Genomic DNA, 57,671 nt, shown 5'->3' on the forward strand with positions numbered 1-57,671 from the left:
GCGGCACCGTCGCCGCCCGTTGCGGCCGGGGGCGCCGCCGGCGCGGGAGCGCCCCGGGGCACGGGAGCGGCGCCGGGTGCGGGCGCCGGGGTATCCGCCTCGGGCGCGGATGCGGAGGCCGCCGGGCGGCCCGCGACCTCGTCGTCCAGCCGGCCCAGGAACTCCCCCGCCATCCTCTTGGCCACGCCGGCGAGCATGCGCTGCCCGACACCGCCGACCATGCCGCCCACCACGGCGTCGGCGTCGTAGGAGAGCTCGGTGCGCCCGTCGCCCAGGTCCGCCAGGCGCACCCCGATCTCGGCGGTGACCGTTCCGGGTGCGCCCGAGCCCTGGGCGCGCATCGTCAGCGACTCCGCCGGCCGCAGGTCGCACAGCCGCACGCCGCCCTGGAAGGTCCCCTTGATCGAGCCGACTCCGGCGCTGACCGTGCCCCGGTACTCGTCGGGGCCGACGCGCTCCAGGCTCTCGCAGCCGGGGATCGCCCGGGCGAGCGCCTCGGGGTCGAGCATGCGGTCCCAGACCCGCTGCGCGGGTGCCTGCAGTGTGGCGCTGCCGGAGATCTTCAACGGGGCTCCCTCGCGGACGGGACGGACGGGTCGGGGTCGACGGATCCGGCGGACGGCGGGCGAGCGGGGACCGGGGGCACCCGCGGGTCTCCGGCGGCGTGGCGGCGGCGCAGCTCGAACAGATCCGGCGGGGAGATCGGCATGCGGTCGATGCGGAACCCCTCGGCGTCCTCCACGGCCGCGGCGAGCGCCGCCGAGGCGGGGATGACCCCGGCCTCGCCGGCCCCTTTGACGCCCAGCGGGTTGAGCGGGCTGGGTGTCTGCATGTGCGCGATCTCCACGGTCGGGACCTCGCTGGCGTAGGGCATCAGAAAGTCCATCAGCGAGGCGTTGAGCAGCTGGCCGTCGGAGTCGTAGGCCATGCGCTCGTACAGCGCGCCGGCGACGCCCTGGGCGACGCCGCCGTGGACCTGCCCCTCGACGATGCGCGGGTTGATCAGGTTGCCGCAGTCGTGGACGACGCAGTAGCGCAGGATGCGGATCTCGGCGGTGTCGGGGTCGGTCTCGACGACGGCCGCGTGCGCGCCGTTGGCGAAGGTGCAGCGCAGCGGCGAGTGGTAGTCGGTGCCCTCCAGGCCCGGCGCGTCGCCTTCGGCCACCGGCGGCCGGTCGGGGGCGCCGGCGCCGCTGAACTGGGTGGCCGCGGCGGAGGCGGCGTCGAAGGCGTAGCGCAGCGGGTTGGACAGCACCGCGACGGTGCCCAGCTCGACGCCGTGCGCGGGGCTGCCCTTGACCTGGATCCGCCCTTGGGAGAACTCCAGGTCGCCGGTGTCGGCCTCCAGCGCGTCGGCGGCGATGCGCAGCGCCTTCTCCTTGAGTCGGCGGGCCGCCAGCGCCACCGCGCTGCCGCTGGTCACGGCGCCGCGCGAAGCGAAGGTGCCGACCGAGTAGCCCATGCGCCGGGTGTCGCCGGTGGTGACCTCGACATCGGACAGGGGCACGTCCAGCTCGTCGGCGACGACCTGGGCGAGCATCGTTCCGTGGCCCTGGCCCTGACTGGTCAGGCCGGTGGCCACGCGCACCTTGCCGCTGGTCTCGACCTGGACGTGGCCGCCCTCGTAGGGGCCGGGACCGGTGCCCTCGACGTAGCAGGCCACGCCGATGCCCACACGCCGGCCCGCCTCGCGGGCCCGCTCGCGGTACTCGGCGAATCCGGGCCAGTCCACCAGCTCGCCGATCATCTCCAGCATCCGCGGGTAGTCGCCGGAGTCGTAGATCAGCGGGCGGCCGTCCTGGAACAGCAGGCCCTGGTCGTAGGGCATCTCGGCGGGTGTGATCACGTTGGCCGCGCGCACCGCCAGCCGGTCCAGGCCCAGGTGGTCGGCGATCGCGTCCATGGTGCGCTCCATCGCGAAGACCCCCTGGGGGCGGCCGGCGCCGCGGTAGGGGGTCACGATGGCGGTGCTGGTGTAGAGGCTGCGGAACTCCACGCGGTAGGCGCCGGGCTTGTAGGGGCCGAGCAGCTGGGTGGAGGTCACGATGGGCACGATGACGCCGTAGGGCAGATAGGCGCCGTTGTCGTGCTGGATGTCGACGTCCAGCCCGAGCAGCCGACCGCTGTCGTCGAATCCGACCCGCACCCGCTGGCGCTGGGCGCGCTCGTGCGCCGCCGCGACGAAGTGCTCCCGGCGGTCCTCGACCCACTTGACCTCGCGGCCCAGCCGGCGGGCGGCCCAGGGGACCATGACCTCCTCGGGCCAGGGGTGCACGATCTTGACGCCGAACCCGCCGCCGACGTCGGGCACCACCACCTCGACCTGGCCCAGCGCCAGCTCCAGTTTGGCGGCCACGGCGGCGCGCACGCCGGTGGCGGTCTGGGTGGAGCTGTAGACGCGCAGGCGGCCGTCGTCGCTGCCTGTGGAGCCGGTCGGGGGCTCCCAGCGGGCATAGACGCCGCGCCCCTCCAGGGGGGTGGCGGCGGAGCGCTCGATGTCCAGGTCCAGTTCCAGGGTGTTGGGCGCCCCGCTGACGGCGGCGCGGGCGTCGCCGACCTCCTGGACCAGGTGGGCGGCGACGTTGTCGGCCATGCCCTCGTGCACGGTGCGCTCGGCGGCCGCGGCGGCCTCGATGCCGACCACCGCACCGCCGACCTCGTAGTCGACGCGGATGCGGGCGGCGGCGTCCTCTGCGGCGTAGCGGTCGTCCGCTACGACCATGGCGACGGCTTCGCCGACGTGGTGGACGTACTCGCGGGCCAGCGGGTAGGGGGTGCGGCCGTCGACGATCGAGGGGTGCGGGATCAGCAGCGGCAGCGGTTCGGCCATCGGGCCGGTGAGGTCCTCGTAGGTGTAGACGGCGATGAGGCCGTCGACGTCGACCGCGTCGGCGGCGTCCACGTCGAGGATGCGGGCGTCGGCGTGCGGGCTGCGCACGAACGCGGCGGCGCACGCGCCCGCGCCCAGGTCGTCCAGGAACGCGCCGCGGCCGGCGACCAGGCGCTCATCCTCGCTGCGCTGGACGGGCGCGCCGAACATGCGGGTGCTCACGGGCGGCCTCCCTCCTTCGGGGATGCGGCGGAGTGCGGGCCGTCCGCCGCACCGGCCCGCCCGGCGGGGCGGCGCGCCTCGGGAGCGCCGGAGGCGCCGTGCTCGCGGGTGATCTCGGCGGTGCGCAGCACGGCGGCGACGATGTTCTGGTAACCGGTGCAGCGGCACAGGTTGCCGGTGACGGCCTCGCGGGCGTCGTCCTCGCCGGGGTCGGGGTTGTCCCGCACATACGCGGCGACCAGGGTGAGGAAGCCCGGGGTGCAGAACCCGCACTGCAGCGCGTGGCACTCGGAGAAGGCGCGCTGAACGGGGTGCGGGGTGCCGTCGGGCGCCGCCAGACCCTCGACGGTGGTGATGTCGTGCCGGGCGGCGCTGACGGCCAGCATCAGGCAGGAGCGCGCCGGCTGCCCGTCGACGAGGACGGTGCAGGCGCCGCAGACACCGTGCTCGCAGCCGACGTGGGTGCCGGTGAGCCCCAGGTCGTGGCGCAGGCAGTCCGACAGCAGGCGGCGGGCGGGTACGCGGGCGCTGTAGCGGACCCCGTTGACGTGCAGCCGGATGTCGTGCTGTTCCTCGGTCATCGGATCGCTCCGGTGTCGGCGGCGGGGGCGGCTGTGGTGTCGGCGGAAGCCGCGGCGGCCGCCCGGGCCAGGGCGCGCCCGGTGAGGATCCGCGCGAGGTGGCGGCGGTAGTCGGCGCTCGCGTGGATGTCGTCCTCGGGGTCGGAGCGCTCGGCGGCCGCGGCGGCGGCCTCGTCCAGCTCGCCGGGCAGCGCCCGGGTACCCGACAGCCGAGGCGTCAGGTCGACCAGGAGGGGCACGGGCGCCGCTGAGACCAGGCAGCATCGGGCGGCGGTGACGCGCCCGTCGGGGTCCAGGGTGAGCGCCGCGGCCGCACCGCAGAGGGCGTAGTCGCCGTGGCGCCGCGCGATCTCGACGAACGCGGTGCCGGTGCCGGGCGCGGGCCGGGGGAACCGGGCCGCAACGGCGATCTCGCCGGGCGCCAGGGCGGTCTCCATCGGGCCGGTCGTGAACTCGGCGGCGGGCACCGTGCGCGCTCCGGCGGGGCCGCGAAGCTCGACCGCGCCGTCCAGGAGGGCCAGCACGGCGGGCATCTCCCCGGCGGGGTCGGCGTGGACGATGCTGCCCACGGTGGTGCCCCGGTTGCGGATCACCGGGTGGGCGACCAGCCGCAGCCCCTGCCGGAGCAGCGGCACCGCCGCGGCCGCGGCGGTATCGGCCTCCAGTTGCGAATGGCGCACCAGCGCGCCGACCCGCACGCCGTCGGCGCCCGTGCCGATCCCGCCCAGCCCGGCGACGCCGTTGATGTCGACGACGACCCGCGGCTGGGCCAGGCGCATGTTCAGCAGCGGTATGAGGCTCTGCCCGCCGGCCAGGACCTTGCCCTGCTCGCCCGCCTCCGCCAGCAGGCCGACGGCCTCGTCCAGCTCGGTGGGCGCGTGGTAGGCGAACGGCGGTGGCTTCACGGCACTCCTTTCGCGGCGGGCCCGCGGCCTGCGGCGGGCTTCGGGCGGGCGGCGGCACGCGGGGTCAGGCGCCGGCGCCCGACCCGTCACGCCCTTCCTTCCCGGTCTCACCGCCTCCAGTGCTGCCGGACTCCGCGTCTTCCCCGGACACCGCGTCGACGCCGCTGCCCAGGACGACACCGGCACCGGAGTCGGGCCTGCGCACGCCGGCGTCGCCGTCGGGTGCGGGCCGCATGCTCTGCGGCGCCAGGCGGTGGAGCAGGTGGTAGCCGGCGAGGATGATGATCGTGCCCAGGGCGATGCCCTCCAGCGCGAAGCCCTCGGTGATGCGCAGGCTGACCCCGCCGATTCCGGCGATCAGCCCGGCCGCCAGGGGGACCAGCACGATCGGGTTGCCGAAGTCGACCCGGTTCTCCACCCAGATCTTCGCGCCGAGCAGGCCGATCATGCCGTAGAGGACCACGGTGATGCCGCCGAGCACACCGGCGGGGGTGGCGGCGACCAGTTCGCCGAACTTGGGGCAGAGCCCGAAGAGCACGGCCACGATCGCGGCCACGTAGTAGGCGGCCGTGGAGTAGACGCGGGTGGCGGCCATGACGCCGATGTTCTCGGCGTAGGTCGTCGTGGGCGAGCCGCCGACCGCGCTCGCCAGGCTGGTGGCCAGGCCGTCGGCGAAGATCGCACGGCCCATGTAGGGGTTGAGGTCGTCGCCGGTCATCTCCTGGACGGCCTTGACGTGGCCCGCGTTCTCGGCGATCAGCGCGATGACGGCGGGCAGCGCCACGAGCACGGCGGAGGCCTGGAAGGCGGGCGCGTGGAAGTCGGGCAGGCCGATCCAGGCGGCCTCGCCGACGGCTGAGAGGTCGACGCGCGGCGCGGCGCCCCCGCCCTGGCCCTCGGGCAGCGCTGCGGCGCCCAGCACCAGGTCGAACAGCCACGAGAGCACGAAGCCGAAGACCAGGCCGAGCAGAATGGTGATGCGGCCGAGGAAGCCGCGCAGCAGCACGGTCGCCAGGATGACGAACGCCATGGTGAGCAGCCCGACCCACTGGTCGAAGGGCCAGTAGTTCTCGGCCACCACCGGCGCGAGGTTGAAGCCGATCAGCATCACGACGGCGCCGGTGACCGCGGGCGGGAACGCGGCGAGCACGGCTCGGGGGCCGAGCAGGTGGATGGCGATGCCCGACAGGGCCAGTACCAGGCCGGCGACCATGATCGCGCCGGTGAGCAGGGCGGGGTTGGCGCCGCCGGGCGAGATCGCGGCCGCGGCGGCCACGAACGAGGCGCTGGTGCCCAGGTAGCTCGGTACCCGGCCCTGGACGATGAGCAGGAAGAGGATGGTGGCCAGACCCGACATCATGATGGCGAGGTTGGGGTCCAGGCCCATGATGACGGGGAAGACGAAGGTCGCGCCGAACATGGCGACGACGTGCTGGGCGCCCAGTCCCGTGGTGCGCCCCCACGACAGGCGCTCCTGGGGGCGGACCACCTCTCCGGGAGGCGGTGCGCTGCCGTCGCCGTAGAGCTTCCACCGCAAGCCGAGGTTCACTGGGGGGCCTCCAGGTGTGACGTGTCCGTTGCGGCCGGGGCGCGGGGCGCGCCTGTGCGGGGCACGCGCTCGGTTCGGCGGGTCACCGCTACGTGATCCAGTTCACTTCCGGGCAACCTTAGGTCCCGGCCGGGGCGGCGGCACTGGCGATTTCTGCCAAAGCACCGCCCGGTCGTTGGCGCGGCGGCACCCCGGATCCGACTCCGGCCGCATGTGCTCCCACAGTCCGGCACAGGAGTGTGACGGCGCCGTCGCCGCCCGGTTGCGCAGCGGTAACCGATACCGGCGCGGCGCAGGGGCCAAGCGCGCGGACCGCCGGGGCGCCGGCTTCCGCGGGCCGAGCGCGAACACCGTCCGCGCCCTCTTGATGGCCGAGCGTGCCGGGTTTACGATACGGGTCCGCGTGATACGGGCCCGACGGGTCGAGGCCGCATCCTCCGCCCTACTGTCGAACCGCTTCGAGGACTCATGTCTGCGCAATCCCCCTCGCCCGCGCGCCCGCCGCGCCCCTCGTCCCCGGTCCGCACCGCCCTGCGGCGGACCCTGGTCATCGGCGCCGTCGTCCCGCTCGCGCTGACCACCCTGTTCACCGGCAGCGCCTTCGCCCACGGCTCGACCGTCGATCCCGCCTCGCGCAACTACGGCTGCTGGGAGCGCTGGGGCGACGACTTCCAGAACCCCGACATGGCCACCGAGGACCCCATGTGCTGGCAGGCCTGGCAGGCCGACAGCACCGCGATGTGGAACTGGAACGGCCTCTACCGCGAGAACGTCGGCGGAGACCACCGGGGCGCCATCCCCGACGGCCAGCTCTGCAGCGCCGGGCGCACCGGCGGCGACCGCTACGCCGCGCTGGACGAGCCCGGCCCATGGCACACCACCCCGGTGCAGAACGACTTCACCGTCACGGTGCACGACCAGGCTCTGCACGGCGCCGACTACATCCGCGTCTTCGTCACCGAGCAGGGATTCGACCCCACCACCCAGCGGCCGGCCTGGGACGACCTCGAACTGCTCGCCGACACCGGAACCATTCCGCCGGGCGAGGGCTCGCCCTCCGACGGGGAGTCCCTCAACGGTGTCTCGATCGACATCGACGTCAGCGCACCCGGCCGCACCGGCCACCACATCGTGTACATGATCTGGCAGGCCAGCCACTACGACCAGGTGTTCTACGCCTGCAGCGACGTCTCCTTCCCCCAGGCCTGATCCGCGCCCCGGGCGCCCCGCCCGCCCGCCGGTGCGGCTCGGCGGGCGGGGCGCCCGGCCGCGTCAGCCGCGGAGGTCGCGCATCCGGACGGCGCGCAGCGCGACCATGAGGTTCAGGCGCAGGTGGGGGTCGGTGCTGAAGGGGCCGAGCATGCGTTCGAGCTTGCCGATGCGGTAGCGCAGGGTGTTGTAGTGAAAGTGCAGCAGCCGCGCGGTCTCGGCGACGTTGAGGTTGTTGTCCAGCAGGGTCTCCAGCGTGGTGCGCAGGTCGTCCTGCTCGGGCGATCCGGTTCGCGCCAGCTCCCCCAGGACCTCCTCGGTGAACGAGCGCAGCTCGGCCGTGTCGGTGATCTGGCTGAGCAGGCGGTAGACCCCCAGGTCGTCGAACTCGGCCACCGCACCCGGTCCGCTCAGCCGCCGTCCGACCCGCGCGGCCTGGCGGGCCTGGTCGTAGGCGTGGGGCAGGTCCGCGGGGCGCTCGGCCACCCGGCTGATCCCGGTGGCGAAGGGCCGCCGCCCCCCTCCCCCGTCGCCGGCGACCTGGGCGATCGCCTGGCGGACGTGGCGGCCCGGTCCGGCGCCCCCGCCGTCGGCGCCCATCAGCACCACGACCTCCTGGCTGTAGCCCACCACCGCCGCTCCGGGGTCGCGTTCGCGCACGACCATGCTCCAGGCCGCGGCGAACCGCTCGTGAGCCGGCCGCAGTTCGCCCGCCGCCGGCACCGGCGAGCCCGCCTCGCCGTCCAGCTCGGCCACCACGACGACCAGCGGCCGGTCGATGTCCCAGCCCAGGCTCGCGCAGTGGCTGCTCACGTGCTCGTCGCCGCCGGCGCGCCCGGCCAGCAGGTCACGCAGGAAGTCGCCCCGGTACTTGCCCTCGACCGCCGCCACCGCCAGGTCGCGGGTGATGACCAGAGCCGCGGTGGCCGCCGCGCGCTCCAGCAGGTGCACATCGGCGGGCTCGGCGCTGCGCCCGCGGGTGATAAGTACGACGCGGCCGTGGTCGAGGCTGCCCGCCAGCACCGGCACCTGCACCACGCGCGGTTCCTCGTCGTCGAGCGCGCGTGCGCCGTGCTTGAAGTCCTCCACCCGGAACCGGCCTCCGTGGGTGTCGAAGTACGCCGGGTCGGCGAGCAGTGCCTCGTCCATCCCCGACCGGGCCAGCACGCGGCCGTCGGGCGTGGTGACCATGACGCCGCCGTCGAGCAGATCCGGCAGCTTCCGCGTGATCGCCGCCAGCCCTCCCCCGGCGAGGATGACGTCGACCAGTACCCGGTGCACCTCCTCGGCGCGCGCCAGCGTGGCGGCCTGGCGGTTGAGGATGTCGGTGAGCAGTTGGTTGAGGACGTCGTCGAAGGCCACCGCACCGCTCAGCCGCAGCAGCGGCAGTCCCAGCGCGTCGGCGGTGCGAAGCACCTCGTCGGGCAGGGTGTCGACGTAGCGGCCGAGCTTGATGGCCACCGCGGCCAGCCCGCGCCCGTCCAGCTCGCGCACGAGCCCCGCCAGGTCGCCCGCGCTGCGCAGCGGGTAGCCGGTGGTCAGCAGCAGCTCGTTGGGCTTCACCCAGGGCAGGATGTCGGGGACCTCCATGACGTTGAGCCGCTGGATCACCCGGTCCAGACCGCTCGCGCCCGCCAGCACCTCGGTTCCGGCCAGGCTCGACAGGCTGAGCGCGTCGGCCACGGAGAGCCCCCGTGCCAACGTGCTCGCCGTGTGGACCGGGTCGGCGCTAGGCAGATCCTGTCCAGCTCGGGTCCCATCGTTGGCAACGTTTTCCATGGGTCGACGATAGCCCCCGCCCGTAGCGTCGGCTTGCGGGTCCGCTGGATACGGGCCGTGCGGCGGCGTGAAGGGAGGGGTGCCATGGCAGCCGGGCCGCCGTTCGCGGTGGCGGCGCCGGGCACCGGCCCGCCGGGCCCGGGCGAGGACGCGCGGGCGGACGGTGCGCGCGAGACGCCCGGGCCCGAACACGCCCGCTCCGCGGGGCGCGCGTGGCCCGCCGCGGCATCCTCCGCGCTTTATGACATTGTGAGCGGCCCATTTCGGCCGTCGCGAATACTGGGCGTGTCACGTCTGGCGGTCTACCTTGAAATCGAGGACCCGCACGAGGCGACGGTGATCGCTCTCCTGGCACGAGACGCCGTCCGGTTGCCCAACGGGCTGGTCCTCGTCGACACGCAGAGCGTGGGGCCGTTCGCCGACGTCGCCGAGGCGACGTCGGTCCGCATCGGTCGATGCTCCGCGGTGTTCGACGGCCCCACCGGCCCGCGTACCGTCCGCGCGGGCCGGTGGTGGCGTCCTCCCCTGCCGCGCACCGCACGCCCCGACCGCCTGGCCGCGGCCGCCGCGGAACTCGACCGTGCTCTGCGCGGCGCAGCAGGCGGCCTGCCCGCCGCGGCCGCCGACCCGCTCGACGCCGACCTCGCACGCCCCGACGCGGCCGAGGAGGCCTGCAGGCGCCTGGTCGGCCTCGGCCCCGGACTCACCCCCAGCGGCGACGACCTGCTCTGCGGTTACCTGCTCGCGGCCCGCCACCTGGGCGCGCCGGCCGCCGCGGACGCCCTCGCCGCCGCGGTGCGGCGCGCGGCGCCGGCTACCACCGCGCTCTCAGCCGACCTGCTGCGCCACGCGGCCGCCGGCCGGGCCTGCCCGCAGGCGGTCGGCGTACTCGACGCCCTCTCCGGCCGCGCCCCGCTGGCCCCCGCTCTGCGAGCGCTGCGCGGCATCGGCCACACCTCCGGCACGGACCTGGCGCTGGGCCTTTCGGCCGGTGCCCGCGCGGCGCTGCGCAGCGCCGGTACCCACGACACAGGGAGCAGTCCATGACCACGGAACCGGCGACCGCGGTGCGCGTCGAGGTGCGCAAGGGCGCCTACCGCGACTCGGTGGCTTTGATGCGCGTCACCCGCGAGGTGGCGGCCGCGCCCGGGGTGGAGTCGGCGCTGGTGGCCATGGCCACCGACCTCAACCTGGGCATCCTCGCCGACATGGGCGCCGACGCGCCGGAGGGCGCCGGGCCCGACGACCTGCTGATCGCGGTGCGCGCGGCCGACGAGGAGGCGCTGGCCGGTGCACTGACCGCAGCCGAAACCGAGCTCGCGGCGATGTCGGCGGGCGGTCGCGGGGCCGGGGCGGGCGAGCCGTCCGATGAGCCGCCGCGCACGCTGCGCACCGCGGCCCGGCGCGCCGCCGCCGACGGGAACCCGGCCACGATCGCGCTGGTGTCGGTGCCCGGCCGCTACGCCGCTGCCGAAGCCTTCGACGCGCTGGAGTCCGGGCTGGACGTGATGGTCTTCAGCGACAACGTGCCCGTCGAACAGGAGGTGGCGCTCAAGCGCACCGCCGAGGGGCTGGACCGGCTGGTGATGGGGCCCGACTGCGGCACCGCGGTGGTGAACGGAGCCGGCCTCGGCTTCGCCAACGCGGTGCGGCCGGGACCGGTGGGCGTCGTCGCCGCATCGGGCACCGGTGCGCAGCAGGTGATGTGCCTGCTGGACGCGGCCGGGACGGGTATCAGCCACTGCCTGGGCGTGGGCGGGCGGGACCTGTCCGCGGAGGTCGGCGGGATCTCCACCCGCCGCGCGCTGCGGATGCTCGACGAGGACCCCGCCACCGAGCGGATCGTCCTGGTCTCCAAGCCTCCCGCACCCGGAGTCGCCGAGGAGGTGCACCGGCTGGCCGCCGGGTTGGCGACACCGGTGCACACGGTGCTCGTGGGCACCGGCGACTCCGACATCGCCGCGGCGGTCGCCGAGGTCGCCGCCGCGACAGGAGGCGAGCCGCCGCACTGGCCGCGGTGGCTGCCGGACAGCGCACCCCCGCGCCGCGAGGGCGCGCTGCGCGGGCTCTTCTGCGGGGGCACGCTCGCCCAGGAGGCCGCCGCCATCGCCGCCCGCACCCTCGGCCCGGTCGCCTTCGCCGCCGGCCCCGCCGAGGCGCGGGCGCCCGGGCACCTGGTGGTCGACTTCGGCGAGGACGCCTTCACCCTCGACCGCCCTCATCCGATGATCGACCCGGCCCTGCGCACCGAGCGCTTCGCCGCAGAGCTCTCCGACCCGGGCACCTCCGCTGTGCTGGCCGACGTCGTGCTGGGCCACGGCGCCCACCCGGACCCGGCGGCGGGCCTGGCCGCGGCGCTGGAGGCGGCCGGGCCGCGGCGCCCGCACGTCGTGGTGTCGCTCTGCGGCGCCGAGGCGGACGTGCAGGGCACGGCGGGGCAGGCCGAGCGGCTGCGCCTGGCCGGCGCCGAGCGCCACCTGGCCAACTCCGCCGCCGCGCGCCGCGCGGCCGCGCTCGCCTCCGGCGCGGAGCCCGCCTGATGGCCGGCCGCGCCGTACCGCCGCCGGCGCCCGCGGGAACCGACAACGGCACCGCCCGACCCGGGTGGCGCCTCGCGAAGGGCAGGATGCGATGAGCACGTCCCGACTCCTCACCGACGACCCCGTCGTGGTCGCCTCCGGCGCGCGGCTGCTGTCGGAGGCGCTGGCCGCCCAGGCCGTGCCGGTCGCCGACACCGGGTTCCGCCCGCCGATGGCCGGGGCCGAGGGCGACACGGCGGCGGACCTCGCGCGAGTCATGGCCGACCCGCGCCGCGCCGCCGCCAACGCCGAGGCCGTGCGCCGGCTCCTCGCGGTGCGCCCCCGCCTGGTGGACGTGCGTCCGGCGGGCGAGGCGCTGGGCCTGCGCCGCGGCTCGTTCCTGCACGCCGGACCGCCCGTCGGCTGGGAGCGCGCTTCGGGCCCGCTGCGCGGCGCGCTGATGGGCGCGGCGGTCTTCGAAGGGCTCGCCGAGAGCCCCGAACAGGCCGAGGCCGAGCTGCGGCGGGGCGGAGCCGACCTGGAGCCCTGCCACCACCGCGGCGCGGTGGGACCCATGGCCGGCGTGGTGAGCCCGTCGATGTGGGTCTTCGAGGTGGCCGACGCCGAGACCGGCCGCCGGTCGTGGTGCTCGCTCAACGAAGGGCTGGGCGCGGTACTGCGCTACGGCGCCTATGGCCCCGAGGTCGTCGAGCGGCTGCGCTGGATGTCGGAGGTGCTGGGCCCCCTGCTGCGCGACGCGGTGCGCGCACACGGTCCGCTCGACCTCGGCGCGGTCCTGGCCCAGATGCTGCAGATGGGCGACGAGGGCCACAACCGCAACCGCTCGGGCACCCTGATGCTGCTGCGCGCCCTGCTGCCCGACCTGCTGACGGTCGGCGCGCCGGCCTCCGACGTCGCCGCGGCGGCCGACTTCATCGGCGGCAACGACCACTTCTTCCTGAACCTGGCCATGCCCGCCGCCAAGCTCATGGCCGACGCCGCCCGCGGCGTCCCCGGCTCGACCGCCGTGGTGGCGATGGCGCGCAACGGCACCGATTTCGGCATCCAGGTCTCCGGCTGCGGCGACCGGTGGTTCACCGCGCCCGCACTGACCCCCGAAGGCCTGTTCCTGGGCTCCTACGGGCCTGAGGACGCCAACCCCGACATCGGCGACTCCACCATCACCGAGACCTGCGGGCTGGGCGGGTTCGCCATGGCCGCGGCGCCGGCGATCGTGCGCTTCGTCGGCGGCGACGCCGGCTTCGCGCTGCGCACCACGCGCAGCATGTACGAGATCACGCTGGAGGAGAACCCCGCCTTCCAGCTGCCCATCCTGGACTTCCGCGGTGCGCCGACCGGAATCGACGTGACCCGGGTGGTGCGCTCGGGGATACTGCCGCAGATCAACACCGGTATGGCCGGGCGCGTGCCGGGCACCGGCCAGGTCGGGGCGGGCCTGGTCACCCCGCCCGCAGAGTGCTTCACCGCGGCCGTGGCGGCGCTGGCCTTGCAGGCGCCCGAACCGTCGGGGGCGCCGGCCGCCGGGTAGCCCGCCCGGCCGGGTGCTGCCCAGGGACGCGGCCTCGCCGGGGTTCCGCCGCGACCGCGCGGAGGGCCTACCATTGAGCTGATCCCACTACCGGCCGCAAGGAGCCACCCGAACCCATGTCCGACCAGCGCGTCCTCCGCCCGACACCCATCAGCGGCTTCCCCGAGTGGTCGCCGGAGATCCGGTCCGTGGAGCAGGCCTGGCTGGACCATATCCGCACCGGGTTCGAGCGCTACGGCTTCGCCTCGGTCGAGACGCCGTCGGTGGAGGCCCTCGACGTGCTGATGGCCAAGGGCGAGACCTCTCAGGAGGTCTACACCCTGCACCGGCTGCAGGAGGACGCCGACGACGGCTCCGACGCCCGGCTGGGGCTGCACTTCGACCTGACCGTGCCGTTCGCGCGCTACGTCGCCCAGCACTTCAACGAGCTGACGTTCCCGTTCAAGCGCTACCAGATGCAGCGCGTGTGGCGCGGCGAGCGCCCGCAGGAGGGCCGCTACCGCGAGTTCACCCAGTGCGACATCGACGTGATCAACGTCGACCAGGTGCCGCTGCACTTCGACGCCGAGCTTCCGCGCATCGTCCACGAGGTGCTGACCGGGCTCGACCTGCCGGCGTGGACCATCAGCGTGAACAACCGCAAGGTGCTGCAGGGGTTCTACGAGGGCCTGGGCATCGCCGACCCGATCGCGGTGATCCGCGCCGTGGACAAGCTGCACAAGATCGGCGGCGACGGCGTGCGCGCGATCCTGCTGGAGCGGGCCGGCCTGAGCGAGGAGCAGGCGGCGGCGTGCCTGGAGCTCGCCTCGGTCAAGGGCGCCGACGCCTCGGTGGTGACCGAGGTCAAGCGGATGGGCGTGCAGTCCGCGCTGCTGGAGGAGGGCCTGGAGGAGCTCGGCTTCGTCCTGGAGTCGCTGGCCGACCTGCCCGCGGGCAGCGTGGTGGCCGACCTGTCCGTCGCGCGCGGCCTGGACTACTACACCGGCACCGTCTACGAGGCCGCCTTCGACGACGACCCCGCATACGGCAGCATCTGCGCGGGGGGCCGCTACGAGGACCTGGCCGGGCAGTTCATCCGGCGCCGGCTGCCGGGCGTGGGGATCTCCATCGGGCTGACGCGCATCTTCGCCAAGCTGGTGGCCGAGGGCCGCATCGCGCCCGGGCGCTCCTGCCCCACCGACGTGCTGGTGGCGGTGCCCTCGGCCGAGCGCCGCGGCGAGGCGCTGCGAACCGGTGCGCTGCTGCGCGGGCGCGGCATCAACACCGAGGTGTTCCACCAGGCGGCCAAGATCGGCAAGCAGATCCAGTACGCCTCGCGCAAGGGCATCCCCTACGTCTGGTTCCCGCCGTTCGAGGACGGCCGCGAGCACGAGGTCAAGGACCTCGGCAGCGGCGAGCAGGCCCCGGCCGACCCCGCGGAGTGGCGACCCTGATCCGCCGCCCGGCGGCGGGGCGCTGAGCGGGCCACAGGGCGCTCCCGCCGCCCCGGTACCACGGCGGGGCGGCTTCCTCCCGCCTGTTCACAGCCGGTGCCGGAACCGGCCATTCCCAAGACAACCCCCTACCCGCGTGCAAGACTGCTGAGCACGGCCGACGCCGGTGTGGGTGCCTCTGCGCGCCCCGGCGCGGCCACGACGACGCGGCCGCCTAGTGAACGAGGCCATGACCACCCCGCGCCCATCCCCGCCCCGCGCGGCCGGCGAACTCATCGGCCGCGAACGCGACATCGCCGACCTCTGCAGGGTCGTCGGCGGCAACCGGCTTGTCTCCCTCACCGGCAGCGGCGGAATGGGCAAGACCCGCTTGGCCGTGCGGGTCATGGAACTGGCGGAGCCGCGCTTCGCCGACGGCGTCCGCTTCGCCGACCTCGGCGAGGCGGCCTCGCCCGACCAGGTGGTCCGTGCCGTCGCCCGCTCGCTGCGGGTGCTGGAGAACAGCGAGAAACCGCCGCTCGACGCCATCGTCACCGACCTGCGCGACAAGCGCGCACTGGTGCTGCTGGACACCTGCGAGCGCGCGGTGGCGCCGCTGGCGGACCTGTGCCGCGAGGTGCTCGCCTCGTGCCCGGGGGTGCACATCCTGGCGACCAGCCGCCAGCCGCTGCGCGTGCCCGGCGAGTCCGTCTGGCGCGTACCCCCGCTGTCGCTGCCGCCGGCGCCGCGGTTGCGCGAGGACGGCGCCCGCGTGCGGCCGGTCCCGCCCGAGCACACCCGGCGCTACGAGGCGGTGCGCCTCTTCGCCGCCCGCGCGCAGCAGGCGCGCCCCGGTTTCCGCTTGACCGCCGAGAACGCCGACGGCATCACCAGGATCTGCCGGATGCTCGACGGCGTCCCGCTGGCCATCGAACTCGCCGCCGCCCGGGTGCGCGTGCTTTCCGTCCAGCAGATCCTCAACCGCCTGGACGACCGCTTCCGGCTGCTGGTGGCGGCGGGCGACGCGCTGCCCGCCCGGCAGCGGACCCTGCGCGCGGTCCTGGAGTGGAGCCACGACCTGCTCAGCCACCCTGAACAGGTGCTGCTGCGCCGACTCACCGTATTCGGCACCTGGAACCTGGAGCAGGCCGAGAAGGTGTGCGGGCACGGCGACGTCGATCCCGGCGACGTGCTGGAGCTGCTTTCCTCGCTGCTGGACAAGTCGCTGGTCGTGCTCGACACCGAGGTCGACGAAACCGTCTACTACCGGCTGCCCGAAACCGTGCGCGCCTACGCCGCCGAGCGCCTCGCCGCCGCCGGCGAGGAGGACGACTGCTGGCGGCGCTGCCTGGACGAGGCGGTCGGCCGGGCGGAGGCGATGGCCGCCGCGATCGCCCGGCCGCTGCCCTGGTCGCGGCGGCTGGCGCTGCTGCACCTGCTCGACCACCACCGCGAGAACACCGCCCGCCTGCTCACCTGGGCGCAGCGCAACGGCCGCGCCGAGGAGGGGCTGCGGCTGTGCGTGGCGCTGCGCCCCTACTGGTTCGTGCGCGGGCTCTTCATCGACGGCACCCGGTCGCTGCGCCAGCTGCTGTGGATCTCCCCCGAGTCCCAGCCGCCCCCGGTGCGGGCCCGCGCGCTCGCGGTGCACGCCGAGTTGTGCCTGGAGGTCGAGGGCGCCGGCACCGCGGTCTCCATCGCCACCTCGGCGCTGGAGACCGCGCGCGAGTGCGACGACACTCCCGCCGAGGCCGTCGCGCTGGGCGTGCTGGCCGCGGCGGCGCTGCGCATGGGCCAGGACGGCGCCTCCACCGGCCACGCGCACATGGCGCTGGCGGCCGCCGAGCAGGCGGGCGACCACTTCACCGAGGTCTACGCGCTGGGCACGCTCGGGCGGTTGGCCCGCAGGCGCGGCGACGCCAGCATCGCCGAGGAGTACCTGCACCGCAGCATCGCCGCGGCCGAGCGCCTGGACGACCGCTGGTGCGTGGCGCGCTCCCTCCAAGGGCTGGGCGTGCTGGCCACCCAGCGCGGCGAGCTTGAGGCCGCGGCGCGCCGGCTCGACCGCGCGCTGCGGATACTCGCCGAGATGGGCGTGGCGCCCCAGACCGCCCGCTGCTCGGCGTCGATGGGCTACCTGGAACTGGCGCGCGGCGACATCTCCGGTGCCCGGCGCCTGTTCTCCGGCGCCCTGCGCATCAGCTCCGCAGCGGGCCGGCGCGGCGCCATGGCACGGGCGCTGGAGGCGCTGGCCGAGCTCGCCCTCACCGAGGAGCAGCCCGAGCGCGCGGCGTCGCTGGCGGGGGTCGCCGCTCGGCTCTACACGGCGCTGCAGCAGCCCTCTCCGCGCGCCGAGCGCCTCTACCGGCAGGTCGGGCACATGCTGCCGAGCGATGTCGCGGACAAGGCGTGGAAGGCCTGGCGCCCGCTGTCGCTGGACCAGGTGGTCGAGCAGGCCGTGTCCTTCCCCGCGCCCCGCCGGCCGCTGCCCTCCCTGCTGACGCGCCGTGAGCGCGAGATCGCCGTGCTGGTGGGCGAGTCCATGTCCAACCGGCAGATCGCCGACCACCTGACCATCAGCCAGGCGACCGTCGCCCGCCACGTGGCCAACATCTTCCGCAAGCTGCTGATCACCTCGCGCGCGCAGCTGGCGGCATGGGTGGACGAGCACCGGCTGGAGCGCTGATCCGCTCCGCGTCCGCCCGCCCCGCGACCGGCTTCGGCGCCGCCACCTGCACAGGCGCATCACCGCGGAGCCGATTCCGCCGTATCGCTTGCATACCGAGAGTGCACCTAATAAGACAGAGCCCTAGGCACGAGCACGCACCATCACGTACCCGACCCCGCCCTTACCCCCAGGCAAGGTGAGCGCGGCCCCCGAACCGCCTACTCGCGTGAAGGCCATGGCAACTCAGACCGCGCCCGCGCGGCAGAACCTCCCCGTTGAATCCGACAGCCTCATCGGCCGCGACCGCGATCTGAGCGAACTGCTCAGGCTGCTGGAAACCGACCGCGTGCTCACGCTCACGGGTGCCGGCGGGATCGGCAAGACCCGGCTCGCGCTGCGCCTGGCCGCCCAGGCCACCGCGTCCTTCCCCGACGGTGTCTGGCTCGCGGCCCTCGCCGACGTCTCCACCCGCGCCGAGGTCACCGCACGGCTCTGCGGCGCACTGGGTGTTACCGAGGAGGGCAACCGCGATCCGCTGGAGACCGTCTGCGACGCGCTGCGCGGGCGCACTCTGCTGCTGGTGTTCGACGGCGTCGACGGTGTGGCCGACCACGTGGCCGAGATCGCCGGGACGCTGATGTCCTCCTGCCCCTCAGTGTCGCTGCTGGTGACCGGGTGCGAACCGCTCCGCATCGGACGCGAGACCGTGTGGCGGGTTCCGCCGCTGCCCGTCCCGACCGCCTGCGACGGCGCCGAGCCCGCTGCCGACGGCGCGGTGCGGCTGTTTCTGGAACGGGCACGCGCCGCGGTCTCCGACTACGCCTCCTCTCCCGAGGAGCTGGCCGCCGTCAACCGGATCTGCCGCAGGGTGGACGGTATACCGCTGGCCGTGGAGCTGGCCGCCGCGTGGGCGGGGCGGGTCGACGCCGTCGGCATCGACGCCGGACTGGCCGCGGCGCTGGAGGGCGCGGGGGCCGGCGCGGAGCGCAACGGCGCGCCGCGCTCCCTCGTGCTCGACGCGGTGGTCGGCTGGAGCCACTCGCTGCTGAGCATGCCCGAGCGCGTCCTGCTGCGGCGGCTCTCGGTCTTTCCGAACTGGTGCCTGGAGCTGGCCGAGAGCGTCTGCGCCGAGGAGCCGCTGGCCGAGAACGACGTCCTCGACCTGCTCTCGGCACTGCTCGATCGATCGCTGATCACGCTGACCGGCGAGCACCTGAACCGGGTGCGCTACCGGCTGCCCGCCCCGGTGCGCGAGCATGCCCGCGAGCGGCTGGCCGAGGCGGGCGAGGACGTGGGTGTCCGCGCCCGCCACACCTCCCGCGTGACGGCGGTCGCCGAGGACCTGGGCCGCGTCGCGCTGGCAAGCCGCGCGATGCCGTGGCGGGAGCGGTTCGCCTACTGGGACCGGGCGGTCTCGGAGTACGACAACATCCGTGCCGCCCTGCACTGGGCGGCGCGCGAGGGCCGGGTGCGCGACGGGCTGCGGCTCTGCGCCGGGATGCGGCCCCTGTGGTTCACCTCCTGCCAGTTCGCCGAGGGCGAGGAGTGGTATGCCGCGTTCCTGTCGGCGGCGGAGGCCGGTCCGGACGGGCGTGACGGGCCGGACGAGGCCGCCGGCGCCGACCCGAGCGACGGCGGCCCGGCCACCGGCGCGCTGCGCGGCCGGGTCCTCGTCTACCGGGCCGAGCTCGCCTGGCCGCGGAAGCGGTTCGACGAGACCGCCGCGATGGCCCGCACCGGCGCGGACCTGTGCCGCGCGGCGGAGGACTGGGCCACCGTCTGCCTGGCCGAGAACCTGCTCGCGCTGATCGCCAGTGTCCGCGGCGACGCCGCCGCCGCCAGTCGGCACGTCGCCGGCGTGCTGGAGCTGGCGCGGTCCACGGGCGACCTGTGGAACGAGGCCCTCGCGCTCAACGTGCAGGGGTCGATGGCGGCCCGCGACGGCGCCTTCGCCGAGGCCGACACGCGCTTCAACACAGCGCTGATGATCATGCGCGGCATGGACCACCGCTGGGGTGTGGGCACCACGCTGATGGCCCACGGCGCGGCCGCCGAGGGCCAGGGCGACATGCAGACCGCCGACCGCTGCTACCGCGAGGCGATGGACATCCACCGCACCATCGGCGCCCCGGGGGAGCTGGCGGCATGCCTCGCGGGCGTCGGCCGCGTCGCCCGGCGGCTGGGGTCGGTGACCCAGGCCTGCGACTACCTCGGCGAAAGCCTGCGCCTCAGTCACACCACCGGCCAGCGCGGAGGGCTCGCCGAGACGCTGGCCTCGATCGCCGGCGTCGCCGACCAGCAGGGCATGCGCACGGAGGCGGCCCGGTGCGCCGGCGCGGCGTCGGCGCTGCTGGAGTCCAGCGGCTGGTCCGGCTTCGGTTCGCCGCGCTTCCCGCTGACGGGCGACGTCACGGGGATCGACTCCAACGCGGAGCTCCGCGCCTCCTGGGAGGAGGGTCGCCGGCTGGGTGTCGAGGAGGCGGTGGAGCTGGCGGCCGGCATCGCCGAGTCCGGGCGCATGCCCCGGCCGCGCCCGGCGCCCGCCCCCCTCTCCGCGCCGCCGAGGAAGGCGCTCACCCGCCGTGAGCGCGAGATCGCCCAGCTCGTCGGCGAGGGATGCAGCAACCGCACCATCTCCGAGCGCCTGGTCATCGCGCCGGCCACGGTCGCCCGCCACGTGGCCAACATCAACCGCAAGATGGGCTTCAACTCCCGCACGCAGATCGCCGAGTGGGTCACCCGGCATTCGGGCCGCACCGACCGCGGGTGACCGGCATGGCCGCGCCTACATCCGGTGAACCGGAAACTACATATGCAGGTGCACACGTTTATGCATGTGCAAACGCGCGGTAAAACGCTAGAGTCGGAGACATGGGATCGCGCCCGGGGCACAAAGCCCCTAGCGGGTGGTGCGGGCGCGACTCCGACCTCCCGGAGCTGCTCCGGGATGCCGTGGAGGCCGTGCCGGTGGCCGGCCCGACCAGCGCCCCGCTTCGTGCCGATCGGGGGCGATGGAGTGGGACACCGGCCGCGATCTCGGCGGTGACGCTGGAACCGTGCGGTGTCTCGGGCGCGCAGAGGGGAGGCGCCCGTGACACCCGCCGCACGGGAGTGCCGGGCTCGCCACGTGGAGGGGGCGTGACGAGCCCGGCACGCGATCGCGGCTAGATGGGGGACCGATGAGGGCCGACGGAGCCGACGACGACCGACCGCCCTTCCTCGGCGGCGCCGCACCGGTGGGGTCGCTGACCGGCGGGCTGCTCGCCCGCCTGCGCCGCACCGAGGCCCGGCCGCTGGTGGGCGACTCCCGAGGGGGCGCGGTCCCGGGCGCGGACTTCGCCGCCACTGTCGAACGGGCCGCCGCCGGGCTCGGCAGGCGGGGCATGTGCCCGGACGACATCGTCGGCGTGCTGGCGCCGGTGTGCCCGGAGCGGCTCACCGCCGTCTACACGGTCATGGCGATGGGCGGGCTGGCCCTGCCGCTGGACCTCGACTCCGACCTGGAGACGATCACGGAGATACTCACCGCCGTGGACGCCCGGATGATCCTGGTGACGGCGCCGCTGGCGGGGATCGCCCGCGAGCTGGCCGACCACTCCCGCGTGCGCCAGGTGGTGGCCTTCGGCGACGCGCCCGAGACGACGCCCTTCGGCGAACTGCTGCTGCCCAGCCCGGACGGCAGCGGCTACGACCCCGCGCGCGGGCTCTTCGACAACGGGATCCTGGACTGCTCCGAGGGGGAGTCCGGCATCGAGAGCACCCTGCACGGCCACCGCGAGCTGCTCGGGCGCTTCCACGCGGTCAGCGCCGAGCTCGCGCTCACCTGCAGCGACACCGTCCTGCTGGACGCCGCCTGCGACGAGTCCGAGCGCGCGGTGCTGGGCGCGGCCGCGCTCTGGGCCGGCGCCTCGGTAATCACCACGCCCGCCCGCGACCAGCGCGAGGCCGCCGCCGCGGCCGAGGCGCACGGTGCCACCGTGCGCTGCTCTCCGTCGCCGCAGCGGATCGCCGTCGCGCACCCCGCGGGGTGAACCCCGGCGGCGCACTGTTCCGCCGCGCTCCCAACCCGCCCGGCGCCTACCGGGCCCGGCCGCCCCGCAACGCCCCCGCTAGGCGCGGGGGCCGTGCAGGGCGGCGCGCAGCGCGTCGAAGGCGGGCTGGGCGGCGGCGCGGGCCGCGGGCACGGCGTGCATGAAGCGCAGGAAACCGTGCACCAGCCCCGGGCTGTCCCGCCATCGGGCGTCCACCCCGGCCTCGCGGAGCAGGTCCGCGTAGGCGGCGCCGTCCGCGCGCAGCGGGTCGAGCTCGGCGGTGAGCACGAACGTCGGCGGCTGGGCCCCCGGGTCCGGCGCCGTGGCCGGGGGGAAGTACGGGGGCAGCCGCTCGGCCGGGAATCCGCCGAGGAAGCTGCTCAGGTACCAGTCCATGTCCTCGGGCCGCAGGCCCGCGGAGTCCGGCTCCGCGCCGCCGCCGCTGTCGGCGCCGCCGCCGGTGGCGGGGTAGATCAGCAGTTGGAAGGCGGGCGGAGGGGCGCCGCGCTCGGCGGCCGTGAAGGCGACCTGGGTGGCGAGGAAGCCGCCGGCGCTGTCGCCGGCGACGGCCACCCAGTCGGGGTCGGCGCCCAGCGACGCCGCCTCGGCCAGGACCCAGAGGTAGGCGGCGTAGGCGTCCTCGACCGCCGCCGGATAGGTGTGCTCGGGGGCGAGGCGGTAGTCGACGGCGACCACGACGGTGCGGGCCTGCTCCGCCAGCAGCCGGACGGCGTTGTCGTGGGTCTCCAGCCCGCCGACGACGAAGCCGCCGCCGTGCAGGTAGAGCGTCGCGGGCAGGTTCAGCTCATCGGTGGGCCGGTAGGCGCGGGCGCCGATACCGGGCGCGCCTTCGGGGCCGGGAATCACCAGGTCGCGGATCTCGGCGGGCTCGGCGAGCCGGGGGGCGGCCAGGCTCTCGGCCCGTTCACGGGCGCGTTCCGCGGCGAGGTCGAGGGAGTCGTCCCAGACCACGTCGGGACGGCCGGCCAGGTAGTCCTCCAGTGCGGGATCGAGCCGGGCGGTCACGGCGGCCTGCGCTCCTCTCGTCGGTTCGGCCGGGAGCCGCGCCGGCAAGGACCCCGGCGGCCGGTACCCGCCCACCGCCTCGCACGACTCCCGGGACGGCTCAGGACGCGGCGCGGGGCTCGATGTCGATCTCGAACCACGCCACGTGGGTGGTGTCGGTCCAGTACTCCCCGCTTCGGGTGGTGCAGCTCTCGATGATGAGCTTGCCGCGCCCGTAGTCGTCGTTGTCTGTGCGGGAGGAGTCGGCGGAGTCGGCGGGCTGGGCCTTCTCGCCCTGGTCGGCGACCGCCACGCGCACGCGGTCGCGCTCCGAGCGGATGAACAGGGTCATGACGCCGCCGGTCTGGCCGGAGCGGGAGTGCAGCAGTGCGTTGGTGGCGAGCTCGCTTGAGGCCAGCTCGGCGTCGTCGAGCACGGACTCCGGCGGCTTGGCCCGCTCCAAGAACTCGCGCACGCGGGCGCGGATCGAACGCACGGCGGTGAGGTTGCCGACGCAGCTCCAGACGGTGTGGTCGGTCGCGGTGCCGGAGTGCTCGCCGGACTCCAGCGCCTCGGTTTCGAACCCGGCGGAGGAGTCGGGGCCGTGCTGCCGGCGGGTGCCGGGGCAGACGTCGGAGGCGGCCGTGTCGGCAGCGGCGTGTTCTCGGAGTCGCTGCGAATCGCTCATTCCCGTCTCACTCCCCATCACCACCGGGCGACAGCCGACGGCCTCACCTTAGACAACGCCACACCTCCACCAGGACAGCACATCCGGCCGCGATCACTCCCGCATACCCCGCAGAACACGGTTCCGTGTCGGCGCCGATTCGATCCGGGGGAAAGCCGACGGAACCACAGACAACCCTTTGACCTGCACGTTCATGATACGGGCCGCCGAGGTGTGCCCGCGCGGGCATCTCGGGGCGCTCGCGGCCGCCCGCCGCCGGATCCGCCACCGGGCCACCAGGACACGATCGGGTGAATTACCTGACAGGCGACGTGCAAGCAACGATAATCGTTTCCATTACCGTGGACTTCGCCGCGGGAGCGGAGCCGCGGGCGTCGAACCCGTCCGCAAGACCACCGGACAAGACCAGGAGGCCAGCTGTGAAGATCGCGTTCGCCGGCAAGGGCGGCAGTGGAAAGACGACGCTGTCGGCCCTGTTCACCCGCTACCTGGCCGCAGCCGGCGCGGCCGTCGTCGCGGTCGACGCCGACATCAACCAGAACCTGGGCGCCGCACTGGGGGCGTCACCCGACGACCTGGCGGGGATCCCGCCGCTCGGCACGCACCTGGACGAGATCAAGGAGATCCTGCGCGGCGACAACCCGCGCATCGCCTCGGCCGACGCCATGGTCAAGACCACGCCTCCCGGGCGCGGCTCGCGCCTGCTGGACATGTCGCCGCGGAACCCGCTCCACAGCCGCTTCGGCCTGCCCGCATCGGGCGCGACGCTCATGGTGACCGGGCCGTTCAGCGAGGACGACCTGGGGGTCGCCTGCTACCACTCCAAGGTCGGCGCCGCCGAGATGTACCTGAACCACCTGGTCGACGGCCCCGGCGAGTACGCGGTCGTGGACATGACCGCCGGTGCCGACTCCTTCGCCTCGGGCCTGTTCACCCGGTTCGACGTCACGTTCCTGGTGGCCGAGCCCACGCTGCGCGGCGTGGGCGTCTACCGCCAGTACGCCGAGTACGCCCGCGACCACGGCGTCGAGATCCGCGTAATCGGCAACAAGGTGCAGGACGAGTCCGACGTGGAGTTCCTGCGCGAGCACGTGGGCTCGGCGCTGGCGGCGTGCTTCGGCCACTCGCCGTTCGTGCGCGCCATGGAGAAGGGCCGCCACCCCGACCTTTCGGAGCTGGAGGGGGAGAACGTCAAGACGCTGGCGTGGATGCGCGACAGTGTCGACGCCGCGACCAAGGACTGGGCCCGCTTCACCCGGCAGAGCGCCGAGTTCCACGCGCGCAACGCCCGCAGGTGGGCCAACGCCGCCACCGGCGCGGACCTGGAGTCCCAGATCGACCCGGAGTTCGTGATGGGTCCCGAGGCGCTGGAGGCGCAGCGGGCCTGAGGTCCCGATGCCGGGGCACCCGCGGCGGTGGAAGCCCGGCCGCCCGCCGGAGCCGCGGGGGCTCCTCACCCGCGCGGAGCGGAAGGCGCCCCCGCCGCCGGGACTCGGCTGCGCCCCGGAGGCGACTGGGCCGCCGACCGAACAGCCGAGCCGCACCATCGAATCCGACAAATCACGCATTTCGGTCAGCAAACAACAAGACTTGACTACCCGCGTGCATCGATTGCATCACGAAACAAGGCGCGGAACTGACATCTTCCACCCCGTGAACGACGCTCGACCCGCCTGCGGCTCGGCACGCGCGGCGGGTCTTGCGATTATCGCAAACCCGCAGGTGGGCGGCGAAATTGTGACAACGGGTGATCGAGCGACAAGATCGGCTGCACGGACGCGCGAATCACGGTAGGTGACCGACTGAACACGGGTTGACGTGCGTGTTTCCGGTGACAACCATCGAACAGTCGGCGCGCTCCCCCCGTCTGCGTCGGCCGGCGCGACCGCTGCAACCGACCCTCTCCCCGCGGGAGGCCTGGTCGGCGGACCGGCGCCGTGTCCGATCCCCAACCGAATCGAGGTCCCCGTGCCGCCCTCTGTCGACAGCGATCATCCGGGAACCGAGGCTCCTCCCACCCGCAGAAGCGTTCTGAAGGCCGGCGCCGCCGGTGCCGTCGTCGTCCCCGCCCTTGCGGCGTGCGGCGGTGGCGGTTCCAGCGAGGCCGGCAGCAAGCGGCTGCGCGTTGGCGTGGCCGGCGGATCGGCGCAGGACACCCTGAACGCACACACCCCGACCGACAACACCGACATCGCCCGCTGCCACAACCTCTACGCCAGCCTGTGCTACTTCGAGACCGACTACTCGATCCAGATGGCGCTGGCGGAGTCGATCGAGCCCAACGACGATGCCACGGTCTGGACGATCACCCTGAAAGAGGGGCTGACCTTCCACGACGGCTCGCCGATCAACGCCGACTCGGTGATCTTCACGATGCGCCGGATCACCGACCCCGATGAGCTGGCCGTCAACAGCGAGCAGCTGTCCACCCTTAAGCGCGACGAGCTCGAACGGGTCGACGACCGCACCGTGCAGCTCCCGTTCAGCGAGCCCTACGTCATGCTGCTGGACCTGCTGGCCGAGTACTCGATGGGGATCGTGCCCGAGGGATACGACCCCGAGAAGCCCATCGGTGCGGGGCCGTTCAAGTTCGCCGAGTTCACGCCGGGCCAGCGCAGCCTCTTCACCAAGTTCGACGGGTTCTGGAAGGGCGCTCCCCAGCTGGAGGAGCTGGAGATCGTCAACTTCCCCGACGAGACCGCGCGCGTCAACGCCCTCCTCGGCGGCCAGGTCGACGCGATCAGCCAGCTTCCGCCCAGCCAGATCGAGGTCGTGCGGGCCAACCCCAACATCCGGACCCTGGAGTCCGAGACCGGCATGTGGGTTCCGTTCACCATGCGCGTGGACAAGGCCCCGTTCGACGACGTCCGCGTGCGCCAGGCCTTCCGGCTGATCGTCGACCGCCAGCAGATGGTCGACCAGGCCCTGGCCGGGTACGGCAGCGTCGCCAACGACATCTACGGCCGGTTCGACCCCGCCTACGACGAGGACAAGCTGCCCGACCAGCGCGAGCAGGACATCGCCGAGGCCAAGCGGCTGCTGGAGGAGGCCGGCCACGGCGACGGCCTGGAGGTCACGCTGGTCACCGGCCCCATCAGCACCGGAGCCGAGGCCGCCGCACAGGTGTTCAAGGAGCAGGCGAGCAAGGCCGGCGTGACCGTCCAGCTCAACCAGACCAACTCCACCGAGTACTACGGCGACAACTACCTCAAGTGGACCTTCGCCCAGGACTTCTGGAGTACCCGCAACTACCTCTCCCAGGCGGCGCAGGGGTCGATGCCCGACGCCGCGTTCAACGAGACCCACTGGGACGACGAGGAGTGGCTGGAGGTGGTCCGCGAGGCCCGCGCCACCGTCGACGACGACGAGCGCCACCGGCTGATCCGCAAGGCGATGGAGATCGAGCACGAGCGCGGCGGCTACATCATCTGGGGTTTCGTCAACATCCTCGACGGCTTCCACCGCAAGGTGAAGGGCCTGGAGCCCTCGGCCACCGGACACCCGCTCACCTCCTACGGCTTCTACCGCGTCCGTATCGAGGAGTGACGGCGCCCTAGCCGCTCCCCGCGGCGCGGCACCCGTACCGTGCCGCCTCCGATCCCCTTTGACCGATGTCTCGCAAAGGTCGTCACACATGTCACGTCTGATCCTGTACCGCCTGGGCTACGGGCTGCTGACACTCTTCGTGGTGTCGCTCGTCGTCTTCCTGGCGACCCAGGCCCTGCCCGGCGACGCGGCCCGCGCCATCCTGGGCCGCGACGCCACCGCCGAGCGCGTCGCCGTCCTGCGCGACCAGCTCAACCTCAACGACCCGCTCGCCCTGCAGTACGGCAAGTGGATCGCCGGTGTGTTCACGCTCGACCTCGGCGACTCCTTCGCCAACGCCCGCCCGGTCGCGGAGTACCTGGGCCCGCGGGTGGCCGGCAGCCTGACCCTGCTGGGACTGTCCGCGCTGCTCGCCACGCCGATCGCGCTGCTGCTCGGCGCGCTCAGCGCCATCCGCCGCGACCGCGCCGCCGACCACGCGACCTCCATGGTCTCGCTGGTGCTGGCCTCGCTTCCGGAGTTCGCGGTCGGCATCCTGCTGATCCTGGCGCTGTCGACCGGTTGGCTGCACCTGCTCCCGCCCGTGTTCGCGGGCACGGCCAGCTCGGTCCTCGCCGATCCGGTGCAGCTCATCCTGCCCGTGCTGACCCTGGCGATCGCGGTGAGCCCGCCCATCGTCCGGATGATGCGCGCCTCGATGATCGAGGTCCTGGAGAGCGAGTACGTGCAGCAGGCCCGGTTGAAGGGGTTGTCCGAGCGGGTGGTCATCTGGCGCCACGCCGCCCCCAACGCCATCGGCCCCGTCGCCCAGGTGATCGCCGTCCAGCTCGGCTGGCTCGCCGGCGGTGTGGTGGCCGTGGAGTTCCTGTTCGCGTTCCCGGGCATCGGCCTGGCCCTCATGGACGCCATCGCCACCCGCGACATCCCGGTGATCCAGGCGATCACGCTGCTGATCGCCGCCGTATACATCGTGGTCAACCTGCTGGCCGACGTCGTGGGCCTGGCAGCCAACCCGAAGGTGAGGGTGTCCGCCCGATGAGTACAGCAACCGCTACCGCACCCGAGGCCGCGGCACCCGCGCCCGCCTCCCAGCAGCGACGCGAAGGACTGTTCCGCGCGGCGTGGCGGCACGGGCGCACCAAGGCCGGAGTGACCCTGGTCGGCGTGATCGTGCTGATCGCCGTCGTCGGACCGTTCGTCAGCCCGTACTCGCCCACCGAGCTCGTGGGCATCCCCAACCGGGCCTCCGCGGACGGCACCGTCTTCGGCACCGACGGCATCGGCCGCGACGTGCTCAGCCGGTTCCTGCACGGCGGCTACACGCTGATCTCCATCGCCGTATCCGCGGCGCTGGGCGGCGTCCTGCTGGGCACCGTGCTCGGCGTCATCGCCGGCTACCAGCGCGGATGGCTGGACGAGGCCATCATGCGCGTCAACGACATGGCGCTGGCGTTCCCGCAGCTGGTCCTCGCCCTGCTCGTCATGTCGATCGTCGGCCCGCAGGTGTGGCTGATCGTCGCTTTGATCGGCGTCTCCCACGCCTGCCGGGTGGCGCGCGTGGCCCGCGAGGCCACGCTGAAGGTGGTCGAGCAGGACTTCGTCAAGTCCGCCGAGGCCATCGGCCTGCCCCGCTGGCGCATCATGACCGCCGAGATCCTGCCCAACATCACCAGCCCCCTGCTGGTCGAGCTGGGTCTGCGGATCACCTACTCGGTCGGCCTGATCGCGACGCTGAGCTTCCTCGGCATGGGCCTCCAGCCGCCGACGGCCGACTGGGGTCTGATGATCAACGAGAACCGGATCGCGGTCACCGTGCAGCCCTGGTCCGTGGTCCTGCCCGTCGCGGCCGTGGCGCTGCTGACCATCGGGGCCAACCTCATCACCGACGGACTCTCGCGAGCGTCGATCGGTATCGATCGCGGGGTGGAGAAGCAATGACGATCCAGGACACCGCCCAGCACAACGCCGACGAGGAGGAGCGCACGGCGCTCCGGGTCGAGGGGCTGACGGTCATCGGCCGCCCCTCCGACGTTGAGATCATCTCCGACATCTCCCTGCAGGTGCGCCGCGGCGACATCCTGGGCCTGGTCGGCGAGTCCGGGTCGGGCAAGACGACCCTGGGCCTGGCGCTGCTCGCCCACTGCAAGCGCGCCACCGAGGTCACCGCGGGCGGGATCACGCTCTCCGGCGAGCCGCTGCTGGGCCGCGGCCCCGCGGACGTGCGGCGGATGCGCGGTCGCGCGGTCGCCTACATCCCGCAGTCCCCCGCGTCGGCGCTCAACCCGGCGCTGCGGCTGGGCACCCAGCTGCGCGAGGCGCTGCACGACGCCACCGGCGGTGACGCCACCGCAGGTGGTGAGGACTCCGAGTCCGCCGCGGCCGTCTCGGACACCGACGCGCGCGTACGTGAGGTGCTGCGCGAGGTCGCCCTGCCCGAGGACGACCGGTTCCTGCGCCGCTACCCGCACCAGCTCTCCGGCGGGCAGCAGCAGCGCGTGGCCATCGCCATGGCGTTCATCGCCTTTCCCGACCTGATCGTGATGGACGAGCCCACCACGGGGCTCGACGTCACGACGCAGGCGCACGTGCTGCAGACCATCCGCCGGATGACCCGCGAATACGGGACCGCGGGCGTCTACATCAGCCACGACATGGCGGTGGTGGCCGACCTCGCCGACGACCTCGCCGTGATGTACAAGGGCGACGTCGTCGAGCACGGCCCGGCCGCCGAGGTGCTCTCGCGCCCGCAGCACCCCTACACGATGCAGCTGCTGCGCGCGGTGCCCCTGCTCAAGACCGAAGGCCACACCGCCCCGGCCGAACCCGCCGAGGACGCTCCCGGGCCGCTGCTGCGGGTCCGTGGCCTGCGAGCGGGCTACGGCTCGACGACGGTGCTCAGCGACATCGACATCGACGTCGACCGCGGCGAGTGCGTCGCGCTGCTCGGCGAGTCGGGGTCGGGCAAGACCACGCTGTCGCGTTCGCTGGTGGGCCTGCACCACCAGTTCAGCGGCGAGGCGGTCTTCGACGGCGAGCAGCTGGCCACCAGCAGCTACCGGCGCACCGCCGAGCAGCGCCGACGGGTGCAGTACGTCTTCCAGAACCCCTACGAGGCGCTGAACCCGCGCAAGCGCGTACGCGACCTGGTCCTGGCGCCCTACACCCACCTGGTGGGCAAGCCGGCCGACGCCGATGGGATCGTGGGCAACGCCCTGGAGCGCGCCGCGCTGCCGGCCTCCTACGGCAACCGCTACCCCGACCAGCTCAGCGGCGGCGAGCGCCAGCGGGTCTCGATCGCCCGCGCGATCGCCACGACGCCCGACCTGCTGATCTGCGACGAGATCACGTCGGCGCTGGACGTGTCGGTGCAGGCCGAGATCGTGGAGCTGCTGCGCAACCTGCAGCGCGACGGGATGGCGCTGCTGTTCGTCACCCACAACATCGCGCTGGTCTCCAACATCGCCCAGCGCGTGGCGGTGCTGAACAAGGGCGAGATCGTCGAGTACGGCGACGTGGGCACGGTGATGTCCAGCCCGACGCACTCCTACACCCGGGCCCTGATCGCCGACACGCCCGATTTCGAGCTGTCCCTGGGCGAGGCGCCGCGGGATGCCCCCGCTACCGGCGCACCCGCCGCGGGCCGCGACTGAAAGGGCCGGGACCGGGCCGAGCTCGGCACGGGGACCGCGGCGCCTCGGCCGCCGCGGTCCCCGGCCCGCTCGCACCCTCTGCGGGGGGCGCTTCGGCTCCGGGGCGCGGCGGCGCCGCCGCTAGAACAGCACCGAGCGCACGGCCCCGACCTCGCGGAACCCCACCGCGCGGTAGGCGGCGCGGGCGGGGCTGTTGAAGTCGTTGACGTAGAGGGTCACCCGCGGCGCGATCTCGGCGAGGGCGTAGCGCACGACGGCGGCCATGCCGGGGACCGAGTGGCCGCGCCCGCGCAGCTCGGGGTGCACCCACACGCCCTGCACCTGGCAGGCGTGCGGAGTGACCGCGCCGATCTCGGCTTTGAACACCACCCGGCCGTCCTCGATGCGGGCGAGGGCGCGGCCGGTGCGGACCAGCTCCTCGATCCGGGCCCGGTAGAGCGAGCCGCCGTCGCCGGAGTCGGGCGGAACGCCGACCTCCTCGGTGAACATCGCCACACAGGCCGGCAGCAGGATGCCGATCTCGCCGGGGTGCACCCGGCGCACCAGCGGGTCCGGCTCGCGCCGAGGCGGCTCGGAGATCTCCATGACCGGCTGCCGCTCGCGGATGGTCCTGGCCGGGCCCCAAGCGGGGCCGAGGCGGGCCCACAGATCGGCCACCGGGTCCACCGGGCCGACGATGGAGGAGCAGCGCCGCCCCTGCCAGCGGGCGTGCTCGGCGAACTGGCGCACGGCGTCGGGGCCGGCGTTGACCGGCACCAGGTTGGCGCCGGAGTAGCACAGCGCCGTGATGCGGCCGCGTTCGATGTAGCCCCACAGCTCGGCGCCGAGCCGGCCGGAGTCGATGCCGCCGCTGCGCAGGCGCGAGCTGACGAAGACGTTTCCTACGGGGTCGGCGTCGAGCAGGGCCTGGACGCTGTCGCGGTCGCGCTCGTCGAGCACACGTACCGATGAGGTCCGCAGCACCCGCATCACCCCGTCCGGTAGCGGGCGGCCCCGCCGTGCGCGCTCGGCCGCCGATCAGCGGCCCGGTGGGTCGGGCCCGCGCCGTGAACAGTCATGTTCCTCGCTTCCCAGACTAATCGACCGCGGGTAGCGCACCGCTCCCGGTGCGAGCGCGGCTCGTCCGCACACGGACGGGCCGGGTGCCGGGTCGGGCGGTCACCGGCGCAGCAGGTCCGGCGCGGCCTGCGGTCCGCGGGAACCGGAGGCGTCGCCGGACTCGGCTGCGGGTGCGGGCTCGGGGGAAGGGGGGCAGACGAGGTCGGCCGCGTCCGGGCGGCCGCCGGCCGGGGGCAGCGTGCCGTCGCGCAGGTAGTCGGCGACGGCGCCGTCGACGCAGGGGTTGCCGCCCAGCGAGACGCCGTGGGAGACGCCGCCGCTCTCCAACACGAGCCGGCCGCCGGGGAAGCGCTCGCGCATCGCGAAGGCGCCCTCGACCGGCGTGGGGCCGTCGTCCTCGGCCTGGACCAGCAGGGCGCCGGAGACACCGCTGCCGTCCACGTCCGGCCAGGTGCCGCCGGGGGCGGACCAGAACGCGCACGGCATGTTGTACCAGATGTTGTTCCATCCCTGGAACGGGACTTCGGCGTGCGCCTTCTCGCCGTCATCCAGCCAGGTGCGCGTGTCGCGCGGCCACCGGGCGTCGGTGCACTGGGTGGCGAGGTAGGCGCCGTAGGAGGCGTCGCTCTCGGCGCTGTCGCCGTATGCGCGGTGCACCTCGGTGAGGCCGGCGGTGTCGCCGTCGCGGGTGTGGTCGGAAAGGGCGCGCGCCAGCTCGGGCCAGGTCGCCGCCGAGTAGGCGGCGGTGAGGTAGGTGTTCTCCAGTTCCGTCGGCCCGACGGCGCCTTCGGCGGGGGCTTCGGCAAGGTCCGCGCGGGTGCCGTAGTAGGCCGCGGCGGTCTCGCCGGCGGTGTCGCCCAGGCCGTAGGCGTCGTCGTGGCGCGCCGTCCAGGCGAAGAAGTTCTGCGCGGCGGCGTCCAGCGACCGGCTCTGCCGGAGGTTGGCCCGGTACCAGGGGCGGCCGGGGTGGACGACGCTGTCCAGGACCAGGCGGCGCACCCGGTCGGGGTGGCGGGTGGCGAAGACCGCGCCGAGCAGGGTGCCGTAGGAGTAGCCGAGGTAGTCCACGCGCTCGGCACCCAGGGCCGCCCGGATGGCGTCGATGTCGTCTGCGGAGTCGGCGGTGCTCATGTGCTCCAGCAGGTCGCCGCCGGTGGAGCGGGAGCAGGCCGCCGCGTAGCCGGCGGCCCGGTCGGTCAGGGTGGCGGAGTCGGCGGCCGTCCGCGGAACGGTGTCGGGGCGGGGCGCCTGGAAGAACTCGGGGTCGCAGGAGACCGCGGGGGTGCTGGCTCCCGTGCCGCGAGGGTCGAAGCCGACGACGTCGTAGCGGTCGCGCAGGTCGTCGGGCAGGGACGCCGCGGTGCGCGCGGCCCAGATCCGGCCGGGGCTGCCCGGTCCGCCGGGGTTGACCACCAGCGTCCCGGTGCGCTGCTCGCGGGCGGGCACGCGCGAGAGCGCCAGTTCGGCGGTGCCGCGCTGCGCGGCCGGCGCGCCGCGGTCGAGGGGGACCGTCAGCCGCGCGCAGACCATCGGGGTGCCTTCGGGCGCCTCCAGCCCGGAGCACGCGCCCCATTCCAGCCGCTGCTGCGGCGCGTTCGCGGCCGCGGCGGTGCCGGGAACGAGGGCCAGCGCCGCCGTCGCCAGCGCCGCCGTGTGCGCCGCCGCGGCCGCCCATCGGGAAGAAGCCATGCCCGCCTCCTTCGACCTCGCGTCATCGGACGAATTCTCTCCGTATCCGACCGGGATGTGCGGAAGCGACACGGCGGAGGGGACCGAGGGCGGTCCGGTGCCGGGGGCCGCTGCGCCGACACCCCGGCGGGCGCGGTGCCCGCCGGGGTGTCGGCGCACGGTGCGGCCGGTCCTCACGCCGGCCGCGCGGCCTCAGCCCGCGACCGAGACCGAGGGCGCGCCGGGCTCGGCGCCGTCGGACTGCATGTCCTCGGCGATGCGCATCGCCTCGTCGATCAGCGTCTCGACGATCTGGGACTCGGGCACGGTCTTGATGACCTCGCCCTTGACGAAGATCTGGCCCTTGCCGTTGCCCGAGGCCACACCGAGGTCGGCGTCGCGGGCCTCACCCGGGCCGTTGACCACGCAGCCCATGACGGCCACGCGCAGCGGGACCTCCATGCCCTCCAGGCCCGCGGTGACCTCGTCGGCGAGCTTGTAGACGTCGACCTGGGCGCGCCCGCAGCTGGGGCAGGAGACGATCTCCAGGCCCCGCTCGCGCAGGCCCAGCGACTCCAGGATCTGGTTGCCGACCTTGACCTCCTCGGCCGGAGGGGCCGACAGCGACACGCGGATGGTGTCGCCGATGCCCTCGGCCAGCAGCGCGCCGAAGGCCACCGAGGACTTGACGGTGCCCTGGAAGGCGGGGCCGGCCTCGGTCACGCCTAGGTGCAGCGGGTAGTCGCACTTCCCGGCGAGCAGCCGGTAGGCGTTGATCATCACCACCGGGTCGTTGTGCTTGACCGAGATCTTGATGTCGCGGAAGCCGTGCTCCTCGAACAGCGAGCACTCCCACAGCGCGGACTCCGCCAGCGCCTCGGGGGTGGCCTTGCCGTGCTTCTCCAGCAGCCTCTTGTCCAGCGACCCGGCGTTGACGCCGATGCGGATGGGCACGCCGGCGTCGCTCGCGGCCTTGGCGATCTCGCCCACGCGGTCGTCGAACTTGCGGATGTTGCCGGGGTTGACACGCACCGCGGCGCAGCCCGCCTCGATCGCGGCGAAGACGTACTTGGGCTGGAAGTGGATGTCGGCGATGACCGGTATCTGGGACTTCCTGGCGATGATGGGCAGCGCCTCGGCGTCGTCGGCGCTGGGCACCGCGACGCGCACGATCTGGCAACCCGAAGCCGTCAGTTCGGCGATCTGCTGCAGCGTCGAGTTGATGTCGGACGTGACGGTGGTCGTCATCGACTGCACGGAAACGGGGGCGTCCCCACCGACCGGTACGTTGCCGACCATGATCTGCCGCGACTTCCGCCGCTGAGCGAGCGGACGGGGCGGGGCGGCGGGGATTCCAAGATCGACGGTCACGCGTTTTCACCTCACGGCTGCCGGGGGCTCGGCCGGCAGCGTCGTTAGAAGTCGGTTTGAAATCGGGGCAGCGGACAGCGAGAGCCGCCGCCGGGGGCGCCGGGATCAGACTCCGGGCGCTCCGACACGCTGCCAAGGCTACCCGTATCGAGCAGGACGTTACGCCGTGACCAAGAGAACAGAGGGTGACCGTTCGCAGCGTGATTGCGGTGATTCACCCCGCATCGCATTCCGGAGATCACCGGCGAAGCGGGGCGAAGGGAGCACGCGGGTTCGGGGAGAGGCGGTCACTCGCGTCCCGCAGGCCCCCTGCGTCCCAGGCGGCACGATAGCGGGCGGCCGCGGCCATCGCCGACATCCAGCGCGTATGGGGACATCCGCGCCGGTGGCCCGGCCGCCCGCGGGCGGCCGGGCCACCGGCGCCGGGGTCACTGCGTGAGGCGCACCGGGTTGAACACGTCGGCGACGAGCAGCATCACGCTGAAGACCACGAAGCAGGCCACGACGATGTAGGCGACCGGCATCAGCTGCGCCACGTCGAAGGGTCCGGGGTCGGGACGGCGGAACAGGCGCGCGAAGCCGCGGCGCACCCACTCCCACAGCGCGCCGAAGATGTGCCCGCCGTCCAGCGGCAGTATCGGCACCATGTTGAACGCGAACAGGAACAGGTTGACCCCGGCGAGCATGTTGACCAGGAACACCACGCGGTCGGTCATCGGGATGGGCTGGGACAGCACCTCGCCGCCGATGCGCGAGGCGCCCACGATCCCCACCGGGGAGTCGACGGTCCGCTCCTCGCCCAGGAAGGCGGCGCGGAACACGTCGTCGACCTTCGCGGGCAGTCCGATCAGGGCGTCGGCCACCCCCACGACCGACTCCCACATGCGCTCGGCCGACTCGCCCACGGTCAGCGGGCTGCGCTCCTGCGCGAAGGTGATGCCCAGGAACCCGGCGGTCTCGGTGGCGGGCACCCGGAAGCCGCGGTCGTCGGTGACCGGCTCGCCGTCGGGCCCGGTCTTGTACACGATCTCGCCTTCGGCGTCGCGGGCGACGACCTGGTTCTCGATGAGGTCGACGGTGAGCGTTCGCCTCTCGCCGTCGCGCTCGACGGTGAACTGCGTGGGCCCGGTGTGCTCGCGGATGGCGGAGTTGGCGGCCTGCCAGCCGGGCGTGGGCTCGCCGGCGACGGCCACGATCTCGTCGCCCGGCTGCATGCCGGCCTCCATGGCCGGGCTGGGCTCGGCGCCGGGCGGGCAGTCGGTGGTGGCCGAGTCGGCCGGCAGCACACACGTGGAGACCGTGTTCACCGTGGTGGTCTGCTGGGGGACGCCGATGCCCATCATGATGGCGGCGAACAGCAGCACGGCCAGGATCAGGTTCATCGCCGGCCCGCCGGCCATGACGATGATCCGCTTCCAGGGGGCGCGCTGGTAGAACTGGCGGTCCTCGTCGCCGGGTTCGAGCTCGACGCTGTTGGCCTCGCGGGCGTCCTCGATCATCGCCCGCCACCGCGAGATCGGCTTGCCGGAGGTGTCGCGGGGCTTGGCCGCGGGCGGGATCATCCCCACGAGCCGCACGTAGCCGCCCAGCGGCACGAGTTTCACGCCGTACTCGGTGTCGCCCCACTTGCGCGACCACAGGGTCTTGCCGAAGCCGACCATGTACTGGGTGCAGCGGATGCCGAACATCTTGGCGGTGGCCAGGTGGCCGAGTTCGTGCCAGGCGATCGACAGGAGCAGCCCGAGGAAGAACAGTACGATCCCGAGCGCGGTCAGAAACGTGACCATGTGACTCTCCCCGTACCTCTCGTCATGCCGCCCGCGCGATCAGTTCGCGGGCGCGGCGGCGCGCCCAGTCGTCGGCCGCGTAGAGCTCGGCCGGCGACAGGTCGGACGCCGCCGCGCCCGCCCGGTGTTCTGAGACTACCTGTGCCACCGTGTCCACGATGGCGGGAAATGCCAGGGTCTCGTCGAGGAAGGCGGCCACGGCGACCTCGTTGGCCGCGTTGTAGACGGCGGGCGCGGTGCCCCCGGCCGCCCCGACCTCGCAGGCCAGCGACACGGCCGGAAACGCCTCGTGGTCGAGCGGGGCGAAGGTCCAGGTGTGGGCGGAGGTCCAGTCGATCGGCGGCGCCGCCGCGCCCACGCGCTCGGGCCAGCCGATGCCGTAGGCGATGGGGATGCGCATGCTCGGCGGGCTGGCCTGGGCCAGCGTGGAGCCGTCGACGTACTCGACCATGGAGTGGATGACCGACTGGGGGTGCACCACCACCTCGATGCGGTCGAAGGGGATGTCGAAGAGCAGGTGGGCCTCGATGACCTCCAGCCCCTTGTTGACCAGGGTGGCCGAGTTGACGGTGATCACCGGCCCCATGTCCCAGGTGGGGTGGTTCATGGCCTCGGCGGGGGTGACCCCGGCCAGCTCGTCGCGGCCGCGCGCGCGGAACGGGCCGCCGCTGGCGGTGATGACCAGCCGGCGCACCTCGTCCAGCGGTGCGTCGACCTGCCCCTGAGCGAGGCTGGCCAGCTCGCCGGGCGCGGCGCGCGGGAAGCACTGGGCCAGGGCGAAGTGCTCGGAGTCGACCGGCACGATCTGGCCGGGCTCGGCAGCCCGGCGCACCAGCGGCCCCCCGATGATCAGCGACTCCTTGTTGGCCAGCGCCAGCAGCCGCCCGGCCCGCAGCGCGGCCAGCGTGGACTCCAGGCCCAGCGCACCGGTGATGCCGTTGAGGACGACGTCGCACTCCCAGGCCGCGAGCTCCGCCACGCCCTCGGCGCCGGCCAGGACCTTCGCCGCCGATCCGCGCTCGCGCAGGCGCGCGGACAGCCCCTCCGCTGCCCGGGGGTCGGCCACGGCCACGGCTTCGACGCCCAGCGCCGCGGCCTGGTCGGCCAGCAGGTCGGCCCTGCCGCCCCCCGCCGCCAGGCCGACGACGCGGAAGCGGTCGGGATCGGCGGTGACGACCTCGATGGCCTGGGTCCCGATCGAGCCGGTGGAGCCGAGGATCACCACCTCGCGCCGGCGCTGGGCAGGGACGTCCGCAAGCAGCTTCTCCGCGATTCGCACACTGCCATTGTCGCCCATGTCCGCGGACCGGTCGGCGCCGTCCACAGGGGCCGCGGGCGCGGCAGGACCGCGGCCCCTACCCAGCCGACCCGCCGCGCATTCCTAAAGTAGTCATTCGATTACACAAAGTGTGGCATGATCCGGGGCCATGTACTCACCCGTCTCCCACAAGCTCGTCGGCACCCTGCTCAGCGCTGTCACGGCGCTGGCCGGAGTTTCCGGAGCCGAACCCGCCCACGACGCCGCAAGCGGGGCCCAGGCCGGCGCAGCCGCGCAGGCGGCCCCCTCGTCGGAGGCCGCGGCCCCCGCGCAGGACGCGCGGGATCGGACAGCGCCCGCCGGACACGAGCAGGACGGCGTCGTCCGGCAGGCCGCCGCCGTCGGCGCCGACGAGCACCGCGAGGTGCTGGACTACTGGACCCGGCAGCGCATGGCCGAGGCGGAGCCCCTGGTACCCGCGCTCAACGACCTCGCCGGCAGCCTGCTGCCGGGCACGGGCGAGGCCGAGCAGCAGGCCGCCGGGGGCTCCAGCACCGGCGAGCCCTGGCAGGGCGGCGGCCGCGTGACCCGCACCACCGGCAAGGTCTTCCTCACCCTCGACGGACGCGACTTCACCTGCTCGGCCTCGGTGGTCTCGGCCGACAACCACGACACCGTCATCACCGCCGGGCACTGCCTCAAGGACGGCACCGGCCCGTGGGCGGCCAACTGGGCCTTCGTCCCCGGCTACGACGACGGCCGGAGCCCGCACGGCCGCTACACCGCGCGGCAGATGTTCGTCGCACCGCAGTGGGCCGGCGGCGCCGACGACAGCTACGACTTCGGCATGGCGGTGCTCAACCGCTCCGACGGCGCGCACGTCCAGGACGAGGTCGGCGCCCAGCCCATCGCCTTCGGCACCGAGCCGACCGACCCCACCTACGCGTTCGGCTACCCGGCCACCGGCAGGTACGAGGGCCGGCGGCTGCACTACTGCTCGGGCCCGACCGTGGACGACGACGGCGGGACCACCGCCAACGGCATGGCCTGCAAGCTGACGGAGGGCTCCAGCGGCGGCCCGTGGCTCAGCGGCTTCGACGAGGGGTCGGGCAAGGGCACCGTGGTCTCGGTGATCAGCTTCAAGTACGCCGACGACAGCCGCACCCAGTACGGCCCGCACCTCGGGGGCGCCGCCCGCAAGGTCTACGACCGCGCCCGGTCCTACTAGGGCCGGGGCGGGCGGCGCGGGTGCCGGCCCGGTCCGGCGCACCAATGCGCGCGGGACCGGGCCGCTCCCGCTTCGCTTCTTCGGGCTTCACCGGGGCCCCCGCGGCGGCGCCGGCGGCAGGCCCGCCCTCGGCGAGGCCGCCGGCAGCGGCGCGGGCCCGAACTCCACGATCAGCGGGATCGCGGCCGCGGCCACCGGGCCGCCACCGAAGAGCGGCTGCAGCACCGGCGGCCTGTCCCCGAAGGCGGGGTAGGCGGGCGTGCGGCGCGCGCCGCGACGTCCCGCCCGCCCGGGCGGGCGCCGCACCGCCCTTCGCAGGCCGCCGCCGGAGGGGCTTCGCACGCCCGCGGCGCGGCCCGGTCCGCCTGCTTTCCCCGAGCCCGCGGCTGCTGTAGGTTACGTCGCTATGCCGAACCGTAACGACCTTGCGCCGTCCGCCCCGGTCAGCTCGCCGCGCCCGCGCCGCACCGCCGTCCGCGCCGGTTCGGCCGCCGTCGCGGCCGCGGCGAGCGCGGCCCTGCTGGCCGCCGGAGCCGTGCCGGCCTCAGCCGAATCCGCCACCGGCGTCGCCGACCTCCGCTCCGACATCGACTCCCTGCTCGCCGACTCGCGCCTGGAGGGTGCGACCTCGGGCGTCCTGGTGCGCAGCCTCACCCGCGGCGACGTGCTCTACCGCGGCAGCGCCCGAACCGAGCTGATCCCCGCCTCCAACGCCAAGCTGCTCACCTCCGCCGCCGCGATGGAGGTCCTGGGCGCCGACTACCGCTTCACCACCACCGTCTCCGCGGGCGAGGACCCCGGCGACGGCGTCGTCGACGGCGACCTGCACCTGGTCGGCACCGGCGACCCGACGCTCACCTCCGACGCCGTCGACGAACTCGCCGCCGAGGTGGCCGACTCCGGAGTCGGCGTGGTGACCGGCGACCTGGTCGCCGACGACACCTGGTTCGACGCCGAACGCCTCTCCCCCGCGTGGGACCCCGCCGACCGGCCCTACTACTACTCGGCGCAGATCTCGGCGCTCACACTCGCCGCCAACAGCGACTACGACACCGGCGTGGTCGACGTCGACGCCACCCCCGGCGGGGCTCAAGGAGACGCGGTCGACGTCGCGCTGTCGCCGATGACCGACAACCTCAGCCTCGCCAACGAGGCCGCGACCGGCGCCGCCGACGCCCCGTCCACTTTCGGTGTCTCCCGCAAGCCCGACACCAACGAGTTCACCGCCGAGGGCGAGCTGCCGGTCGGCCGGACCTACTCCACCCTGCGGACGGTGGACGAGCCCACCGACCACGCCGCCCACCTCTTCGCCGCGTCCCTGGAGGAGCACGGGGTCAAGGTGGCCGGGGACGTGGAGCGCGGCACCGCTCCGCAGCGGTCGGTGCCCGTCGCCGAGCGCTCCTCCATGGAGCTGGGCGAGCTGCTGACACCGTTCCTGAAGCTGTCGAACAACGGCCACGCCGAGATCCTGATGAAGGCGATGGGCCGCGAGGCCGCCGGCGAGGGCGGCTGGGACGCGGGCATCGCCGTGGCGACCCGGGCGCTGCACCGGCTCGGCGTGCCTACGCACGCCGTCGAGCTGGACGACGGCTCCGGCCTGGCGCGCTCGGACCGGCTGACCGCCGCCACGACCGTGCGGCTGCTGGAGCGGGTGCGCCACCAGCCCTGGTTCGGGACCTGGCGGGACGCGCTGCCGCTGGCGGGCGCCCCCGAGCACATGGTCGGCGGCACCCTGTCCGGCCGCATGGGCGGCACCGCGGCCGCGGGCAACGTGCGGGCCAAGACCGGCACGCTCAGCGGTGTCAGCGCCCTGTCGGGGTATGTGACCACCGCCGGCGGGGAGCGCCTGGTCTTCTCGATCATCAACAACGGCTACGCCGGCGCCGCGCCGAGGGACATCCAGGACGCGATCGCCGTGCGCCTGGCCGAGTTCACCCGCGGCGGCGCGGTCGAGGTCGCCCGCCCCCTGGCCGCGCAGCGCACGGCACCCGGCTCCCCCGCCGCCGACCTGGAGTGCACCTGGGCCGGCACCTGCTGACGGCGCGGCGCGCAAACGCCGCCGCGCCCCGGCGCCACCGGCGCCCCTGCCGCATCCGTCCCGCGCCACCTGCGCGGACGGCGCGGTCGGGGCGCCGACCTATGCTGAGAGTGATGGACACCGGCACCGCGGCCAAGGCGGGCCCGCCCTCCGGCGGGCTCGACGTGCTCGCCGCCGACACCCGGCGCGAGCGCGAACAGCGCCACCACGAGCGGGTCGACGCGCTGCTGGCCGCCCACCTCGACCGGCGGCGCCGCGGCGTCGCCCACCCGGTCGAGGACTTCCTCTTCACCTACTACAGCCACCGGCCCGCCCAGCTGCGCCGCTGGCACCCCGGACCCGGCGTGCTGCTGGCCGGCGACGGCGGACCGCCCTCCGGCGGAGGCTGGTACCGCGAGGCCGCCGGCACCGACGCCGAAGGGCGCACCGTGCGCGGCCACACGCTGGACGTGCGGTCCTTCGCCGACAGGCGCGGGGCCACCGTGGAGTTCGTCCGCTCCCTGCTGGGCGCCGTGCAGCGGCGGCCGGCCCACCTGGGCTGCTTCGGGCTGCACGAATGGGCGATGGTCTACCGGCTGCCGCCCGATGGTGTACGCCACGCCCAGGTGTCGCTGCGTCTGGGCTCCGAGGGCACCGACCGCGTCGTGGAGTCCCACCGCATCCGCTGCTCCCACTTCGACGCCTTCCGGTTCTTCACCGACGAGGCGCGCCCGCTGAACCGGCTGCGGCCCACGCGCGAGTCCCAGGTGGAGCTGGACCAGCCGGGCTGCCTGCACGCCAACATGGACCTGTACAAGTGGGCCTACAAGCTCTCCCCCGGCGTGCCCGGCGAGCTGGTGGCCGACTGCTTCGAGCTGGCCCGCGACATCCGCGAGCTGGACATGCGCGCGTCGCCCTACGACCTGCGCGACCACGGTTACGAGCCGGTCGCGATCGAGACGCCGGAGGGCAAGGCCGCCTACGTCGAGGCCCAGCGCGGGTTCGCCGAGCGCGCCGGCACGCTGCGTACCCGGCTGCTGGAGGTCTGCGACCGCCTCGCGGCGGCCTGAGCCGGCCCGCCCCGGTGCTCCGGATCGAAGGCACCGGGGCGCCGGCCGTACCCGCCTACGCCGCGCTCAGGCGTCGGCATAGGCCGCGAGGTGCTCGCCGGTGAGGGTCGAGCGGGCGGCGACGAGATCGGCGGGCGTGCCCTCGAAGACGACGCGGCCGCCGTCGTGGCCGGCGCCGGGGCCGAGGTCGACGATCCAGTCGGCGTGCGCCATCACCGCCTGGTGGTGCTCGATGACGATGACCGACTTGCCGGAGTCGACGAGCCGGTCGAGCAGGCCGAGCAGCTGCTCGACGTCGGCCAGGTGCAGACCGGTGGTCGGCTCGTCGAGGATGTAGACGCCGCCCTTCTCGGACATGTGCGTGGCCAGCTTGAGCCGCTGCCGCTCGCCGCCGGAGAGCGTGGTGAGCGGCTGGCCGAGGCTGAGATAGCCGAGCCCCACCTGGTCCAGGCGCTCCAGGATCCGGTGCGCGGCCGGCGTCCGCGTCTCGCCGGCGCCGAAGAACTCCGTCGCCTCGGTCACCGGCATGGCGAGCACCTCGCTGATGTCGCGGCCGCCGAGGCGGTACTCCAGCACCGACGCGTCGAAGCGCTTGCCCTCGCACTCCTCGCAGGTCGTCGAGACGCCGGCCATCATCGCCAGGTCGGTGTAGACGACCCCGGCGCCGTTGCAGTTGGGGCAGGCGCCCTCGGAGTTGGCGCTGAACAGCCCGGGCTTGACGTCGTTGGCCTTCGCGAACGCCTTGCGGATGGGGTCCAGCAGTCCCGTGTAGGTCGCCGGGTTGCTGCGCCGCGAACCGCGGATCGCCGCCTGGTCGATCGAGACCACCCCGGCGCCGGCGGGCACCGACGAGTGCACGAGCGAGCTCTTGCCGGAGCCGGCCACGCCGGTGACGACCGTGAGGACCCCGAGCGGGATGTCCACGTCGACGTCGCGCAGGTTGTGCGCGTTCGCGCCGCGGATCTCCAGCGCACCCTTGGGCGTGCGCACCGCCTCCTTGAGGCGCGCGCGGTCGTCGAGGTGGCGGCCGGTGAGCGTGTCGGAGACGCGCAGGCCGTCGACGGCGCCCTCGAACACGATCTTGCCGCCGTGCGTGCCGGCGCCCGGCCCGATGTCGACCACGTGGTCGGCGATCTCGATCGTCTCGGGCTCGTGCTCCACGACGAGAACCGTGTTGCCCTTGTCCCGCAGCCGCAGCAGCAGGTCGTTCATCCGCTGGATGTCGTGCGGGTGCAGGCCGGTGGTGGGCTCGTCGAAGACGTAGGTGACGTCGGTGAGCGAGGAGCCGAGGTGCCGGACCATCTTGGTGCGCTGCGCCTCGCCGCCCGACAGCGTGCCCGACGGCCGGTCGAGCGAGAGGTAGCCCAGGCCGATCTCCACGAACGAGTCGAGGGTGTGGCGCAGCTTGGCGAGCAGCGGCGCCACCGAGGGCTCGCCGAGGCCCCCGACCCATTCGGCCAGGTCGCTGATCTGCATCGCGCACGCGTCGGCGATGCTGACCCCGTCGATGCGCGACGACCGGGCGGCCTCGCTGAGCCGGGTGCCGCCGCAGTCGGGGCAGGGGGTGAACACCACGGCCCGGTCCACGAACTCCCGGATGTGCGGCTGCATCCCCTCGCGGTCCTTGGCGAGCATCGACTTGCGGATCTTGGGGATCAGCCCCTCGTAGGTGAGGTTGACTCCGTCGACCTTCACCTTCATCGGCTCGCGGTACAGGAAGTCCCGCATCTCGGTCTCGGTGTAGTGGCGGATCGGCTTGTCCGGATCGAGCAGGCCCGACTCGGCGTAGACCCGCACGGTCCAGAAGCTGTCCGACTTGTAGCCGGGGACCGTGATCGCGCCCTCGGTTAGCGACTTGGAGTCGTCGAACAGCTGGGTCAGGTCGAAGTCGGAGACCGTGCCCCGGCCCTCGCACGCCGGGCACATGCCGCCGGTGCGGGTGAACGTCTGCTTCTCGGTCTTCTTGTTGCCGCGCTCGACCGTGATCGCTCCGCTCGCCCGGACCGAGGGGGTGTTGAAGGAGAACGCGTTGGGCGAGCCGATGTGCGGCTTCCCGAGGCGGCTGAAGAGGATGCGCAGCATCGCGTTCGCGTCGGTGGCGGTGCCGACCGTCGACCGGACGTCGGCGCCCATCCGCTCCTGGTCCACGATGATCGCGGTCGTCAGGCCGTCGAGCACGTCCACGTCGGGCCGCGCCAGTGTCGGCATGAAGCCCTGCACGAAGGCGCTGTAGGTCTCGTTGATCATCCGCTGCGACTCCGCGGCGATCGTGCTGAACACCAGCGAGCTCTTGCCTGACCCCGAGACCCCGGTGAACACCGTCAGCCGGCGCTTGGGGATCTCGACGCTGACGTCGTCGAGGTTGTTCACGCGCGCTCCGTGCACGCGGATCAGGTCGTGGCTGTCTGCGGCGTGCAGTGCGGGCGGCTGCGTTTCCGTCCCCGTGGCCGTGCTCATCGTGCCTCCATCTGCTTCACGGGACCGCGTTCGCGGCCTCCGGCGGCGTCGCCCGGCTCGACGCGGGCGGCTCCGAGTCCGGTTTCCTTCGTCGGCGCGGCCGCGTCAGCGGTCGGCGCCTGCCTGGTCGGCGTGCCCCGGCGCGGGCGTCGGGCACGGGAGTGCGCGACGCTGCGGCCCGGCCCCCTTCTGGGACGGCCTGAGCCGCCCCTGCTCGGCGTGCAGCGGCCGCCGCGCGGGCTCCAGTCGCGGTCTTTCCGGTGTGCGGGGGGCGGTCGCGGCCCCCGGCTGATCAGCTGAGCTGGTTGATGCGGAGCATGTTGCCCGCGGGATCGCGGAAGGCGCAGTCGCGGACGCCGTAGGGCTGGTCGGTCGGCTCCTGAACGACCTCGGCGCCGCCGGCCTGCAGCTGCGCGAATGTCCCGTCGAGGTCGGGGGTCGCCAGGGCGAGCATGGCGTAGGTGCCCTTGGCCATCATCTCCGCGATGGTGCGGCGCTCGTCGTCGGTGATGCCGGGGTCGGCGGCCGGCGGGTACAGGACGACGGCCGTCCCGGACTTGTCGGCGGGACCGAGCGTGATCCAGCGCATCCCGCCGTATCCGACGTCGTTGCGGACCTCGAAACCGACGATGTCGCGGTAGAAGGCCAGTGACGCCTCCGGGTCCTCGTGCGGCAGGAAGGCGTAGTGAATGCTGATGTCCATGGCAGTCACGCTAGATCCGGCTGGGCCGCGGGCGCTTCTCGATTCCTGACCGGTCGGGTCACCTGCTTGGCGACGCAGGCCGGCATGCCCGCCGTCGCGCGCTCGGACTGCCGGCGGTAGACGCTGGGCGGCATGCCGACCAGCTCGGAGAAGCGGGTGCTGAAGGTGCCCAGCGACGAGCAGCCCACAGCGAAGCAGACCTCGGTGACGCTGAGTCCGCCGACGCGCAGCAGCGCCATCGCGCGCTCGATGCGCCGGGTCATCAAGTACGAGTACGGCGACTCGCCGTAGGCGATCCGGAACCGGCGGCTGAGGTGCCCGGCCGACATGTTCACACCCCGCGCGAGTGCCTCGACGTCCAGCGGCTGCGCGTACTCCCGGTCGATGCGGTCGCGGACGCGGCGCAGCTGGGCGAGTTCGCGCAGGTGCTGCTCAGCGGGTGATCTGTTCGTCACCTGCACAATCGTGCCACGTTGCCGAGGAGTTTCCCAGCGTCGCACACCGGCGCCCCCGTCCGCCGCGTCGCGGCGGACGGGAGGCGGAGAATCAGCCGTAGGCGGCCAGTAGCGCGTCGGCCGCAGTCAGGGTCACTACGGCGGATACCAGTACCGAGAGGCAGAAGAAGGCCGTGTGCAGCCACCGCCACCGGCCGGCCTCCGTGGCCAGTCCCGGCCACTGCCGCACTCCGACCGCGCCCGCCGCGACCACGGCGCCCACCGAGGCGGCCCACACCGCGGGCGGCGTGCTGACCCAGTCGCCGACCACCAGCGCCGCCAGGAGCGAGGCGGAGGCTCCCGCCGTCATGGAGACCACGCGCAGCCGGTCCAGCGGCCGCTGGCCCACCAGCGTGCGGCGGCGCAGCATCAGCATGACCGGCAGCAGCGCGGGCGGCAGGACCAGCGGCAGGGTGGCGGCCAGGCCCAGGGCCGTCGACCCCGCTCGCGGCGACGCCGCCAGCGGGGCCACGTCGGGGGCGTCCAGCACGCGCGGACCGATGATCGCGGCGTCGGCGGTGAAGCTGTCGGACAGCACGATCGCTCCGCGGTCCCCTCGGAAGCCGATGAACGCGGTGGAGCCGTAGGTCGCACCGTTGTGCTGCACCAGGTCGGCGCCGTCGCCGACATCCGTGGTGAGCCAGCCCAGCCCGATCCGGCTTTCGGCCGAAGGGCCGTCGTGGATCGGCTCCGTCGCGGCCGCCCCGGGTGCCGTGCCGTCCATCACCGCGCGCAGCAGCTTCTCCATGTCCGCGGCGGTGGTCCAGGTGCCGATGCCGACGGGCAGGTAGTCGGGCGCCTTCCACGGTTCGGCGCGCTTGCCCGGGGTCGCGTGCGGCAGGGCGGCGCCCTCGGGGACGCTTTCCAGGTCGGCGCCGCGCATGAGGGTGTCGTCCATGCCCAGCGGGTCGAGCACGCGTTCGCGCACCAGCCGCGGGTAGGGGGTGCCGGACTCCTCGGCAAGTGCGGCGCCCAGGACGGCGTAGCCGAAGTTGGAGTACGTCCATTCGTCTCCGCCCTGTGCAGGCACCGCCGCGGCCAGCGACTCCAGCACCGGCGGCATGGTCCGGTAGGGGTCGGTGAGGGTGAAGGGGGTCGCCGCACCCGCGAGCATGGTCTCGGCGGGGATGCGGGGCAATCCCGAGCGGTGGGTGGCCAGCTCCTCCAGGGTGATGTCCGCGGTGGCGGGAGAGGCGAAGCCGAGGTCGGGGAAGACCTCGCCGAGGGTGCGGTCGAGGGAGGTCCCGCCGTCGGCGGCGAGGTCGGCCAGCGCCATGGCGGTGACGACCTTGAACACCGAACCCGTCTCGAACGGGGTCTGCGCGGTGACGGACTCGCCCGAGGCGGTCGTGCCGCCCATCAGCGTGCGCGTGCGGCCGCCGTCGACCTCCAGCACCGCCAGCGACTGCACCCGGTCTTCGCGCCCTTCGATCGTCGCGGCCACCGAGTCCGCGAGCACCGGATCCCCCGTGAGCTCCGGGCCGCCGGATGCGGGCGGCTTGCCCGGCATGACGAGGTAGGCGGCCACCGCGGCGACGGCGCCCAGCACGCAGGCGGCCGCCCACACCCGCCCCGGCGCGCGGGGGGTGGGCGTGCGCCGCGGGCGCGCGGGAGCCGGGGCGGGCGGTGGCGGCGCTGAGGTGTGGGCGTAGGGCTGTTCGGAGTCCATCGCCCCAGCGTCGCCGCGGACGGCCGCGCGCTGTAGTCGGCGATGTCAGCGAAGCGCCATGACACCTGTCACGGGGCCCGTGGACGGGACCGCCTCGCACCCCGATCGCGGTCTCCGCGACAATGGCCGGGCTCTCCCCTGTCCACCAGCGGGAACCCGATACTCCACCACGACCGTCGGATAGGCCATGAACCCCCCTGAACCGCCCCTGCCTCCGCAGACCGCCCCGCACCGGCCGAACAACCAGGGCCGCGGCATCGCCGTCGCCGTCATGTCGACGGTCGCCGTGCTCGGTGTCGGCGTCGTCGTCCTGATCGTGCTCATGTTCCAGAGCATCTCCCTGCCGCAGATGCCGCAGATGCCGGCCGCCGGGGGCGGGGGCGACGGCGGCGAGGGCGGGAGCGGCACCGCGAGCCCGAGCCCGAAGGAGTCTCCGGTCACCATCGCCACGCCGGACTCCGACGACCTGCGGGCGGTGACCGCCGAACTGACGCCGGGCTGGCAGGGGGTGGAGGTCGAGGAGCGCGGGATCGCCTACGACGTTCCCGAAGCCTGGTTCGTCGAGTCTCCCGACCTCGTCAGCGGATTCACCGATGACGGGCAGGGCGTCGGCATGGGCGGCAGCGCGGTCTCCGGCGCGCGCGAGGGTCCCTGCTACAGCTACCCGCCCGCCCCGGGACGCGCCGGGATCGCGGCGGTCGGGCAGGTCGCCGACACCGCTCAGACGGCAGCCGAGACGGCGGACACCTGGGCGGGCCTCGCCTACAGCAACGACGAGGGCCGGGCCGAGGTGTCGGCGACCGAGCCCGTGCCGTTCGCGGCCAACGGGCTGGTCGGCCACCAGGTCACGGTCGAGGTGCAGGCGCCCGAGTTCGACTGCTACCCGACGCAGGCCGTCCTGCGGGTGGTGTCGTTCCTGTCGCCGGCCGGCGACGACGTTTTCAACTTCATCGTCTTCGCCGACACCGCCGGACCGCTGGCGCCCGAGGTCGACCTCGACACGATGACGGCCTCCCTGCGGCCGCTGCCCTGACCGGGCGCCGCACGGCGAAGCAACCGGCCCCGCACGGCGGAGGAAGCGCCGCCGCGCGGGGCCGGTGGCCTTCTCGCGGCGCGGGGTGCGCCGCGGGCGGGGTCAGACGCGCTTGGCGGCGTGCTCCCGGATCAGGTCGCGGTACCAGTGGTAGCTGTCCTTGGGCGTGCGCTCCAGGGTCTCGTAGTCGACCCGCACGATCCCGAAGCGGCGGTCGTAGCCGAACGCCCACTCGAAGTTGTCCATCAGCGACCACACGAAGTAGCCGCGGACGTCCACACCCGCCTTGATCGCCTCGGCCACGGCGCTGAGGTGGTCGCGGATGTAGTCGATGCGCTCGCTGTCGTGGACGCGGTCGCCGGTGCGGTCCAGGTCGGCCTCGGCCGATCCGTTCTCGGTGATGTAGACGGGCGGCAGGTCCGGGTAGCGGCGCTGCACGTCGACCAGCAGGTCGGTGAAGCTCTCGGGCACCACCGGCCAGCCCATCCGGGTCTGGCGCACCCCGTCGAAGGGCACGTCGGCGACGCGGATGTCGGTGGCGGTGCGGCGGGCGGGGTCGGCCTGGTCGTAGGGGGCGTCCTTGAGCTTCGTCGGGCGGTAGTAGTTGATGCCCATGAAGTCCAGGGGTCGGCCGATGATCTCCAGGTCGCCGTCACGCCGGTAGGAGCCGTCGGCGAGCTCCCCCCAGGTCTCGGCCTCGTTCTCCGGGTAGGCGCCGCCCAGCAGCGGGTCCAGCCAGACGCGGTTGTGCAGCGTCTCGGCGCGGTCCACGGCGGCCCGGTCCTCGGCGGAGTCGGTGGCCGGGATCAGCCGGTCGAGGTTGAGCGTGATGCCGACCTCGGCGCGGCGGCCGTGCTCGGCGGCGGAGGCACGCAGCTGCTGGGTGGCCAGGCCGTGGGCCAGCAGCAGATGGTGGGAGGTCGCGAGGGCGGGGGTGCCCTCGCGGGTGCCCGGGGCGTGGCGGCCGATGGCGTGGCCGATGAAGGCGGCGCAGAACGGCTCGTTCAGCGTGATCCACCGGGCCACCCGGTCCCCCAGGCGGTCGGCGACGATGCGCGCGTACTCGCCGAAGCGCTCGGCGGTGGCGCGGACGCGCCAGCCGCCCTCGTCCTCGAGCGCCTGCGGCAGGTCCCAGTGGTACAGGGTCGCAACTGGCTCGATCCCCGCGTTCAGCAGCTCGTCGACCAGCCGGTCGTAGAAGGCCAGCCCTTCGGGGTTGGCCGGGCCGCCGCCCGCGGGCTGGATGCGCGGCCAGGCGATGGAGAACCGGTAGGCGTCCACGCCCAGCTCCTTGAGCAGGGCGACGTCCTCCCGGTAGCGGTGGTAGTGGTCGCAGGCAACGTCGCCGGTCTCGCCGCGGTCCACGGCGCCGGGGGTGTGGCTGTAGGTGTCCCAGATCGACGGGCCGCGCCCGCCCTCGTGGACGGCGCCCTCGATCTGGTAGGAGGCGGTGGCGGCGCCGAACAGGAAGTCGGCGGGCAGCTCGGGGAGTCCGTTGGAAGTCATGGTCATCCGTCCTCGGTCGTCGTCGTCCCGCCGCGCGGTCGGCGCGGCGGACACGGGCAAGGGGCGTCGTGGGCGCCACCGCGCAGCACGGGGACCGGCCTCGGCGCGGTCCGCGTATTGCTGGGAGCGCTCCCAAGCAGCGAAGGGGGCCGGGGTGCCGGCCGTGGACTCCCTTTCCCGCCGTGCGGACCCCGGGGGTCGGGGGCATTCGCACGGTAGGGGCCAGCGCGGGCCAGGAGCGAGCAGGGACGCCGCCCTCGGCGTAACGGGTCGGGAGCCCGCGGCCTGCGCGCTGCGTCTGCTCGCACTACGGCCACGCCCACCCTTCCCGGCTTCTGCTCGGATCGAATCGGTTCGGCAGCCGCGCCACGGGCGACCCTCCGGCTACTGAACCGATTCACCTTCACTACGGATGTTAGGAACGCGTCCACAAGGGGTCAATGCCTGATCATGGGATGTGCTGCGAAAATCCGCTGGCGGCGGGGCGCGGAGGGCCCGTGGGGCCGGAGTGGTGGCGGAGGGAGCGGAGAGTGGAGCGGGCGGGAGGCCGCAGGGGGCGGAGGATCAGGTGGAGCGGGTGGAGCGGGTGGAGCGGCAGCCGAGCCGGTGGAGCGGGGCTGGGAGGCGGAGGCCGCGGGCCCGGGCCGCGGGGCACGGGTCATGGGTCATGGGGCGCGGGCACTGGCGGGGGCGGGCGGTGAAGCGGGGAGGCACGGCAGGGAGCGGACCGGAGGGGCACGGAGGGCAGGGGCACGGAGAGCGCCGGGGCGGTCGGCTCTCCGCGCACAGCCGCGGAGCCGCCGGGGTTCCCGCTCTCTCCCGCTTTGCCAAGTGCACCGGCGACGGTTATCGTTCCGACCCGGCGGTATTCCGCACTTCCGGCGGTCGGCCGGAGGACAGGCACGGAACGGGAACGGCGGCACCCCATGGACTCGGATGCTACGCAGATTCTGAACAGGACCGCGGAATTCCCGGAGTTCGGAGATTCGACTCCGGAATGGGAGGCCGACGCCCGCATCCGCATCTCCGAGGCCGTCAAGCGATTCACCCAGCCGCTGACCGAACTGCTGGAACGCGACGCGAACGAGGGCGACACCCGGCTGCTCGTCACCGATTTCCTGAGCGAAGCCCTCAGCTACAACAAATACGTCGAACTGACCACCGAATACCGCACCAAAGGCGAATCCGTCGACTACGGGATCACCCTCGACGGCGACCTTTTCGCCTTCATCGAGGTGAAGCCGTGCGGCACGGACCTCGACGCGCGCAACCTCCGCCAGGCGAAACTGCACGCCGGCGCCGAAGGGGTCTCCTGGGTGGTGCTGACCAACGGCCGAGTGTGGCAGGTGCACCACGTCGGCGACGGGGAAGACGGCACGGGCATCGTCGTCGACGTCGACCTGCTCGGTGAGACCCCGCTGACCGCCCGGGTGGACGCCCTGTTCCCGCTCGCGCGCGAGGCCGTCTCCCACGGCCGACTGGAGAACCTGCGCGCCTGGCGCGCCGCCCTGGCGCCGGAGCCGCTGGCCGAGGTGCTGCGCAGCGACCCGGTTGCCTCGGCCATCCGCGCCGAACTGCGCCGCCGCACCGACCACCTCGGCCACCTGGGAGACCTGGACGAGGTTGTGCACGCCCTGACCACGGGCGTCATCGGCCGCCGCCTTCAGCAGGAGGGGTAGACCGCGCCGCTGCGGCGGTCGGGACTACTGCGCGAGGGCGACACCTGGTGCGGCGATAGGCCGCGGACGGCCGAGCCCGAGCCGATCGGCCCGCGTGCCCGCCGGTTGAGCACCAAAACGAGGCAGCGACGACAACAGGGGCTCGGGCCGCGCCCACCGGCCCGCGTGCCCGCCGGTTACGCGCCAGACGAGGCAGCGACGACCGCGGATGGCAGGCCCCGCGCCCACCGGCCCGCGTGCCCGCCGACGCCCCAAGCAACGGCAGCAACAAAGGCCGCAGACAGCCGACGCGGCGCCATTCGGCGGAAGCGCGGGGGCGGGCCGCGCACGGCGGGAACGAACCGGGCATTCGAGGCAGTTCGGTCCGAGGTGCTTGACGAGACCGCCCTGATGCAGACTGCGACGCACCAGCGCGCGCCACCCCTGTTCTTCGCGAGGTGATTAATCCATGAATGCCCGAATTGCACCCCCGACGAGACGACCCCATCCGGCGTCGGTGGCGACGAGACACGGCAAATGCACCTCTCAGAGGCCTCCAAGTGCGGATTTGGGCACTCTCGTCGCCACTCGCCGCTCGACAGCGACCCCAGAGACCGACAAACGCAACAAATCCCCCTATGGAATTCTGCATCGCGGAATCTGGTCAGGCCAAGGCGGCACCCCTGCTGCTTGAGCTCGCTCGCGCTCCTGACACCCCGCCCCGGACATCCATGCACCCGAAATGCCCGGATAAGTGCGACGCAGGATGGCCCCCTCCACGAGGCGAGGGCAGACGTGCCGGCGAGCCGGACCATCCGTCTCCTCGCCGCCCTCGTAAGGCGCGCAACCGGCCAACACCCGAACCGCTGATCACAGGCCCCGCCATCCGCCACCCTCGCCGCCTCGTCACACGGGCCACCGGCCAGCACCCTCGCCGCTCACCGCAGGCCCGACCACCCGCCACCCTCGCCGCCCCGTCGCACACCCCACCGGCCAACACCCGAACCGACAGCCGCAGACCTCACCACCCGCTGCCCTCGCCGCCTCGTCACACGGGCCACCGGCCAACACCCGAACCGATGATCACGGGCCCGGCCATCCGCCACCCTCGCCGCCCCGTCACACGGGCCACCGGCGAGCACCCTCGCCGCTCACCGCAGGCCCGACCACCCACCACCCTCGCCGCCCCGTCACACGGGCCACCGGCCAACACCCGAACCGATGATCACGGGCCCGACATCCGCCACCCTCACCCCCGAGTTTCCCGCGGGCTAAACCTCCGCCGCCCCGCTGAAAACCGCGCTTCCCTCACACACCCGCCCCGACCTGCGGTCGAACTCCGAGAAAATACGAGAAACTCCCCCAAGCGATACGCGCCAACGCGCGACGTATCCGCGCGGTTACACAACCATCACTTCTCATTTCCCGCGCGCCTCTTTCGTGGAGCGAACCCGGTCGTTTATCAAGCTGTAGTCACCCTGTCCGCGACCCGAACATCCACGGCTCCCCGAAAGGGAATCCCCCATGCGTCTTCCCGCTCGACGTATCGGACAGTCCGTCATCGCCGCCTCCGCCGCCGGGCTCCTCGCCCTCACCGGGTCAGGGATCGCCAACGCCGCCGCGCTCCCTCCCGACGAACTGAGGCGCGTCACCGACAACTACCTGTTCGGCATCTCGCTGAACAGCTTCATCGACGTCCGCGCCCAGGCGCCCTACAGCGACCAGCTCGACTGGAGCAGCGACTCCTGCAGCTGGTCGCCCGACGAGCCGGTCGGCTACAACTTCGACCCTGGCTGCAAGCGCCACGACTTCGGCTACCGCAACTACAAGCTGCAGAACCGGTTCACCGAGGCCAACCGCCTGGCCATCGACAACAACTTCCGCGACGACCTCTACGGGATCTGCGACGGCGACTGGCTGTGCCAGGGCGTGGCCGACATCTACTACTCGGCCGTCCGCGAGTTCGGCGCGAGCAGCGCGGACACCGCCGCCGCGCTGCGCACCGCCGACGTGGAGCAGCAGACGAACGAGTTCGTCGCGGTCCATGAGGAACTGGAAGAGGTCGACACCGACGCCGAGGCAGAGCGCCTCATCACCGATTTCGAGCACGACAACGACGTCCGGATCACCAGGGAGTACCCGGTCGGAAGCTGACCCGAACCCGACGAGTCCTCACATGTGCCCGGCGACATGCGTGCCGCCGGGCACACTCCCCCCACCCCGCGCGCCCCCGGCAACCGCCCCCGCACCCGGCCCCGGCCCAGGCCCCGGCACACCCCTACGCCGGCAGACCCGTCCGGTCAGCCGCCCGTCCATCAATCCGGCCGGCCGACCGATCCGCCCGCCGACCGTCGATCGGTCAACCCGTAGGCCCATCGATCGGTCGGCCCATAGGCCCGTCGGTCAACCCGTAGGCCCGTCGGCCGGACGGATTCACCCCGCCGCGACCGCCGTCCCGTTTCCGATCTCCTCCGCGACCACCTCAGGCTCGTGCAGGCAGCGCCACTCCGGAACGCGCAGGACCGGTTCTCCCGTCACCCGGGCCAGCACGTCGACGCGGATCGAGAGTCGGCGCAGCTCGGCTCCCGTGCGGGCTGCGTCGAGCAGGACCAGCAGCGGCCCCCGCGGAGTCTCGACCCGCAGGTCGGCCCGATGGCCGTGCGAATAGGGCCCCGACTGCACCTGGGCGCCGGTCTCGCGCAGTACCCGTGTCAGCGTCCGCAGCGCCGCGGTGCCAAGCACCGGCTCGCTGCCCGCCTCCAGGCTCCGCGCCAGCTCCGCCAGCGGACCGCGCTCGCGCCGCCAGAACGCGCGGTCGCCCACGACGACCAGCCGATCCGCCGTCCTGCCCAGCGCTCCCGACCACGTGTCGGCTGCGCGCATCCGCTCCAGCAGGCTTACGGGCATCCGCGCACCCGAGCAGACCGGCGAGACCACGAGCACGTCCACCGCATCGTCCTCGTCGTCGACGAGATCCGAGGGCCCGTACACGCCGACCTTGCGCCCACGGCCGTGGCGGTCCAGAATCCGCCGCAGCAGCGCGCGCTGCGGCTGGACAGGAGAGAACACGGCCAGGCGCGTTCCCTGCGGCAGCCGCGCGTCGATCTCGTGGACGGCGAACACGACCTGGTGCGCCTCGGCGCGGTTCAAGCACACGCCGCCCGGCACCGGCTCGCAGTCGCCGAAGCCGTTGCGCCACTCGACGGCGGCACCGCCGTCCGCCGCACCGCTTTCCTCGACACCGCCCTCGTCTGCGCCGCTCGCCACGGCGCCACTGTCCGCTGTCCCGGCCCCGGACCGGTCGGCGCCGCTCCACTCTTCCCCGGTCGGGTCGGCGCCGCTCCACTCTTCCTCGCTCCACTCTTCCTCGCTCCGGTCGACCCCGCTCCAGTCTTCCCCGCTCCGGTCGGCGCCCCGTTCTCCCCGCCGCCCGCTCACGGCTCCCCGACTCACTGCTCCCCGACCCACGTCCTTCCGCCTCCGGCCCGCGGTGCCGCCGAGTCCGGGAACCGGTCGACGGACCGCGCCGCCGCCGGCCGCCCGATCGCCGCCGGCCGCCCGATCGGCGCCGGCCACCGCGAACCGGCCCCCGTAGCAGTGCCGCGCCGCGACCCCCGCGAGCTCCGGTCGGCCGCCGCGGTGCTCCTCCAGCCACAGCGGCGGGCGCCCTGCGGCGGAGACCGCGGCCGCGCACGCCCCGTAGGCGGAGTCATCCCCGTAGACCAGCGCATACCTCCCGAGCAGCCCGGGCGTCAGCCCGGCCTCCCGCTGAAGGCGCTCGTCCTCTCCCGGTTCCAGCGCGCTCCACCGCGCCGGGCGCGCCGGGTCGCCGATGACGACGGCCCGCTTCGCGCGGTACAGCAGCGGGACGAGGTCGGGCACGGTGAGCCGGTCGGCGTCGACGACCACCGCGAGGTCGAAGAGGCCCGCCTCCCCGGGCAGGGAGCCGGTCGAACGGGTGTTGACCGCCCACACAGGCAGGGCGCCGAGCAGCGGGGTGAACCCGGGGTATGCGGCGGGGACGGCGCCCGCGGCGCCGTCCGCACCGGTTCCGCGGCCCGGCGCCGCGGCGGCTCCCGCATCGCCCGGCGCCTTCGCCGCCGCGCGCTTCCAATACCAGTTCAGGCTCTCCAGCCGGCTCCGGACGGCGGACCTGCCGCGTGCCGCGCGCTGGGCGGCCATGCCGTCGGCCAGGGCCCCGGCCGATGCGCGGTGGCGCTCCAGCGCCTCGGCGAGTCCGGAGGCGAACTCTTCCGGTGGCGGACTGCCGTGGCACCGCTCCAGCGCGGCACGCCAGTCGCGCTCGACCCTCGCCACCCAGCACAGCCGCCGGAGGTTCTCGGCGTAGGGTTCGACACCCAGTTCGCGGCGGATCGCCGCACGATGCTTCGCACCGGTGAAGCCGCCGCTCGAAGCGCGCTCCGCCCGGCCGAGCCAGTAGTCCGGTCCGCCGCGGCCGGGCCCGAACAGCCGGTCGGGCCGCCAGCCGAAGTCGGCCATCGAGCGGCGTTCCTCGGCCAGCCGAGCCAGGGCGCGGCCCACGGCGGCGGAGGCGTCCAGGCAGCGCCGCAGCCTCTCGACACGCTTCCAGTCCCCGGCCGCCTGCGCCTGCAGAGCGCCGATGTCGGCGACCTCCCCGGCGCCGGGCACGGCGCGGTCGCGCAGCCGCTCCAGCACACGCACCTCGGCGGCCCGCTGTCCAGGTCCACCGGCGCGCACGACCGTGTGGCCGGGCGGCTGTCCGGCGCGGTCGGCGATGCGGTCCAGCACGCGGTCCTCCGCACCGCCGAGCACCGCGGTCAGCCCGGCCGCGGCGGCCGTCCGCAGCACCGCGTCGGCCAAGTCCGCTCCGCCGGTGCCGGGCGGCGCGGCGGCGACGGTGAGCGGGTCGCGCAGCGCGGCCCGGACGATCCGGTGCCCGGCTTCGTCCAGCGGCGCGGAGGAGACCGGGGGGACCGGGGAGACCGGGGATTCGGTACCGGGCCGCCCGGGACCGCCGAGCAGGGCGCCCAGCGCAGTCTGCGCGACGCCGCCGGAGCGCGGGCCGTCGGCGGCCGGACGGCCGAGCTCGGCGATCAGACCTGCGAGAGGTGCAGCGCCGCCCGCACCCGGCTCCGGCCAGCCGGCCCCGCCCGCGGCGTAGACCACGGCGACGTTGCGGGCCCCCGGAGCCGCGTCGGGAGCGGGCAGGGTGTCGCGCAACCGGGACGGCAGGATGGGATCGGTGCGCTCGATCCCGAGCCCCACCAGCAGGGCGCGCACCGTCTGCTCCAGGTCGCGCGGCAGGCGGGCACCGCCTGCGCCCCCGGTTCGGCCGCCGGCACCACCCCCGCCTCGGCCTCCCCCTCCACCTCCGCCTGGCAGCGGGCCGGCACCGGTCGCGCCGCAGCGCAGCCAGGCGCGCAGCTCCGCGGTCTCGGCGGCGGAGTGGACACCCAGCGCGCGCAACAGGACAGGGTTGATGTCGGAGCCGGACACGGCCCGCGCGCGCAGCCCGTCGCCGTCGTCGACGGCCTCGATGTCGGCGACCAGCAGCGGAGCGGCATGGAGAGCCGCCCCCGGCCCGCCGAGCCCAGGGCGCAGCAGGACCAGCGGGTAGCCGTAGCGCAGCGCGCGCCCGCTCGCCGCGGCCGACCGCACCAGCGCGTCGGCCGAGGGCGGCAGGTGCGGTGCCTCCTCGGCGCCGCTGAACAGCGGTTCCGGGCCGGCGGGCAGGCACACGACCGCGGCTCCGCCCTCCGCCGCCTCCGCGTTCAGTGGGCACGCGGAGTCCAGCACGGCCTCGCGCCGCAGGCAGCGCCGGTAGTAGGCGAGCAGTGCCGGCAGGCGTTCCAGCGGGGGCGGCTCGTTCCCGTCGGCGGCGCCGCTCGCAGGAGCGCGGCCCCCGGCCGGGGCGGCGGCCGCCGCCCCGGCTCCGGCGCCCGTCGGGCCCGGCGCGCGGTCGGGGGCGCCCGGGGCGCCCCCGACCGCGCGTGCGCCACTCGCGGACTCCGCGACTGCCGGAGCGGAGGGGGACACGCGCATCGCACACCTCACAGCGGGCTCGACCGGACGGTTGCGCCGCACCGTGTCCGACCAGTCACGTACGGCGATGCCCATTGTCCGTCACGCCCCGGATTCTTCGCAGGAAAAGCCGACGAAGCGCCTCGCCGAGCGCGGCCCGGCACCACGCCCCCACGTGCGTCGGCGCCGCCCCCTTCGGGGACAATCTGGGGAACAGGCGCGGCCGTCCCGCATCGGGCGGAACGGCGGCGCGCCCCCGGTACGGCCGCGCCACGGGCGGCCGAGGCGCCGGAGGCGGTCGATCCGCACCAGAGGGAGCCCCATGGTCCACGTCGCAGTCGCGCAGTTCGCCCCGGGCGAGGACAAGATGGAGAACCTGGCGGCCGCGGGGCGGCTGGTCGCCGAGGCGGTCGAGCGCGGCGCCGGTGTCGTACTGCTCCCCGAGTACGCGATGTTCACCGCACCGCGCACCGACCGGCGGTTCGTCGAGGCCGCCGAGCCCCTGGACGGCGCTTTCGTCAGCGGACTGGCGCGCCTGGCCGCCGAG

General features: G+C 73.9%; 39 protein-coding genes (1 of these 39 running past the window's edge). 20 read left to right on the forward strand and 19 right to left on the reverse strand.

Translation table 11 applies throughout. The features are described 5' to 3' along the window. The 5 genes from ABEA15_RS11100 to ABEA15_RS11120 all read right to left on the reverse strand — a co-directional run. On the reverse strand, positions 1-566 hold a 566-nt coding region (locus ABEA15_RS11100; RefSeq protein ID WP_345556570.1), incomplete at its 3' end, for an SRPBCC family protein. Beyond that, positions 563-3,052 (reverse strand): aerobic carbon-monoxide dehydrogenase large subunit, encoded by a 2,490-nt coding sequence (gene cutA / locus ABEA15_RS11105; RefSeq protein WP_345556571.1) that lies wholly within the window; start codon positions 3,050-3,052, stop codon positions 563-565. The genes cutA and ABEA15_RS11100, both read right to left, overlap by 4 nt. Further along, a complete protein-coding gene (locus ABEA15_RS11110; RefSeq protein WP_345556573.1) occupies positions 3,049-3,633 on the reverse strand; it encodes a (2Fe-2S)-binding protein in 585 nt (194 codons plus the stop codon). The genes cutA and ABEA15_RS11110 overlap by 4 nt, the downstream gene beginning before the upstream one ends. Further along, positions 3,630-4,538: an FAD binding domain-containing protein gene (locus ABEA15_RS11115; protein WP_345556574.1), complete on the reverse strand. Its 909-nt coding sequence runs from the start codon at positions 4,536-4,538 to the stop codon at positions 3,630-3,632. The genes ABEA15_RS11110 and ABEA15_RS11115 overlap by 4 nt, the downstream gene beginning before the upstream one ends. A gap of 64 nt (positions 4,539-4,602) precedes the next feature. After that, the gene (locus ABEA15_RS11120) at positions 4,603-6,087 is read right to left on the reverse strand and encodes a uracil-xanthine permease family protein (RefSeq protein ID WP_345556575.1); all 1,485 of its coding nucleotides are present in this window, start codon (positions 6,085-6,087) and stop codon (positions 4,603-4,605) included. A gap of 468 nt (positions 6,088-6,555) precedes the next feature. Between ABEA15_RS11120 and ABEA15_RS11125 the strand changes: the two genes are divergently transcribed. Beyond that, a complete protein-coding gene (locus ABEA15_RS11125; RefSeq protein WP_344142173.1) occupies positions 6,556-7,296 on the forward strand; it encodes a lytic polysaccharide monooxygenase auxiliary activity family 9 protein in 741 nt (246 codons plus the stop codon). 63 nt (positions 7,297-7,359) lie between these two features. Here ABEA15_RS11125 and ABEA15_RS11130 read toward each other — a convergent pair whose 3' ends face one another. Further along, the gene (locus ABEA15_RS11130; RefSeq protein ID WP_345556576.1) at positions 7,360-9,075 is read right to left on the reverse strand and encodes a PucR family transcriptional regulator; all 1,716 of its coding nucleotides are present in this window, start codon (positions 9,073-9,075) and stop codon (positions 7,360-7,362) included. Between the two features lie 285 nt (positions 9,076-9,360). Here ABEA15_RS11130 and ABEA15_RS11135 point away from each other — a divergent pair, with 285 nt between their 5' ends. The 7 genes from ABEA15_RS11135 to ABEA15_RS11165 all read left to right on the forward strand — a co-directional run bounded on the left by ABEA15_RS11135 (position 9,361) and on the right by ABEA15_RS11165 (position 21,254). Beyond that, positions 9,361-10,122 carry an oxamate carbamoyltransferase subunit AllH family protein gene (locus tag ABEA15_RS11135; RefSeq protein ID WP_344142175.1) on the forward strand — a complete coding sequence of 254 codons (762 nt, stop codon included), beginning with the start codon at positions 9,361-9,363 and terminating at the stop codon, positions 10,120-10,122. Then, the gene (locus tag ABEA15_RS11140; protein WP_345556577.1) at positions 10,119-11,615 is read left to right on the forward strand and encodes an AllF/FdrA family protein; all 1,497 of its coding nucleotides are present in this window, start codon (positions 10,119-10,121) and stop codon (positions 11,613-11,615) included. The genes ABEA15_RS11135 and ABEA15_RS11140 overlap by 4 nt, the downstream gene beginning before the upstream one ends. Before the next feature lie 91 nt (positions 11,616-11,706). Further along, on the forward strand, positions 11,707-13,143 hold the full coding sequence (locus tag ABEA15_RS11145; protein ID WP_344142177.1) for a YlbE family protein: 1,437 nt from the start codon (positions 11,707-11,709) through the stop codon (positions 13,141-13,143). A gap of 116 nt (positions 13,144-13,259) precedes the next feature. Continuing rightward, the gene (hisS, locus tag ABEA15_RS11150) at positions 13,260-14,576 is read left to right on the forward strand and encodes a histidine--tRNA ligase (protein WP_345556579.1); all 1,317 of its coding nucleotides are present in this window, start codon (positions 13,260-13,262) and stop codon (positions 14,574-14,576) included. Positions 14,577-14,805: 229 nt separating this feature from the next. After that, on the forward strand, positions 14,806-17,241 hold the full coding sequence (locus ABEA15_RS11155; RefSeq protein ID WP_344142179.1) for an ATP-binding protein: 2,436 nt from the start codon (positions 14,806-14,808) through the stop codon (positions 17,239-17,241). Between the two features lie 217 nt (positions 17,242-17,458). Further along, positions 17,459-19,993 (forward strand): ATP-binding protein, encoded by a 2,535-nt coding sequence (locus tag ABEA15_RS11160; RefSeq protein WP_345556581.1) that lies wholly within the window; start codon positions 17,459-17,461, stop codon positions 19,991-19,993. A 409-nt stretch (positions 19,994-20,402) separates the two neighbouring features. Beyond that, entirely contained in the window at positions 20,403-21,254 is an 852-nt protein-coding gene (locus tag ABEA15_RS11165) for an AMP-binding protein (RefSeq protein WP_345556583.1), read from the forward strand. 78 nt (positions 21,255-21,332) lie between these two features. Here ABEA15_RS11165 and ABEA15_RS11170 read toward each other — a convergent pair whose 3' ends face one another. Continuing rightward, the gene (locus tag ABEA15_RS11170) at positions 21,333-22,280 is read right to left on the reverse strand and encodes an alpha/beta hydrolase (protein WP_345556585.1); all 948 of its coding nucleotides are present in this window, start codon (positions 22,278-22,280) and stop codon (positions 21,333-21,335) included. A gap of 100 nt (positions 22,281-22,380) precedes the next feature. After that, positions 22,381-22,947 (reverse strand): ATP-binding protein, encoded by a 567-nt coding sequence (locus ABEA15_RS11175; protein WP_345556587.1) that lies wholly within the window; start codon positions 22,945-22,947, stop codon positions 22,381-22,383. Positions 22,948-23,366: 419 nt separating this feature from the next. Here ABEA15_RS11175 and ABEA15_RS11180 point away from each other — a divergent pair, with 419 nt between their 5' ends. The 5 genes from ABEA15_RS11180 (at position 23,367) to ABEA15_RS11200 (ending at position 30,143) form a co-directional block, all read left to right on the forward strand. Next, on the forward strand, positions 23,367-24,335 hold the full coding sequence (locus ABEA15_RS11180; protein ID WP_345556588.1) for an ATP-binding protein: 969 nt from the start codon (positions 23,367-23,369) through the stop codon (positions 24,333-24,335). Between the two features lie 580 nt (positions 24,336-24,915). Next, positions 24,916-26,493, forward strand: coding sequence for an ABC transporter substrate-binding protein (locus ABEA15_RS11185; protein WP_344142187.1), 1,578 nt, complete (start codon positions 24,916-24,918; stop codon positions 26,491-26,493). Positions 26,494-26,581: 88 nt separating this feature from the next. Continuing rightward, on the forward strand, positions 26,582-27,532 hold the full coding sequence (locus tag ABEA15_RS11190) for an ABC transporter permease (protein WP_344142189.1): 951 nt from the start codon (positions 26,582-26,584) through the stop codon (positions 27,530-27,532). Next, positions 27,529-28,431 carry an ABC transporter permease gene (locus ABEA15_RS11195; protein WP_344142190.1) on the forward strand — a complete coding sequence of 301 codons (903 nt, stop codon included), beginning with the start codon at positions 27,529-27,531 and terminating at the stop codon, positions 28,429-28,431. Before ABEA15_RS11190 ends, ABEA15_RS11195 begins: the two co-directional genes overlap by 4 nt. Further along, complete coding sequence (locus tag ABEA15_RS11200; protein WP_345556591.1) at positions 28,428-30,143, forward strand: ABC transporter ATP-binding protein; 1,716 nt, start codon at positions 28,428-28,430, stop codon at positions 30,141-30,143. Before ABEA15_RS11195 ends, ABEA15_RS11200 begins: the two co-directional genes overlap by 4 nt. A gap of 120 nt (positions 30,144-30,263) precedes the next feature. Here the strand turns inward: ABEA15_RS11200 and ABEA15_RS11205 are convergent, their stop codons facing one another. From ABEA15_RS11205 to dxr, 5 genes are all read right to left on the reverse strand, one after another. Beyond that, positions 30,264-31,106, reverse strand: a complete 843-nt coding sequence (locus tag ABEA15_RS11205; RefSeq protein ID WP_344142192.1) for a GNAT family N-acetyltransferase — start codon at positions 31,104-31,106, stop codon at positions 30,264-30,266. 195 nt (positions 31,107-31,301) lie between these two features. Next, positions 31,302-32,891 carry an alpha/beta hydrolase gene (locus ABEA15_RS11210; protein ID WP_345556593.1) on the reverse strand — a complete coding sequence of 530 codons (1,590 nt, stop codon included), beginning with the start codon at positions 32,889-32,891 and terminating at the stop codon, positions 31,302-31,304. Positions 32,892-33,083: 192 nt separating this feature from the next. Further along, positions 33,084-34,241 (reverse strand): flavodoxin-dependent (E)-4-hydroxy-3-methylbut-2-enyl-diphosphate synthase, encoded by a 1,158-nt coding sequence (ispG, locus tag ABEA15_RS11215; protein ID WP_344142196.1) that lies wholly within the window; start codon positions 34,239-34,241, stop codon positions 33,084-33,086. Between the two features lie 428 nt (positions 34,242-34,669). Then, positions 34,670-36,028: a M50 family metallopeptidase gene (locus tag ABEA15_RS11220; protein ID WP_344142198.1), complete on the reverse strand. Its 1,359-nt coding sequence runs from the start codon at positions 36,026-36,028 to the stop codon at positions 34,670-34,672. A gap of 22 nt (positions 36,029-36,050) precedes the next feature. Then, complete coding sequence (gene dxr, locus ABEA15_RS11225) at positions 36,051-37,250, reverse strand: 1-deoxy-D-xylulose-5-phosphate reductoisomerase (protein ID WP_344142441.1); 1,200 nt, start codon at positions 37,248-37,250, stop codon at positions 36,051-36,053. 205 nt (positions 37,251-37,455) lie between these two features. On the opposite strand from dxr, the gene ABEA15_RS11230 reads away from it, so the two are divergent. The 3 genes from ABEA15_RS11230 to ABEA15_RS11240 all read left to right on the forward strand — a co-directional run bounded on the left by ABEA15_RS11230 (position 37,456) and on the right by ABEA15_RS11240 (position 41,601). Further along, positions 37,456-38,514, forward strand: a complete 1,059-nt coding sequence (locus ABEA15_RS11230) for a trypsin-like serine peptidase (protein WP_345556595.1) — start codon at positions 37,456-37,458, stop codon at positions 38,512-38,514. A 406-nt stretch (positions 38,515-38,920) separates the two neighbouring features. Continuing rightward, positions 38,921-40,552, forward strand: coding sequence for a D-alanyl-D-alanine carboxypeptidase/D-alanyl-D-alanine endopeptidase (gene dacB, locus ABEA15_RS11235; protein ID WP_345556597.1), 1,632 nt, complete (start codon positions 38,921-38,923; stop codon positions 40,550-40,552). Positions 40,553-40,665: 113 nt separating this feature from the next. After that, entirely contained in the window at positions 40,666-41,601 is a 936-nt protein-coding gene (locus ABEA15_RS11240; protein ID WP_345556598.1) for a 3-methyladenine DNA glycosylase, read from the forward strand. Positions 41,602-41,667: 66 nt separating this feature from the next. Here the strand turns inward: ABEA15_RS11240 and ABEA15_RS11245 are convergent, their stop codons facing one another. From ABEA15_RS11245 to ABEA15_RS11260, 4 genes are all read right to left on the reverse strand, one after another. Then, positions 41,668-44,058 carry an ATP-binding cassette domain-containing protein gene (locus ABEA15_RS11245; RefSeq protein WP_345556599.1) on the reverse strand — a complete coding sequence of 797 codons (2,391 nt, stop codon included), beginning with the start codon at positions 44,056-44,058 and terminating at the stop codon, positions 41,668-41,670. Positions 44,059-44,350: 292 nt separating this feature from the next. After that, the gene (locus ABEA15_RS11250) at positions 44,351-44,761 is read right to left on the reverse strand and encodes a VOC family protein (protein ID WP_344142203.1); all 411 of its coding nucleotides are present in this window, start codon (positions 44,759-44,761) and stop codon (positions 44,351-44,353) included. 5 nt (positions 44,762-44,766) lie between these two features. Continuing rightward, positions 44,767-45,225 carry a helix-turn-helix transcriptional regulator gene (locus tag ABEA15_RS11255; RefSeq protein WP_386699613.1) on the reverse strand — a complete coding sequence of 153 codons (459 nt, stop codon included), beginning with the start codon at positions 45,223-45,225 and terminating at the stop codon, positions 44,767-44,769. A gap of 82 nt (positions 45,226-45,307) precedes the next feature. Next, positions 45,308-46,924: a serine hydrolase domain-containing protein gene (locus ABEA15_RS11260; protein WP_345556600.1), complete on the reverse strand. Its 1,617-nt coding sequence runs from the start codon at positions 46,922-46,924 to the stop codon at positions 45,308-45,310. A 187-nt stretch (positions 46,925-47,111) separates the two neighbouring features. Here ABEA15_RS11260 and ABEA15_RS11265 point away from each other — a divergent pair, with 187 nt between their 5' ends. Then, positions 47,112-47,957: a DUF8017 domain-containing protein gene (locus tag ABEA15_RS11265; protein ID WP_345556601.1), complete on the forward strand. Its 846-nt coding sequence runs from the start codon at positions 47,112-47,114 to the stop codon at positions 47,955-47,957. Between the two features lie 102 nt (positions 47,958-48,059). Here ABEA15_RS11265 and ABEA15_RS11270 read toward each other — a convergent pair whose 3' ends face one another. Then, complete coding sequence (locus tag ABEA15_RS11270; RefSeq protein WP_345556602.1) at positions 48,060-49,463, reverse strand: GH1 family beta-glucosidase; 1,404 nt, start codon at positions 49,461-49,463, stop codon at positions 48,060-48,062. Between the two features lie 926 nt (positions 49,464-50,389). Here ABEA15_RS11270 and ABEA15_RS11275 point away from each other — a divergent pair. Both ABEA15_RS11275 and ABEA15_RS11280 read left to right on the forward strand, forming a co-directional pair. Then, on the forward strand, positions 50,390-51,142 hold the full coding sequence (locus ABEA15_RS11275; RefSeq protein WP_344142210.1) for a hypothetical protein: 753 nt from the start codon (positions 50,390-50,392) through the stop codon (positions 51,140-51,142). A gap of 1,503 nt (positions 51,143-52,645) precedes the next feature. Then, a complete protein-coding gene (locus ABEA15_RS11280; RefSeq protein ID WP_344142211.1) occupies positions 52,646-53,275 on the forward strand; it encodes a phospholipase in 630 nt (209 codons plus the stop codon). 279 nt (positions 53,276-53,554) lie between these two features. On the opposite strand, the gene ABEA15_RS11285 is transcribed toward ABEA15_RS11280, so the two are convergent. Further along, positions 53,555-57,145 (reverse strand): hypothetical protein, encoded by a 3,591-nt coding sequence (locus ABEA15_RS11285; RefSeq protein ID WP_345556603.1) that lies wholly within the window; start codon positions 57,143-57,145, stop codon positions 53,555-53,557. Positions 57,146-57,446: 301 nt separating this feature from the next. Between ABEA15_RS11285 and ABEA15_RS11290 the strand changes: the two genes are divergently transcribed. Beyond that, on the forward strand, positions 57,447-57,671 hold the start of the coding sequence (locus ABEA15_RS11290) for a carbon-nitrogen hydrolase family protein (protein WP_345556604.1). The gene runs 573 nt beyond the window's last position; 225 of the gene's 798 nt are visible here — the first part of the coding sequence; its start codon is at positions 57,447-57,449; its stop codon lies off the right edge, out of view.

It is taken from the genome of Streptomonospora halophila (assembly GCF_039542725.1).
Taxonomy (GTDB): Bacteria; Actinomycetota; Actinomycetes; order Streptosporangiales; family Streptosporangiaceae; genus Streptomonospora; species Streptomonospora halophila.

What these genes read in the sequence shown, in the direction of transcription:
- ABEA15_RS11110 (WP_345556573.1), bottom strand. Translation starts at nt 3,633, where the DNA reads ATGACCGAGGAACAGCACGACATCCGGCTGCACGTCAACGGGGTCCGC.
- ABEA15_RS11125 (WP_344142173.1), top strand. Translation starts at nt 6,556, where the DNA reads ATGTCTGCGCAATCCCCCTCGCCCGCGCGCCCGCCGCGCCCCTCGTCC.
- ABEA15_RS11130 (WP_345556576.1), bottom strand. Translation starts at nt 9,075, where the DNA reads ATGGAAAACGTTGCCAACGATGGGACCCGAGCTGGACAGGATCTGCCT.
- ABEA15_RS11140 (WP_345556577.1), top strand. Translation starts at nt 10,119, where the DNA reads ATGACCACGGAACCGGCGACCGCGGTGCGCGTCGAGGTGCGCAAGGGC.
- ABEA15_RS11145 (WP_344142177.1), top strand. Translation starts at nt 11,707, where the DNA reads ATGAGCACGTCCCGACTCCTCACCGACGACCCCGTCGTGGTCGCCTCC.
- hisS (WP_345556579.1), top strand. Translation starts at nt 13,260, where the DNA reads ATGTCCGACCAGCGCGTCCTCCGCCCGACACCCATCAGCGGCTTCCCC.
- ABEA15_RS11155 (WP_344142179.1), top strand. Translation starts at nt 14,806, where the DNA reads ATGACCACCCCGCGCCCATCCCCGCCCCGCGCGGCCGGCGAACTCATC.
- ABEA15_RS11160 (WP_345556581.1), top strand. Translation starts at nt 17,459, where the DNA reads ATGGCAACTCAGACCGCGCCCGCGCGGCAGAACCTCCCCGTTGAATCC.
- ABEA15_RS11165 (WP_345556583.1), top strand. Translation starts at nt 20,403, where the DNA reads ATGAGGGCCGACGGAGCCGACGACGACCGACCGCCCTTCCTCGGCGGC.
- ABEA15_RS11175 (WP_345556587.1), bottom strand. Translation starts at nt 22,947, where the DNA reads ATGAGCGATTCGCAGCGACTCCGAGAACACGCCGCTGCCGACACGGCC.
- ABEA15_RS11190 (WP_344142189.1), top strand. Translation starts at nt 26,582, where the DNA reads ATGTCACGTCTGATCCTGTACCGCCTGGGCTACGGGCTGCTGACACTC.
- ABEA15_RS11195 (WP_344142190.1), top strand. Translation starts at nt 27,529, where the DNA reads ATGAGTACAGCAACCGCTACCGCACCCGAGGCCGCGGCACCCGCGCCC.
- ABEA15_RS11200 (WP_345556591.1), top strand. Translation starts at nt 28,428, where the DNA reads ATGACGATCCAGGACACCGCCCAGCACAACGCCGACGAGGAGGAGCGC.
- ABEA15_RS11210 (WP_345556593.1), bottom strand. Translation starts at nt 32,891, where the DNA reads ATGGCTTCTTCCCGATGGGCGGCCGCGGCGGCGCACACGGCGGCGCTG.
- ABEA15_RS11220 (WP_344142198.1), bottom strand. Translation starts at nt 36,028, where the DNA reads ATGGTCACGTTTCTGACCGCGCTCGGGATCGTACTGTTCTTCCTCGGG.
- ABEA15_RS11230 (WP_345556595.1), top strand. Translation starts at nt 37,456, where the DNA reads ATGTACTCACCCGTCTCCCACAAGCTCGTCGGCACCCTGCTCAGCGCT.
- dacB (WP_345556597.1), top strand. Translation starts at nt 38,921, where the DNA reads ATGCCGAACCGTAACGACCTTGCGCCGTCCGCCCCGGTCAGCTCGCCG.
- ABEA15_RS11240 (WP_345556598.1), top strand. Translation starts at nt 40,666, where the DNA reads ATGGACACCGGCACCGCGGCCAAGGCGGGCCCGCCCTCCGGCGGGCTC.
- ABEA15_RS11245 (WP_345556599.1), bottom strand. Translation starts at nt 44,058, where the DNA reads ATGAGCACGGCCACGGGGACGGAAACGCAGCCGCCCGCACTGCACGCC.
- ABEA15_RS11250 (WP_344142203.1), bottom strand. Translation starts at nt 44,761, where the DNA reads ATGGACATCAGCATTCACTACGCCTTCCTGCCGCACGAGGACCCGGAG.
- ABEA15_RS11260 (WP_345556600.1), bottom strand. Translation starts at nt 46,924, where the DNA reads ATGGACTCCGAACAGCCCTACGCCCACACCTCAGCGCCGCCACCGCCC.
- ABEA15_RS11265 (WP_345556601.1), top strand. Translation starts at nt 47,112, where the DNA reads ATGAACCCCCCTGAACCGCCCCTGCCTCCGCAGACCGCCCCGCACCGG.
- ABEA15_RS11270 (WP_345556602.1), bottom strand. Translation starts at nt 49,463, where the DNA reads ATGACTTCCAACGGACTCCCCGAGCTGCCCGCCGACTTCCTGTTCGGC.
- ABEA15_RS11275 (WP_344142210.1), top strand. Translation starts at nt 50,390, where the DNA reads ATGGACTCGGATGCTACGCAGATTCTGAACAGGACCGCGGAATTCCCG.
- ABEA15_RS11280 (WP_344142211.1), top strand. Translation starts at nt 52,646, where the DNA reads ATGCGTCTTCCCGCTCGACGTATCGGACAGTCCGTCATCGCCGCCTCC.
- ABEA15_RS11285 (WP_345556603.1), bottom strand. Translation starts at nt 57,145, where the DNA reads ATGCGCGTGTCCCCCTCCGCTCCGGCAGTCGCGGAGTCCGCGAGTGGC.